Source organism: Metasolibacillus meyeri (assembly GCF_003049505.1).
GTDB classification, from domain to species: domain Bacteria; phylum Bacillota; class Bacilli; order Bacillales_A; family Planococcaceae; genus Metasolibacillus; species Metasolibacillus meyeri.
On the sequence record NZ_PYWN01000076.1, the window covers coordinates 1 to 49,622 of the forward strand.

The 49,622-nt window shown below is 37.0% G+C and carries 51 protein-coding genes and 3 pseudogenes; 9 read left to right on the forward strand and 45 right to left on the reverse strand.

All coding sequences use genetic code 11. From position 1 onward, the window contains the following. Nucleotides 1-37: 37 nt before the first annotated feature. From C9J34_RS11765 to pth, 10 genes and pseudogenes are all read right to left on the reverse strand, one after another. The gene (locus C9J34_RS11765) at nt 38-361 is read right to left on the reverse strand and encodes an NUDIX hydrolase (protein WP_107840072.1); all 324 of its coding nucleotides are present in this window, start codon (nt 359-361) and stop codon (nt 38-40) included. Nucleotides 362-674: 313 nt separating this feature from the next. After that, nucleotides 675-851 (reverse strand): cysteine-rich CWC family protein, encoded by a 177-nt coding sequence (locus C9J34_RS11770; RefSeq protein WP_107840073.1) that lies wholly within the window; start codon nt 849-851, stop codon nt 675-677. A 4-nt stretch (nt 852-855) separates the two neighbouring features. Then, on the reverse strand, nt 856-1,146 hold the full coding sequence (locus C9J34_RS11775) for an RNA-binding S4 domain-containing protein (protein WP_107840074.1): 291 nt from the start codon (nt 1,144-1,146) through the stop codon (nt 856-858). Nucleotides 1,147-1,148: 2 nt separating this feature from the next. Next, on the reverse strand, nt 1,149-2,612 hold the full coding sequence (yabN, locus tag C9J34_RS11780; protein ID WP_107840075.1) for a bifunctional methyltransferase/pyrophosphohydrolase YabN: 1,464 nt from the start codon (nt 2,610-2,612) through the stop codon (nt 1,149-1,151). 8 nt (nt 2,613-2,620) lie between these two features. After that, nucleotides 2,621-4,207 carry a putative polysaccharide biosynthesis protein gene (locus C9J34_RS11785; protein ID WP_107840076.1) on the reverse strand — a complete coding sequence of 529 codons (1,587 nt, stop codon included), beginning with the start codon at nt 4,205-4,207 and terminating at the stop codon, nt 2,621-2,623. A 188-nt stretch (nt 4,208-4,395) separates the two neighbouring features. Continuing rightward, nucleotides 4,396-4,932 (reverse strand): stage V sporulation protein T, encoded by a 537-nt coding sequence (gene spoVT / locus C9J34_RS11790; protein ID WP_107840077.1) that lies wholly within the window; start codon nt 4,930-4,932, stop codon nt 4,396-4,398. Between the two features lie 223 nt (nt 4,933-5,155). Next, nucleotides 5,156-5,730: pseudogene (locus C9J34_RS22850) on the reverse strand (Uma2 family endonuclease). Nucleotides 5,731-5,911: 181 nt separating this feature from the next. Then, a complete protein-coding gene (gene mfd, locus C9J34_RS11805; RefSeq protein WP_107840080.1) occupies nt 5,912-9,433 on the reverse strand; it encodes a transcription-repair coupling factor in 3,522 nt (1,173 codons plus the stop codon). A gap of 121 nt (nt 9,434-9,554) precedes the next feature. Continuing rightward, nucleotides 9,555-9,782 (reverse strand): anti-sigma-F factor Fin, encoded by a 228-nt coding sequence (locus C9J34_RS11810; RefSeq protein WP_107840081.1) that lies wholly within the window; start codon nt 9,780-9,782, stop codon nt 9,555-9,557. 58 nt (nt 9,783-9,840) lie between these two features. Further along, nucleotides 9,841-10,404, reverse strand: a complete 564-nt coding sequence (gene pth / locus C9J34_RS11815) for an aminoacyl-tRNA hydrolase (RefSeq protein ID WP_107840082.1) — start codon at nt 10,402-10,404, stop codon at nt 9,841-9,843. 189 nt (nt 10,405-10,593) lie between these two features. Between pth and C9J34_RS11820 the strand changes: the two genes are divergently transcribed. From C9J34_RS11820 to C9J34_RS21960, 6 genes are all read left to right on the forward strand, one after another. Next, entirely contained in the window at nt 10,594-10,794 is a 201-nt protein-coding gene (locus C9J34_RS11820; protein WP_107840083.1) for a hypothetical protein, read from the forward strand. Continuing rightward, entirely contained in the window at nt 10,791-10,976 is a 186-nt protein-coding gene (locus C9J34_RS11825; RefSeq protein ID WP_107840084.1) for a hypothetical protein, read from the forward strand. Before C9J34_RS11820 ends, C9J34_RS11825 begins: the two co-directional genes overlap by 4 nt. Beyond that, entirely contained in the window at nt 10,973-11,299 is a 327-nt protein-coding gene (locus tag C9J34_RS11830; RefSeq protein ID WP_107840085.1) for a hypothetical protein, read from the forward strand. Before C9J34_RS11825 ends, C9J34_RS11830 begins: the two co-directional genes overlap by 4 nt. Nucleotides 11,300-11,503: 204 nt before the next feature. After that, complete coding sequence (locus tag C9J34_RS21955; RefSeq protein ID WP_193768982.1) at nt 11,504-11,677, forward strand: hypothetical protein; 174 nt, start codon at nt 11,504-11,506, stop codon at nt 11,675-11,677. 12 nt (nt 11,678-11,689) lie between these two features. Next, complete coding sequence (locus tag C9J34_RS11840) at nt 11,690-12,094, forward strand: hypothetical protein (RefSeq protein WP_107840087.1); 405 nt, start codon at nt 11,690-11,692, stop codon at nt 12,092-12,094. Nucleotides 12,095-12,416: 322 nt separating this feature from the next. After that, on the forward strand, nt 12,417-12,572 hold the full coding sequence (locus C9J34_RS21960) for a hypothetical protein (protein WP_193768983.1): 156 nt from the start codon (nt 12,417-12,419) through the stop codon (nt 12,570-12,572). Between the two features lie 127 nt (nt 12,573-12,699). Here the strand turns inward: C9J34_RS21960 and C9J34_RS11845 are convergent. Next, nucleotides 12,700-14,027 (reverse strand): annotated as a pseudogene (locus C9J34_RS11845) (transposase). Between the two features lie 290 nt (nt 14,028-14,317). On the opposite strand from C9J34_RS11845, the gene C9J34_RS11850 reads away from it, so the two are divergent. Continuing rightward, a complete protein-coding gene (locus C9J34_RS11850; protein ID WP_107840088.1) occupies nt 14,318-14,518 on the forward strand; it encodes a hypothetical protein in 201 nt (66 codons plus the stop codon). Beyond that, entirely contained in the window at nt 14,515-14,682 is a 168-nt protein-coding gene (locus C9J34_RS21965) for a hypothetical protein (RefSeq protein WP_193768984.1), read from the forward strand. Before C9J34_RS11850 ends, C9J34_RS21965 begins: the two co-directional genes overlap by 4 nt. A 1,320-nt stretch (nt 14,683-16,002) precedes the next feature. On the opposite strand, the gene C9J34_RS11855 is transcribed toward C9J34_RS21965, so the two are convergent. From C9J34_RS11855 to metG, 22 genes and pseudogenes are all read right to left on the reverse strand, one after another. Further along, nucleotides 16,003-16,695, reverse strand: coding sequence for a hypothetical protein (locus C9J34_RS11855; RefSeq protein WP_107840089.1), 693 nt, complete (start codon nt 16,693-16,695; stop codon nt 16,003-16,005). Between the two features lie 192 nt (nt 16,696-16,887). Next, nucleotides 16,888-17,232 carry a hypothetical protein gene (locus C9J34_RS11860; RefSeq protein ID WP_107840090.1) on the reverse strand — a complete coding sequence of 115 codons (345 nt, stop codon included), beginning with the start codon at nt 17,230-17,232 and terminating at the stop codon, nt 16,888-16,890. Nucleotides 17,233-17,789: 557 nt separating this feature from the next. After that, complete coding sequence (locus C9J34_RS11865; RefSeq protein ID WP_107840091.1) at nt 17,790-18,404, reverse strand: response regulator transcription factor; 615 nt, start codon at nt 18,402-18,404, stop codon at nt 17,790-17,792. 7 nt (nt 18,405-18,411) lie between these two features. Next, on the reverse strand, nt 18,412-19,845 hold the full coding sequence (locus tag C9J34_RS11870; RefSeq protein ID WP_153062629.1) for a sensor histidine kinase: 1,434 nt from the start codon (nt 19,843-19,845) through the stop codon (nt 18,412-18,414). 949 nt (nt 19,846-20,794) lie between these two features. Further along, nucleotides 20,795-21,694, reverse strand: coding sequence for a polyprenyl synthetase family protein (locus C9J34_RS11875; protein ID WP_238600637.1), 900 nt, complete (start codon nt 21,692-21,694; stop codon nt 20,795-20,797). Between the two features lie 143 nt (nt 21,695-21,837). After that, nucleotides 21,838-21,939: pseudogene (locus tag C9J34_RS11880) on the reverse strand (helix-turn-helix domain-containing protein); the annotation flags it as partial. A gap of 659 nt (nt 21,940-22,598) precedes the next feature. Next, on the reverse strand, nt 22,599-23,057 hold the full coding sequence (locus tag C9J34_RS11890) for a site-2 protease family protein (protein ID WP_107840093.1): 459 nt from the start codon (nt 23,055-23,057) through the stop codon (nt 22,599-22,601). A gap of 1,139 nt (nt 23,058-24,196) precedes the next feature. Next, nucleotides 24,197-25,399 carry an MFS transporter gene (locus tag C9J34_RS11895; RefSeq protein ID WP_107840094.1) on the reverse strand — a complete coding sequence of 401 codons (1,203 nt, stop codon included), beginning with the start codon at nt 25,397-25,399 and terminating at the stop codon, nt 24,197-24,199. Nucleotides 25,400-25,513: 114 nt separating this feature from the next. Further along, on the reverse strand, nt 25,514-26,083 hold the full coding sequence (locus C9J34_RS11900; protein ID WP_107840095.1) for a phospholipase A2 family protein: 570 nt from the start codon (nt 26,081-26,083) through the stop codon (nt 25,514-25,516). 234 nt (nt 26,084-26,317) lie between these two features. Continuing rightward, entirely contained in the window at nt 26,318-27,277 is a 960-nt protein-coding gene (locus tag C9J34_RS11905; RefSeq protein ID WP_107840096.1) for a ribose-phosphate diphosphokinase, read from the reverse strand. 23 nt (nt 27,278-27,300) lie between these two features. Next, a complete protein-coding gene (glmU, locus tag C9J34_RS11910) occupies nt 27,301-28,665 on the reverse strand; it encodes a bifunctional UDP-N-acetylglucosamine diphosphorylase/glucosamine-1-phosphate N-acetyltransferase GlmU (protein WP_107840097.1) in 1,365 nt (454 codons plus the stop codon). 419 nt (nt 28,666-29,084) lie between these two features. Next, on the reverse strand, nt 29,085-29,375 hold the full coding sequence (gene spoVG / locus C9J34_RS11915) for a septation regulator SpoVG (RefSeq protein WP_107840098.1): 291 nt from the start codon (nt 29,373-29,375) through the stop codon (nt 29,085-29,087). 341 nt (nt 29,376-29,716) lie between these two features. Then, nucleotides 29,717-30,091: a RidA family protein gene (locus C9J34_RS11920; RefSeq protein WP_107840099.1), complete on the reverse strand. Its 375-nt coding sequence runs from the start codon at nt 30,089-30,091 to the stop codon at nt 29,717-29,719. Then, a complete protein-coding gene (purR, locus tag C9J34_RS11925; RefSeq protein ID WP_107840100.1) occupies nt 30,092-30,919 on the reverse strand; it encodes a pur operon repressor in 828 nt (275 codons plus the stop codon). Nucleotides 30,920-31,019: 100 nt separating this feature from the next. Beyond that, complete coding sequence (ispE, locus tag C9J34_RS11930; RefSeq protein WP_107840101.1) at nt 31,020-31,886, reverse strand: 4-(cytidine 5'-diphospho)-2-C-methyl-D-erythritol kinase; 867 nt, start codon at nt 31,884-31,886, stop codon at nt 31,020-31,022. A gap of 369 nt (nt 31,887-32,255) precedes the next feature. Continuing rightward, on the reverse strand, nt 32,256-32,444 hold the full coding sequence (locus C9J34_RS11935) for a small, acid-soluble spore protein, alpha/beta type (protein WP_066165629.1): 189 nt from the start codon (nt 32,442-32,444) through the stop codon (nt 32,256-32,258). Between the two features lie 118 nt (nt 32,445-32,562). Continuing rightward, nucleotides 32,563-32,820: a biofilm formation stimulator Veg gene (gene veg, locus C9J34_RS11940; protein ID WP_107840102.1), complete on the reverse strand. Its 258-nt coding sequence runs from the start codon at nt 32,818-32,820 to the stop codon at nt 32,563-32,565. A 149-nt stretch (nt 32,821-32,969) separates the two neighbouring features. Then, complete coding sequence (gene rsmA, locus C9J34_RS11945) at nt 32,970-33,854, reverse strand: 16S rRNA (adenine(1518)-N(6)/adenine(1519)-N(6))-dimethyltransferase RsmA (protein ID WP_107840103.1); 885 nt, start codon at nt 33,852-33,854, stop codon at nt 32,970-32,972. Then, complete coding sequence (rnmV, locus tag C9J34_RS11950; protein ID WP_107840104.1) at nt 33,847-34,410, reverse strand: ribonuclease M5; 564 nt, start codon at nt 34,408-34,410, stop codon at nt 33,847-33,849. The genes rsmA and rnmV overlap by 8 nt, the downstream gene beginning before the upstream one ends. Before the next feature lie 523 nt (nt 34,411-34,933). After that, nucleotides 34,934-36,139, reverse strand: a complete 1,206-nt coding sequence (locus tag C9J34_RS11955) for a G5 and 3D domain-containing protein (protein WP_107840105.1) — start codon at nt 36,137-36,139, stop codon at nt 34,934-34,936. Nucleotides 36,140-36,272: 133 nt separating this feature from the next. After that, nucleotides 36,273-37,049: a TatD family hydrolase gene (locus C9J34_RS11960; RefSeq protein ID WP_107840106.1), complete on the reverse strand. Its 777-nt coding sequence runs from the start codon at nt 37,047-37,049 to the stop codon at nt 36,273-36,275. 241 nt (nt 37,050-37,290) lie between these two features. After that, nucleotides 37,291-39,249: a methionine--tRNA ligase gene (metG, locus tag C9J34_RS11965; RefSeq protein WP_107840107.1), complete on the reverse strand. Its 1,959-nt coding sequence runs from the start codon at nt 39,247-39,249 to the stop codon at nt 37,291-37,293. 672 nt (nt 39,250-39,921) lie between these two features. Here metG and C9J34_RS11970 point away from each other — a divergent pair. Next, nucleotides 39,922-40,200 (forward strand): AbrB/MazE/SpoVT family DNA-binding domain-containing protein, encoded by a 279-nt coding sequence (locus C9J34_RS11970; RefSeq protein WP_107840108.1) that lies wholly within the window; start codon nt 39,922-39,924, stop codon nt 40,198-40,200. 77 nt (nt 40,201-40,277) lie between these two features. Here the strand turns inward: C9J34_RS11970 and rsmI are convergent, their stop codons facing one another. From rsmI to C9J34_RS12030, 12 genes are all read right to left on the reverse strand, one after another. Beyond that, nucleotides 40,278-41,147: a 16S rRNA (cytidine(1402)-2'-O)-methyltransferase gene (gene rsmI, locus C9J34_RS11975; RefSeq protein ID WP_107840109.1), complete on the reverse strand. Its 870-nt coding sequence runs from the start codon at nt 41,145-41,147 to the stop codon at nt 40,278-40,280. A 149-nt stretch (nt 41,148-41,296) separates the two neighbouring features. Then, a complete protein-coding gene (locus C9J34_RS11980; RefSeq protein WP_107840110.1) occupies nt 41,297-41,584 on the reverse strand; it encodes a GIY-YIG nuclease family protein in 288 nt (95 codons plus the stop codon). Then, complete coding sequence (locus C9J34_RS11985) at nt 41,568-42,317, reverse strand: tRNA1(Val) (adenine(37)-N6)-methyltransferase (protein ID WP_107840120.1); 750 nt, start codon at nt 42,315-42,317, stop codon at nt 41,568-41,570. Before C9J34_RS11985 ends, C9J34_RS11980 begins: the two co-directional genes overlap by 17 nt. A 139-nt stretch (nt 42,318-42,456) precedes the next feature. Further along, nucleotides 42,457-42,807, reverse strand: coding sequence for a DNA replication initiation control protein YabA (gene yabA, locus C9J34_RS11990; RefSeq protein ID WP_107840111.1), 351 nt, complete (start codon nt 42,805-42,807; stop codon nt 42,457-42,459). Nucleotides 42,808-42,930: 123 nt separating this feature from the next. Beyond that, nucleotides 42,931-43,746, reverse strand: a complete 816-nt coding sequence (locus C9J34_RS11995; protein ID WP_107840112.1) for a PSP1 domain-containing protein — start codon at nt 43,744-43,746, stop codon at nt 42,931-42,933. Beyond that, on the reverse strand, nt 43,739-44,743 hold the full coding sequence (gene holB, locus C9J34_RS12000; RefSeq protein ID WP_107840113.1) for a DNA polymerase III subunit delta': 1,005 nt from the start codon (nt 44,741-44,743) through the stop codon (nt 43,739-43,741). Before holB ends, C9J34_RS11995 begins: the two co-directional genes overlap by 8 nt. Before the next feature lie 64 nt (nt 44,744-44,807). Further along, the gene (locus tag C9J34_RS12005) at nt 44,808-45,245 is read right to left on the reverse strand and encodes a YaaR family protein (RefSeq protein ID WP_107840114.1); all 438 of its coding nucleotides are present in this window, start codon (nt 45,243-45,245) and stop codon (nt 44,808-44,810) included. A 37-nt stretch (nt 45,246-45,282) separates the two neighbouring features. Beyond that, nucleotides 45,283-45,612, reverse strand: a complete 330-nt coding sequence (locus tag C9J34_RS12010; protein ID WP_066165667.1) for a cyclic-di-AMP receptor — start codon at nt 45,610-45,612, stop codon at nt 45,283-45,285. A 112-nt stretch (nt 45,613-45,724) separates the two neighbouring features. After that, complete coding sequence (gene tmk, locus C9J34_RS12015) at nt 45,725-46,354, reverse strand: dTMP kinase (protein ID WP_107840115.1); 630 nt, start codon at nt 46,352-46,354, stop codon at nt 45,725-45,727. 18 nt (nt 46,355-46,372) lie between these two features. Next, on the reverse strand, nt 46,373-47,797 hold the full coding sequence (locus C9J34_RS12020; protein WP_107840116.1) for an aminotransferase class I/II-fold pyridoxal phosphate-dependent enzyme: 1,425 nt from the start codon (nt 47,795-47,797) through the stop codon (nt 46,373-46,375). A gap of 76 nt (nt 47,798-47,873) precedes the next feature. Next, a complete protein-coding gene (locus C9J34_RS12025) occupies nt 47,874-48,752 on the reverse strand; it encodes a hypothetical protein (RefSeq protein ID WP_107840117.1) in 879 nt (292 codons plus the stop codon). Continuing rightward, on the reverse strand, nt 48,745-49,221 hold the full coding sequence (locus C9J34_RS12030) for an RNA polymerase sigma factor (RefSeq protein WP_107840118.1): 477 nt from the start codon (nt 49,219-49,221) through the stop codon (nt 48,745-48,747). The genes C9J34_RS12025 and C9J34_RS12030 overlap by 8 nt, the downstream gene beginning before the upstream one ends. Nucleotides 49,222-49,622: the final 401 nt, after the last annotated feature.

Sequence of the window (49,622 nt, forward strand, 5' to 3'; positions counted from 1 at the left end):
ACAGAAAATTCATTTTACAATAGTGCAATTAATTATTTTAATGCGACACTAGTGTTCCAATATATATCAAATCTTCTATCGCTACATCTACACCTAGTTCCTCATATACTTCCCTAATACCATCCACAACGCTTTCAGCCGCATTGATATGCCCTGCTGCCGATATATCCAGCAGATTCGGGTAATCCCTCTTCTCGGCACTTCTCAACTGAAAATGAAGAAAATAGTTATTCTTTTCTTTACTGACAAACCAACAATGGAAGGTTTCATGCCATAAGCCTTTACTATGAACCTCGGCCCTTGTAGCTGTCCCTATGTGTGCTCCATTTCTATCAAAAACCTTTAGTAATTCAGAGTCCATTTTATCACCCTTATAAATTTATTTTGTTGAATATAAGACGAGGGAATAGTAGAGAGGGATGCGACATGATATTTTTGTTATCGCATATACTTTAAAGGTATACTCCTTTGTGGTCTATCGGAACATAATGATGTACATCTCCTAATTTAGAAGCGGCGAATTATTGCATTGTTTAAGTGGATAAATGACAAAACCTGCTCAAATATGAATCTGAGCAGGCTTAATATACTTCATTTTCTATCGACCTATAGAACCACACCAAAGTAAACAGTCAATAATACTACTGTGTTGGTGCCATAGATGCCTATTTTTTTCATGCATTGCGCTCCCTATATTCCTCCAAGCATTTCTCACAAATACAGCTCGTCGGATTTTCTGACAGCATTTCCTTTGGGAAGTTCGCTGTCATGCACCAGCAGTCAGCTTTTTGACTGACCACACCGCAATGATTATTGCCACCACAGAGCGGGCATGCTTTTTCATCTGCCATTTGCTTAGTCCTCGTCGTCGATAAACTCTGGCTCGACTTTTTCTAGGCGCTCTTCCTTTAAAATCATGAACATATTTGCCGCATCTTCTTTGCGTGCATTTTCGTTTAGCTGTTCAACACGAGCTGTAACGATTTTTTGCCCAAAGCGGATCGCTAACTCATCGCCTACTTTCACTGTACTGCTTGCCTTTGCTACTTTGTCATTAATAGTAATGCGTCCTTGTACCGCAACTTCCTTTGCTAATGTGCGGCGCTTAATTAATCTTGATACTTTTAAAAATTTATCTAATCGCATAATTATTCTCCCTTTTCCTGCTTTTTTGCCTTATTCCAAAAGGCATCTAATTGCTCTAATGTGAATGCATTGAAATCTTGTCCACTCGCCTTCACTTGCTGTTCCACATAGCCAAAACGACGAGCAAATTTTGCGTTGGCGTGAATCATTGCTTCCTCTGGTGAAATTTTATAAAAGCGTGCGATGTTGACTAATGTAAATAACACATCGCCGAATTCATCAAGGCGTGAAGTTGCAGAGCCTTCTGTAACTTCTTGACGGAATTCTTGCCATTCCTCCGCAAATTTATCCCATGTATCGTCTGCATTTGGCCAATCAAAGCCAACAGATGCTGCCTTTTTTTGATAATTATAAGATGTTTGCAGTGATGATTCTGTGCGGTACTCACTCGATAAAAGTGGCTCCTCTGACTCACCCTTTTCTTGACGCTTAATCGCCTCCCAATTAGCAACGACCGCGTCTGCATCCTCTGCTGATACATCACCAAAGACATGTGGATGACGGCGAATCATTTTTTCGCTCACAGATGCGAGCACTTCTTCTAAATTGAAGTAGCCATTATCCTCACCGATTTGCGCATGTAAAAATACCTGTAGCAAGACATCGCCTAGCTCCTCGACCATTGCGAAATCATCCTCCGCATCAACCGCCGCTAAAAACTCATGCGTTTCTTCTATTAAGTATTTTTTCAACGATTCATGCGTTTGCTTGCGATCCCACGGACAGCCATTTGGCCCGCGCAATACTGCAATAATGCGGCGCAATGTTGTCCAATCACGCAGTGCATCCTCGTCTGTTGTCACAGGCGACACATAGACCGTCGTTAAATTATTTAACTCTGCCACTTGGTCTAACTCGTATAATGGCACTGTCACTAATTTTTCTTGTGATGAGCCTGCTGCTGTCACAATCGTCACAGGATAATCATCACGATATTTCTCCATCAATGTCAGCTTTACCTCTGAGGCGCTAAATTCATCATACACTTGCGCAATTAAGATATGCTGACGCATGTTCAGCTCATCCATCGTTAAGCTTGTTCCATCTAGTAATTGAAAACCTTCGATTGGGTCAATTTGAAGCGCTGTAAATATTGGGTCAAGGAAGCTTTGTCCCCCTTCAATTTTCAGCTCGATTTGTCCTTTGCGTGAAGCTTCAATTAAATGCTGTACCGTTTGCTCTGCGACAAGCGGGTGCCCTGGCACAGCATATAACACAGGCTCCTGTTGTACTGCTTCGATTAAATATGTAGCAATTTCCTCATAAACAGGTTGAAATGTATCATGCTTTTCATAAATGGCATCAAAGCTATGAAATTCGATACCTTCTGCTATCAAATCCTTTATAACAGGGTGATCAAGCGTTCTCACATAAAGCTTTTTAGCTGATTTTAACTTTTTATAAACGCCTAACGGCAGCTGCTCAAAATCAGCCGCACCTAAGCCTATTACTGTTAATTCATTCATCGATTTTCCTACCTTCTTTTATTCAGCCACAGTTGGTATAGTGCCATCCGACGACCAAATGGAATTAAAAACCATTCCTTTTCCTTTAACACGCGGCTTTTTGCAATGATCGTAATAAATGTAGCTGCCCCTACCGAAATTAAAATGACACTCATAACAGCGGCTTGCATACGCCCATCTACTGCACTCAGCAATATTCCACAAATAACAGCGCTAACCTCGACTGCTACAACCATTGCAATACTCGCTACAGCAAGCGTCTTGTAAAAAGCATTTGGCGCTAAACGAATATTGACGATTCGCTTTATATATAGCATAAGGAAAATCGCACTGAGGAACAAGCCAAAATCACTCGCCCACGCTGCTCCACTAATGCCGATTGTTGGAAGTAGCCATATATTACTCAACCATTTCACAATGAAACCTAACATCACAATCAATGCAGGTATTTTCAATTTACCATAGCCTTGTAAAATCGCGGTGAATGTTAAAATAAGCGAAAACGGAATAATTTGTATAACAACAATCATTAAGATTGTTGATAAATCCGTCGTTTTAAATAGTAGCTCATTGACATAGGGCATCGTAATAACTAAACCAAGTGCCGCCGCGGTTCCAAATAATAATGCTGTGCGATATGTTAGTTGCATAAATGGAATCGCTCCACGCCCTGCTGTTTTTACTTTTTGAGCAATAAGTGGCACAATCGCTAACGATAACGATGAAGCAATAACGACACCGAGCTGCACAAGCGGCTGCCCTCGGTCATAAATGCCCTTTTGTGCCATTGCCTGCTCTGGTGACATTCCTCGTTCAAGTAGGGTGCTATACACTGTAAAAGAATCAACTAATTGAAAGCCAAGCAGCATTAAGCTACTCAAACTAACGCTTAAGCTAAACAGCGTCACATCTTTAATAATAGACCATGCATTTATTTTAATCGTCTGATGCGCACGCTTGAACTGTTTCCTCATATAAACAAGTAACAGCACAATCCCTGCAATCTCTCCGACTACTGCGCCAAGCACCGCCATATTGCCCGCTGCATAAATTGATTGCGATGTTTGCATCACCAAAACCGTACCACCTAAAATAACCAAGACACGAATAAATTGCTCAAACACCTGCGCATAGGCAACAGGCTCCATTATGCCCTTTGCTTGAAACGAGCCTTTTAATAAAGCGAGTGTTGGCATACAAAGCGCTACAAAAGCACCTGTTTGCAATAATGGCCCAAGCTTTTCGTCCCCCATCCACTGTGCAAACGTTGATGCACCAAAAAATAACAAACTAAAAAATAGGATAGACAGTATCGTTAAATAGCTAAATATGATTTTAGAAATAGCTCGCCTTCTATTTGCATCCGCTGTATCTGCTAGAACTTTTGAGATGGCAACCGCGAAGCCTCCTGATGTCCATACGACAAAAAACGAAATAAACGGATACACTTGCTGATAAACGTAAAATCCTTCATCTCCAACTAAGTTTTGAAAAGGTACACGATAAACCGCACTCAGCACTTTCACTAAAAGCGCCGCTAGCGTCAATAAAAGTGCACCCCTCATATATTTTTTCATTCCATATTGCGTCATTATTACAATCCTTCCTCATTCATATGAGTGCCTACAGTATAGCATGAATACAGCATCTCTCGTAGAAGGACTGTTTTTGGAAGGATAAGTTGCCTTTTTGAAATTGTGTGAGAATTGTATGTGTGCCTGGCACTCTATAAACACAAAAAACCACCAAATGAGCTCATTCGCTTCATTCAGTGGCTTTGGGATTAATGCTGCATTTGCTTCGCTAAAAATGTTGCGCTTAGCTCTGCTGCTTTTTGTTCGACATCACCGATAAAATGCGCCTTTGAAAATAAATAGACAGCTCCAATAATATCGCCGTTATTTACAATTGGCACAATACAGTAGGACTTTACTTGCTCAAACTGTCCTGGCACAATTTCTAAAGTTGTTTCCATTTTTTCAAGCGTTGGGTTGCGAGATTTTAAGCAGTCCTCTGCAAAAGCAGATAGCCTACGATTGACATATTCCTTTTTCGATGCACCTGCAATCGCAATGACTTCATCGCGGTCACTAATAAGCGCAGGTGTGCCAAACGTTTCATAAAGTGATTCCACATATTCCTGTGCAAATTCACCTAAATCATTAATTGGTGAATATTTTTTTAAAATCACTTCTCCTTCTCGGTCTGTATAAATTTCGAGCGGATCTCCCTCACGAATACGCATTGTGCGTCTAATTTCTTTTGGAATAACAACTCGTCCTAAATCATCAATACGTCGTACAATTCCTGTTGCTTTCATTATTAATTGCCTCACTTTCAACAAATTCAAACTGCACTTTTTACTAGTATGGTGTAAAAAGTTGAAATGTATGCAAGTTCGACCAAAAAATTTGGTATTGCAATCTTTTTAAGAAATTTTAAAATAAATCAGCCTCACTTTTAGCCCCAATTGCCTTCAATGTGTTGCTGAAAAAATATTTTTCTACATGGCTCATCCTTATTCAGCTTCTTTTTCTATGGCGTTAATATGCAATAACGTTTTCGAATACCTCTTTGATGTCGATAATGAAATCGTCATAAATTGATACTTTGAAGAAGAAGGCGATTTCTGCTCTTTCTTCTTCCGTCATTTCCGCCAAATCATCATCAGGAATGACCGTATAGATATTATCCCACTCGTATTTTCCGTTTTTCAATAAATATACTTCTATAGATTTTTCATCGGGGCTAATAATCCAATATTCTTTCACCCCGTGTTTTTCATAAAGCGCTTTTTTTCGCCTTTGTCTCTTCTTGCTGTTGATGGTGAAAGCACTTCAGCTACTAAATCAGGTGCGCCATATATGCCATCACGCTTAATGATATCTTGGTTACAGATAATCATGCTATCAGGTACTACCCTGTTTTTTTCGTCCAAATGTACATCCACACCTTCAGAAAGGTTAATACATCCTTTTCCCTTCAAATAAACACCAAATAATATAGATAGATTGACAATTATTTTATTATGGTTCACAACTGGACGTGGAGACATCATAATAGTTTTGCCATCAATCATTTCAGAACGCTGCTTTAAATGTCGTTCATTCATTGCCATTTGCTTCAGCTCCTTCTTTTTATTTGTGCTTACAGTATAGTGTATATGCAATAGCTATTCTATCGCTAGGTAAACGCATAGCTCCGTCTACTTCTAAACCATACAAAAAGGCATTCACTCCTAACAAGTAAATGCCTTTTATGTGTCAATATAACCCTATATCTTTATCATTTCTTCACTATTACTGCTCAACAGGAACCTTTATTGCCTCGGCAATAATTTGCATCATGCCTTCTAATACATCGAATGGCAAATGCTTGTTGCAGCGCTTGCTGTCTACTGTAATAGTCAGCTTCATGCCTTCCATACTAAAGCCTGTTGCACGCTCGTATTTCATTGATTCGGAAACAATTTTTCCTCCATCTACTTGCGCTGTGCCTTGTTCTGATAATTGAATTGAAATAATGCCTTGCTTCTCTTTGATAGAATCAACACCTGCGGCTAAAGCCCATACCTTCATACGAGCGATACGTAATAAACGCACCGTTTCGGTCGGTACATCACCGAAGCGATCCTGCATCTCATCAATAATCTCTACATAATCCTCTACACGCTCCATCGCTTTAATGCGTTTATACATTTGAATTTTTTGATAGCCGTCTGGGATATACGCATCTGGAATATATGCCTCTGTATGCAAAAGGATTTCGACATCTGGTTTGTCTTCCTTCTTCACACCTGTTTGGCGCTCCACAATCGCTTCCTCTAACATTTGTGAATACAAGTCAAAGCCGACTGCATCGATAAAGCCATGTTGCTGTGCACCTAATAAATTACCTGCACCACGAATCGATAAATCGCGCATCGCAATTTTAAAGCCTGAGCCTAATTCAGTAAACTCTTTAATCGCCTGTAAGCGTTGCTCTGCTACATCTGTCAATACTTTGTCACGCTGATACATAAAATAAGCATAAGCTACGCGATTTGAACGTCCAACACGCCCACGCAACTGGTAAAGCTGTGACAGCCCCATACGGTCAGCATCATGCACAATTAATGTATTCACATTCGGAATATCAACACCCGTTTCAATAATTGTCGTCGTTACAAGCACATCATATTCACCGTCTAAAAATTCCAAAATCGTAGACTCTAACTCTGATTCTGTCATTCTACCATGTGCAAAGCCAATGCGCGCATCTGGCACAAGCATTTGGATTTCCTCCACGCGACGTGCCATATCCTCCACGCGATTATATAAATAAAACGTTTGCCCACCGCGCGCCATTTCTCGCTCAATCGCTTCACGTACAAGCGCGCCGTTATGCTCCATTACATATGTTTGCACGGGGAATCGATTTTGTGGTGGTGTTTCAATAACAGATAAATCACGCACACCGACCATCGACATATGCAATGTACGTGGAATCGGTGTTGCGGTTAATGTCAGTACATCAATATTTGTTTTTAACTGCTTAATTTTTTCCTTATGCGTTACACCAAAACGTTGCTCCTCATCGACGATTAGTAACCCTAAATCGTTATAGACAACATCCTTCGATAACATGCGATGCGTTCCTACAACCATATCAACTGTGCCATTGCGCAAGCCCTTTAACGTTTCGGTTTGCTGCTTCTTCGTACGGAAGCGACTCAATAGCCCCACATTAATCGCTTGCTCTGCAAAGCGCTGTTGCATTGTTTCAAAATGCTGCTGTGCTAAAATCGTTGTTGGTACTAAAAAGGCAACTTGCTTGCCATCTTGAATCGCTTTAAATGCCGCGCGAATCGCTACTTCTGTTTTACCATAGCCCACATCGCCACAAACAAGTCGATCCATCGGTCGCTCACGCTCCATATCGTGTTTCACCTCGATAATCGTACGTAGCTGATCCTCCGTTTCCTCATATGGGAATAAATCTTCAAATGCACGCACATCGTCGGAATCAGGAGTGAAAGCAAAGCCCTTTTCTGCCTCGCGCTTTGCATACAGCTTAATTAAATCATCCGCAATATCCTGTACAGCTGATGCAACCTTCGCCTTTGCCTTTTTCCATTCTGGCCCACCTAGCTTATGTAGCTTTGGCTCTTTATCCTCGGAACCAACGAATTTTTGCACTAAATCAATTTGGTCTACGGATACATACAGCTTATCATCTGCTCTATAGCGAATATGCAAATAATCTTTATGCTGCCCGCCAACAACGAGCGTCTCAATGCCGATATATTTCCCGACACCGTGGTGCACATGTACAACATAATCACCTGGCTGAATTTCCGAGTAGCTTTTAATACGCTCTGCATTGGACATTTTTTGTGAGCGTGCTCTTTTTCGCGTCTGCTGCTTAAATAGCTCATCATCTGTCACAACAGCTATTTTTTGGAGTGGTAACTCAAAGCCGCTCGTTAAAGCCACATCGATTAAATAAATACCACTCGCTTTTCCTAAGCCTAGCTGTGCATCAATTTGATAGTCTTCTAGTGTACGCTGAATAGAGGAGAGTCGTTCCTTTCCCTCAGCCGCAAATAAAATCGTATATTTTTCCTGTTGCCAACGCACGAGCTCCGATTGTAGCAAAGCTATTTGTCCATGGAATTGCTGCATTGGCTTGCAAGAAAAGTTAAGCGTTTTCGTGAATTTAAAGCCTGAAAACGTTCTGGTGAATAGCGCAAAATAATATTTGGGCAATGTCAGCATGGCATCAATTTCTTTTAATGCAAACGACGGCTTCACATCATGTAGCATTTTCCCTTCTTCAATCAGTGATAAAAACCATTCCGTTTCCTCACGTTCCCACGCATCCGCTACTTCTTGAATGCGTCCAAGCTCATCCCAAAAGACGATACCATCCTGTGCAAAATAATCCCCTAAAAATGTCTGCTGCTCAAATAATAATGAGCCATATTTTGCTACAGTATCAGGCCAATTCCCTTCCTTCAATAGCGCAATATCTTGCTGAATATATTGATAAAGCAGCTCCTGAATTTCCTGCTTCTTTACTTTTTTTAAGCTATTCGCCAACGCTGTTTCTAAACGAGCCGCGAGCTGAATACGGTTATCAGCATTTAAAAGTAGCTCCGTAGCAGGTAAAATGCGCACCTCACTAAGCTTATCAATCGAGCGTTGATCATCTGCTGAAAATGTGCGAATCGAGTCTACCTCCGTATCAAATAACTCAATACGAACAGGTGCCTCTGCATCAAGAGGATAAATATCTAAAATTCCTCCACGCACCGCGAATTCTCCCGGTGTCGTAACCATTTGACTGCGGCTGTAGCCCATCGTCACAAGCTGACTAAGCCACTCTTCAATAACGATTTCCTCTCCAACTGCTGTATGCAGTAAATGTGACTTCCACACATTCATTGGTGTCATCATTTTGCGCATCCCTGCAATTGGAATAATATAAATGCCGCGCTTGCGGTTTACTAAATGATCAAGTGCTGTAATTCGCTGTGCACGCAGCTCTGGCGAAGCGACTGACATCCCTGCTGCAATAAACTCCTCCGCAGGGTAATAATGCACTTCTTCTTCGCCTACTAATGCTGTTAAATCATCGACTAGCTTTTGTGCCTGCAATAAATTTGGCGATAACACATACAATGGTCGTTCTGTTTCTAAATAAATCGCTTGCAATAACGCTGGTCTCGCACCACCCGTTAAGCCTGTAACTAATTGGCTTGCTTGACGCTCCTTCGTTACTTGCTGTAAAAATGTATTTATATGCTTATCTTGCGAGAATAGTTGATGAAAAACTTCCATGGCAAAGCCTCCTTTCACAGTGTTTCTAAATATTCAATATAGTGGAAAACATTTCAATAAAAGCGCAAGTAGCTGTCCGAAATGGTAGACGTTCGCCTACTTTTCGGACAGCCCAAATTTGCTATTGTAGCCACTTTTTTAATGCGTGATAGTCAGGAAACTGCCTTAAGGAGTCTTCGCAATGCTCACATATACAATGCACTGTCGTATCTCCTCGCTCGTCCCTTTCTACGTAGTCATCCACTTCTCCAATTTCAAATTGATGAAGCTTACGAATTGTTTCATCTGCATCAAATGGCAATGTACCAATCTCTGTTTCACAATGTCTACAACGATAACGAACTGACAAGGCAAGTCCTCCTTCAAATACATGACTGTATTCAAAGTATAGACTTTCTCTTGTTTATTTATGCACCGTTAAATACATTCATCACATCTAAAAATTTTTTCGATAACGCGAGCTCCACAGCATCACACGATTTTTTAATCGCGTCCTCCACAACTGGCTCTTCATCCTTCGAAAATTTTGACAATACATAATCTGCTACCTTCATACCTGCTGGCGGGCGACTAACGCCAACACGAATGCGATTAAATTCCTGCGTTCCTAAATGCTGAATCAATGATTTAATACCATTATGCCCGCCTGCACTTCCCTTTTGACGCAAACGTAGCTTACCTGTTTCTAAATCTAAATCATCATAAATGACGATAATATCCTCTTCTACAATATCAAAATAATCCATCATCGGACGCACACATTCACCTGATAAATTCATATATGTTAGCGGCTTTAACAACATCACTTTACCTTCTGGACGGTGCACAGTCGCGTACATGCCATTAAATTTCATTTGGTTTAACGGTGCTCCCCATTTATCCGCCAAAGCATCAACCACATCAAAGCCAATATTGTGACGTGTATGTGCATATTGCTTGCCAGGGTTGCCTAAACCAATAATTAATTTCATCTATGTTCACCCTTTTAGTTTTATCTACTTACACAATTCTAGCCTATTCTACCATAGAAATTGTCGAGTGTCCTTTGTTGTTGATTTTCTATTATCTATTGCGCAATACCGCATAAAAATAATGCGGAATCACGCAATTGCTTTTTCATTTTTCCATTTATACAATAGATAGTAAGAGGTGTTTTATATATGGAATTTAAAAAAGCAATGATTACATTATCGATCCTATGTATTCTCGGCATAGCTGGTACTTTATATGCCGCAATTTTAGATAGAAGATTTGATTGGTCGCCCTTTATTTTAGCTTTATCGACAGGCTATTTTTTATGGTACACCAACGACACCCGTAAGAAAGTAAACGAAAGGAAGCGAAAGGAAGAGAAATCATGAGTAAAAATGGAATGGCTAATTTAAATTTGATTTTATGTACTGTTATTTTCTTAAATAATCTTATTGCGATTTTATTAAAATCGGAAGTCAATAAGACATCTTTTACAATGTCTATGATGCTAGGGATTTTATTGCTAATTAGCGGCATTTGGTTTAAGTGGCAAGTACGACCTGAACGATGATGAAACAAACTATTTTTTTAATAGGAGCAATTCCATGTTTCTATCTCGCCCTTGTCGAGCAACCACCAGCTAAACACTATTTTTTTGTTTTAGCTATTTGGTTTATTTATATGTTTATCCATAAACCACCTTATTTTCAAAAGGAACCTACGCAAAATATAGGACTACTTTGCATAGTAATCAATACGCTCGTTGCCTTTCTTCCACTGGTTAGCTATGTTTTATTCCGTCAGCTTAGTGAATATAGCGGATGGTTAGTAATAATACTTCTCCTGCTGATAGGCGGAAATTTATTAATGAAAATGCGATTAAATGGCGGATAGCATGGAATATAAAAAGAAATTTATCCTTTGCCTTTTGCTAGGTATATGGGCTACTACAAATGCTTTGATAATAATTATTGATTTCCTTATAACTTCAACTATAGCTTGGTACTATATACTTCTGTGCTTCATTTGGTTATTAGTAAGTATTCAAGTACTATTTATAGCAAAAAATATTTTCAAAAAAATGAAAGAGGAACGAGGATGAAACGTATTATCATTAGCATATTATTTACCATTTGCTTTATGGCAGGCATGTGGCTAATTGATCAGTTGATGGATAAGAATTTTTTTAGATATTTCGCAGTAGGATTACTATTGCTTATGCTGTATACAATCCATCGACTGTTTTTCCCAAACAAAAGCTATCAACAATGAGAGGATAGACATATGTTCAAAAAAATATCCATCATTCTATTATATATTGCAACAATTATAGGTGGTGCCTTAGCTATCAATCACTTTTTTAAAGATAGTGAATATATTCGCCTTCTTTTGCTCGGCATATTCATTGCTACTGTGCTCCCTATATTTCGCACGATAGCTAAAAAATATAAGAAAGGAGCTCCTATTACAATATCTCCAGCTGATAAACGAGAACTGACATATATGAAATGCGTATTAGGGAGTATGTTATGTTTATTAATAGTGTTCATAATTACCGCTACTCTTTCTATTATAGAAAAAGATCGATTCTTTGTTTTTCTTTATTTAACAGGGGTTTTGACAAGCTCTATTGCGAGTATCATTTTTTATAGACGCTATAAAAAATTCCAGCAATCCCATGAAGCCTAAAAGGGAAAATGTTTTCCTATGACCACATAAAGGATGCTATTAAATGAATAAAACTATGCAATTTTTTATTACACTTTTTCGATTTTATTGATTGGAAACGGAGCTTTACACTTAATTAATGTTGAGATACTAACTATATAGGAAATTTCGGAGAAGTTACATAATATAATTGATAAATTTATTTATTTATGTAAACATAAGGATCCCCACAATCGATTATTCCTTATTTTCACAAATACCTTTTTATTGTATTAATATAAATTTGAAACTAAATGGTTTAAGTAGCTGTATAAGGTATTATAGATTAGAGGAGGTCGGAAAAATGGATTATACTAAAATCTATAATGAGGAACTAATTGCCTTAGTAAAAGCGAAAATAAAGTCCGTTGGTGAAATTAAAGCGGTGAAGTTTGTGAGAGAACAAACAGATATGTCCTTAATACAGGCAAAAAAGTTTGTGGATTTTTGTAAAAAGTAAACATAAAAATTAGAGTCACTAAACTGTAGCTCTAATTTTTATTAAAACTCTAAATGAATCAATTTCATAAATTGATTTTTTCAAGAGCTTAGACGAACCCAATTTCTTAATTTTCATTTTTTAAAAATTATGCTGCTGTGTTTTGTTTATTTAATTGTGCATTCAAACGGTCAACGGCTAATTTACAGGCATTATAAATAAACGTCACCAGATTGAAATGGAGCTTCGCTTTTCTTCCTGTTCGGTGACGGACATTATTTAATTGGAAATATTCTTTTAAGTAGGCATTCACGCGTTCAGCGGCTGTACGTTCTTTGTACAGTTTATCCCATAATGCGGAGCCTCTTGCTGGATACGTATACTTGCGAATATCCGTTTCACACTTGATTTTAAAGACTTTTTGACAGAGTGAATCCTCACGTAATGGACACGTTGCACATTCTTTTGGCTGTGTAAATTTTATACTTTGGTATTTCTCATCAAAGCTATCGTAACAGTAGCTATGTTCACGTACACACGTTGGACGGAAATTTTCATCGAAGCCCAAGATGTCGGATTTACGACGTTTAACGTATGGAATGACTGCTTTCATGTCTTGATTTAAGATTTGCCGATAAATCGCTTCGTAATCATATCCTGCATCAAATATAGTTGTTGTAAATTGGTTTGGCACGACTTCTGCCACTTTTTTTAACAGTGGCATGGCTGCTTTACTATCACTTAAATTTCCGGACGACATCAAGCGTGCTACAATGTACTGACTTTTTGTTGAGACGGCCAAATGCCCTTTAAAGCCGAACCAGAACGTGTTTTTACCGTCACTATTTTTCTTGATGCCCCACTTGGGTTCGATTGGGATGTCTTGCCAAAGTGTCGATGTTGGAATCGTTAATTGAGCTTCTAATTTCTTCTCATACGTTGTAAGATTTGCCTCGATCTCTGCTTGTTCAGCGAGCCAGGTAGCACGTTCTTCTTTCGATTTACGACCACGTTTTTTCGGGATTTCTTCTTTTTTCTCAGATGGTTTTGACGCATCACGAGCTTCAAAATGTGTCGCATCAAAACTCAGGTGTTCATCAGCCAAAAACCCTTCTGTAAAGGCTGTTTGAATCAGACCCTCCTGCATGTTATCGAAAACCGCTGATTGGCTAATCACGTCGACCATACGTGAATAAGAAGCTTCAGAAGGCACCGAATCAGAAAGATAAAATCATTTTTTAGACGTTTGATTAAATCTTTTACTGTTGGAATACGCTCGACAATGCGAATGATTAAAGAGTGAATCATTGCACCATAGTTCAATTCTCTTGGAGCGCCACGCATGGTCTTTTTACTGAACAGTTGGAAAATAGGCTGTAAATCAAAAGTAGCCAAAATCGCATCAAAACGATGAGAACTTTCCATTTCCATTAATTCATGGATGTCAAATAGACGCATTTGTTTTACAATAGTCATAGGGCATTCACCTCAGGGATAATTTTGGTTTGGTCACTTAAATTATACCGAATTGGGGAGGTGCCCGTTTTTTATTGTTTTGAAACCCTTGGGAGACAAGGGTTTGGAATTATGAAATTAACTCACTTAGGTAACAATTGCGCGATTCCACATAAATTTCATACGGAATCACGCAATTGTTAATGCGGTGATGGTAGAATATAATTTTAAGCAGAGATGGTTACCTTAAATAAATTATTGTATGGTTCATCGATTGTTTTACTTATTGTAAAAATTAATAGGAGCATGTTATGGAATATAAAGAGAAATTTATTATTTGCCTTTTGGTTACTGGCGGAAGCTCTATTCACGTTTTAGTAACGCTTATCGATTTTCTTATGACGACAACTTGGTATTACATACTTCAATGTGGCTTTTCTCTATCTTTAGCCATTCCTGCATTATTTATCGCGATAAACAATTTCAAAAAGATGAAAGAAGAACGAGGATGAAACGTATTATTATTGGCATATTATTTACCATTTGCTTTATGGCAGGCATGTGGCTAATTGATCAATTCATGGAGAAGAGCTTTTTAATATATGGGGCAATAGGATTATTATTCCTTACACTTTATACAATCCATCAGCTATTTTTCACAAAAAGAAGTTATTAACATGAAGAGGTTATATATATGTTCAAAAAAATTCCCATCATTCTATTATATATTGCAACAAGTATAGGTGGTACCCTAGTTATCAATCTTTTTTTGCTCGGCATATTTATTACCGCTGTGTTCGCTATATTTCCGGTGATAGCTAGAAAAATTTGAGAAAGGAGCTGTCCTATTACAATGTCTCCATCCGAGAAACGAGAACTAACATATATAAAATGCTCACTAGGGAGTATGTTATGTTTATTAGTAGTATTCATAATTACCGCTGCCCTTTCCATTATAGAAAAAGACCGATTCTTTATTACCCTTTATTTAACAGGAGTTTTGACAAGCTCTATTGCAAGCATCGTTTTTTATAGGCGATATAAAAAGCTCCAGCAACCCCATGAAATCTAAAAGGGAAAGTATTTCCTATAAACACATACAATAATAATAGAGGGTGCGGTTAAATGAAGAAAACTATGCAATTTTTCATTACACTTTTTTCGATTTTATTAATAGGAAACGGAATTTTACACTTAATTAACAATTCTCATATTTTTTATATTACCCTTGGCATCTGTCAAATAATCACAGGATTATATGGTGCCTTCTTATTAATTAAAAAGAAGGTTTGATTATTTATTGTTTAATAAAGGTAGTAAATAATTAATTACATTGAGGTATAAAATCGTCGTATTTTAACAAATTTATTCAAAAAGCTCATTGTCAAAATTTATGATATTAAACTGCCCTCCAATTGTTAAAAATCGGATGTCAGTTTTTCTTTAGTTCTAGGGAAATTCAGCTACTGTAAAAGGCTTTAAATAGACATGGAATAGCTATCCATTATTACGAACAAAGACAAAATACAAACTAGTCCAGTACCTACCATACTGAACTAGTTTTACCCAAGCTATTTAATACAATGATGTTATTAAGGAAAATTATTTGTGATTAAGGCAATCACCTTGTACCATTAGTATGAAAACAGAAAATAAACCTCAGTTCATATACAAATATTAACTACAAAAAAACTTCCAAAATCGGGATTGTATAATCTACTTTGAAGGATGGTTTCTACTAAAATCATAGAGTTCTCCTTCAATATTATGACTTATACTCTTCACTTTTTCTTCTTTTTTTCTAAATAACGCAATATAACAACTATTACAAAAGCAACAAAACATACTATATAATTTGTAAGCACAGAAAAGTTGTATACTTTTGAAAGAACAAAAAATGTACAAAAATAGACAACGATTAGAAATGACACAGTGCTTTTATAATTAGACATAAAAATATCAAATCCTTTATTCCTCAATTATTAACTTTAAAACTTTATACCTCTAGATTAAAATTGATATACTGTTTATCAAAGTAGTTTATTTTATCTTCACTATAGTTATTTTTATAAATCTTATAAATGACTTTTTTATCATCTATTATTTTTCCTTTAAATATTATTTGAAAAGTCCATACCCCTTCATCTAAGAGAGGTGAGATTTTTAAACCTGCATAATAGATTCTTGTACCATTCTGACTATTCTTTTTTAGATATTCCACATCAATAAAGTGCAACTCACCTGATGGATTAATAATTTGAAAAATAATAGGCGAATCTTCCTTAACATTTTTTAAACTAGCTTTGTAACATATCGCATTATTTAGATTTGAAAAAGCACTTGTTTGATTAATAATATCAAAAGTATTTTGTCTTAAATCTTTCCCTGTAGAGGAGTAATTCAATTTAATATTTTTGACATTATTCATAAAGTCATTATTTCTCACTGAAAAATAAGTATTCAGGAAATTGTATATTTTATTACAATTCGGATCTTTAATCCAAAACTTATTATTTATTATAAATGCGTAATATTTAAGATTAGTTATAACTTGATTATATTCCTCAATAGGAATTGTCCACTTTAATCCATTATCACTAACAAGATTTAATTTTATTATATCCTCTTTGTCCAAATATACTAACATTACAGAATCTAACTTTATTAAACTGTCATATGTAATATCCATCTTTACATTCCCTTTTAATCAAATTATATAAATACAGGTAATTTCTACTTATATATTACTAACTAATTGAAGTATAGAGGTTGCTCTTTCTAAGAAATTATACTTAGAGCTTAATTTCTTAGAAAGAGCAACCTCAACTATATTACTTTGCATATTTAGCTAAATATCGGTAGATTAGTATATACTTTTTAACTATTTAGAGCCTCGAATTACATCATTATAAATATTATTAACAGACCTGGCACCAAACTCCGCAAGTAAACCTGTCCCTGCCCCTCTCGCTGCACCTTTAACACCAACTTCATATAAACCTTTAATAACTCCACCACCAGTGGCAAAAGGTGTTTCCATATTTCCATATACAGTTTGTTGAGCAGCTTTATTGACTGCTTTTCCATAATCCACAAATGATTGACCAATTGCTTTTACAGCTTTATCAGCAGCCTGTGCTGCTTTACTATTTCCTATCGCTTCTCCTATCTTCCTACCTGTATTCGCTGTGTCTGTTCTTACTTGTGTTAACCTATCTACGCTCATATATACCTTCCTCCTTATAATTAATCTAATAAAATAATTAAAATGTCCCAGAGGTAAAATAAATCATTCAAAACATACTTTGATATTTACTAAGCATGTTGAAAAGATCTATTGAATAATCTACTTTGACCAAAATCCAATCCACTATAACTATAAATAGATAACCCGTATTCGAGTCATCCTTATAGTACTATTACACACATCCTCATGACAATTGCGTGATTCCGTATGAATTTTATGCGGAATTCCGCAATTGACATATTGGTAGGGATAGTTATTTATAAATTTAACCGTTAATAAAGCAAGGAACTAGCCAGAGTAAAAATTCATTAAATTTCCTTATTTTGAAATGACTAAAAAGTTGATGGGGAAATAAACTACTTTCTATATCAGCTTTTACACTTTTATTCCGTATTAACAGGCTTTAAGACCCGATTGAGGCCAACAGGATATTGATTACACAAGCGTTTTTACAGGATGTGACGTGCTTAGCTTTTGTTCCTTTATTACCAATCAGTGTGGATGAGAAAAAACCCACTGATTGAAGATTCACTTTATTATATTAACTCTAATTCCACCGCTTTGATAGTTGCATCCGCGCGTGTACTGACATTTAATAACATATAAATTTGTGATAAATTGCTCTCAATTGTGCGTTGTGCCAAATCTAGTTCGAGTGCAATTGCTTTATTTGTATATCCCTCTCTAATTAATTCTAAAATTCGCTTTTCACGTTGATTCAGCTGTAATTTCTTTTTCACTGGCTTTTGCTGTTGCATATAATCAATAAAGCTTTTGGGCAACAGCACTTCATTATTCAACGCTGCATACACCGCTCTTAAAATCGTATCTTTTGATGCGGTTTTCGAAACAACATTATCAATTTTCTTCTCAACAAGAAGCGCATAATAATCTTCTACTTTCTCACCTGTATACAAAATTACAATGGCTGGTGGATATTTGGCTCTTACCTGCTCAGCAAGCTCTAACCCATTGCTCACCCCTAAATTAATATCAAGTAAAAAAACATCATACTGTTTTTCAGCAAGCACTTCAGGAAATGCCTGTACATTCACCAGTGTATCCGCAATAATATCTGGTGCATTGCCAAAGATTTGTTTACTCCCCTCTAAAATCAATGGATGGTCGTCTACTAATAATAATTTAATCATCCGTACATTACTCCTCTATTTTTATGTAAATATGCATACCTTCATCTAGCGCAGAGGTCAACTCAATCAAGCCGTTATATGCATACACACGCTCTTTCATCCCTTGTAGTCCCATTGAGTTTTTCCTATCTATTTCGGATAAATTGCAACCTACTCCATTATCAAAATAAACTAATTCAAAGCCTTGTTCACTCGCTGTTAATATAACTTTGACATACGTTGCCTGAGAATGCTTCAATGCATTGTTCAACATTTCTTGAATTGTACGGTAAATTAATAATGGTAACTCTGGTGAATCCAGTACTATATCCTCTATCTCATGGATAATAGCAAAATCTCCCCGCTCCTCTACCTCAACAAATAACTTATTTAATGCTACCTGTAAGCCTTGCTTCTCTAGTAACGGTGGTTTTAATTGCTCGCAATACTGACGCAAATCTGCATTCAATCTGACTAAAAATTCGCGATGCTGCTTGATGAATGACCTATCTACTTGGACTACATCAAGTTCACGTATCAAATACAATTGCTGCTGTAAAATCGTATCATGTAACTCCTGTGCCAACTGTGATTTCTCATTTTCTAACTGTAGCCACACAAATTTCTTTAGCCATGCTGGCGAACCTTGTTGTGATGTATCAAGCTGCTCAATTAGATTCTCTACAAATTGTGTATTATCAATGAAATTACTAACATACATAATTAACAACTCCAAGCACAATAACTCTTCTCTTTTTAAATAGAGCCCACCTGCATTTGCAATTGTCACAATATGTTTTTTGTCCAATGTTTCATGCAAGCAGCCAATATAGCAATTGTCTACCTTTTTCACATTCCCTAATTTCAAGCTTTCAATTATTTTAGGACTTGCCACCATTTCCTGCGCTTCATTACTAGTCGAATAAATATGTACTTCGACATGGCTGACAGCTAATTGCTGTGCCAACACCTCACTAAAACGCTTTAGCAGTTTGTCTACTGAAGGCATATTTGTAATATGTTTAATGGTTCTATAAATAAAATGTACATAATCGCCTTTAGGAGAATATAGAACTTTACGATTTGCATAATCTATTCGCTCTTTCAAATAGAGCATTCCAAAAATCACGACAAAGACGAAAAGAAAACTTTTAAATGCATCTAATAGCTGTATATCCAATAGAAAATAAAGACCTATTGAAAGGATGCTAGAAGCAACAAATGACAACATGCTATAATAGCGAATTTTTGAAATCTCATAATCAATATCAAACAGGTAGTCTGGTAATTGCGTAAGTAACAATGAAATAGGAATCAGTAGCAAGAACAAAAAACAATCTGCTGCGTTAAGAATATAGTTGTTAAAGAGAATAACCGGCAATGCATACAATAGGATTAATGGTAAAAATGGTCCTACTAGACAAATTAACAATACAATTAGCTGCTGCTTTCGATATTTCAAATAGGTGACTAATAAAATGAGGAACGTATATACAATCAAACATATAAATAGGATTAAAACGAGCATTGTATTCCAATGATAAATAATGGGAACTACTTTCTCTAATAATGTGAGGAGCATACTAATAAATAACATGCTATACAAATAGATTGGTTTCACCATTAACGTATGTCTGATATTTAGCGATTGAAGATAATTAAGCGAAAAATGACTTAATAAAACTCCACTAGCTACAACTCCATTACTCACAATATATATACCTACACTATGACCTTTACTTGACGCTCCCATACTAACATATGTTAACGCTATAATTAACATAAGCAATAAAAAAATAGGAAATAATAGGAATGAATTTCGTTTATATATGTATAGATAGATACATATAGTTAAGCTGATTACAGCATAAATGCTTGGCATCAATATCAAATAAAAAATCTCTATCGGGAAATTCTGATATGCAATGTCAATAAGATGGTTGTTACCTTGCTTATCTTGAATCAATATACTATTTGCACTCTCGACTATATACGTTGTAACATTTCCAATTACGCCAATCGGCTGATTATCGATTTCTAACACAACCGTACCCAGTTCAATATTATGACGTTCAGCCCATTCAGGATAATGAAAACTTTGAACCTTCCACTCTTGTTGTACTTGCTTTAATTCTATCCCAATATATGGTTTATAAATAACAATTGAAATTAGATAGACATAAAGAATACTATAACTAATAATTATTCCCCAAAATATTTTGTACTTTATATCTTATCCCTCCCCCAAAAAGCTTCTTTAAGGTGTAATAGCTTATACATCGCTTCCTCAATCGCCTGTTGCTCCCATTTCGAATCACTTACAAGCGATAGCTTACTGTCTTGTAATAATGAAGTCAATTGTGGGGTTTTTGTTAAATATTTAATTAATTTGCCTACTATAATAAAATCCCCTATTCTACTAACATTTTTAAATGTTTTTTATCTGCTTCATTAAATGGCATCTCCTCTATGATCTGCAATGCCTTATATTTGAATATATTTTTTATAGCGAGCGCATAGCGAATCGCACCACTTTCTAATAATGCTTCTTTAAAGTAGGCCGTATCAATCTCTGCTATTGTGCCATTATAGTATTCTTTTAAAATATCAGCATATTCCGCTGGCTGCTCGAATAAATAAATAATTGGTAAAGAAAATCTGCGATTCAACAAATCATTTTTCTTCCCCCATGTTTTCAAGTCGCGAATATCATTTAATATTTGCTGAACGACACCGATATATGTTGAATAGTTAATGACCCTTGCATCTATTTGGTCCGTCGCTAGCGTAGCACCTATAGAGCTGCTTAGTGCTATTAATGCCCCAGATTTAGTCTCAATCATTTTTAAATAAGATGCTTCATCTTTCCCTCGATTTCCAATATCAAGATACTGTCCATTAATACTATTTAGTGCAAAATCATGCAACAGTTGGATTGCTTGCGCTTTATATGAAAATGTACTTTCCTGAATACATTTTATCGTTAAAAAAAGCATGGCCAAAACCGCATTCATAGCCATCGCAGGGTCTCGACACCATAAATAGTCCGCATCGCCATCCTGCAAATCATCTATTATATCGAAGCTCAATATTAGTAATTCAACAGCGGCAGCAATAGAAATAATCTGCTCATCTATTTTTACTTGTTGTGCAAAAGCTTGATAATGGAAAATACAAAGCACTCCAAAGTCCATTGAAGAATCTTGCTTTTCATTTATGTAACTTAATAACGTTGCTTGAAAGGTATTATCTAAATTAGCTGATAGAACTATTGCCCTCATCTTCTCAATTATTTCATTTTTGTATACCAACTTTATCACTCCATTTACACCGACATTATAGTGCCATTGTCTCACATTACCAGCAAGAACAACAGATGGATATGTTTATTTTAATAGTGTAAAACTGCAAATTTTTACAAAGAGAATAATTTCAATTGCGTGATTCCATATAAATTATAGACTTTTCGCACACAACCAAACGTTTTGGCAAAAAAGATTGCCTGTTCTTCTGTGAGATAGAGGCGAAATTTATAGGCTTTTTTGATAATTAGCATGCCCAACAACCGACAAAAAAAGAACATTCGTTTCTTTTTGATGAATGGCGGTCGCCGCCCCTCTCGTCGACCGCCATTCATCACACCACCTAGTGAAGCTTGAGGTGGGTGACTTCTGGAAAATTATATAAAAAACAATTTTACTAGTAGGCATAATTGGATTGCTTTATATATTATTCATGTCTTTAGATTATAGTTTTACAGTAAGCCTAAAATATAAAAAATAGCGCACCTTTACGATACGCGCACCAAATAGCCAACTAGCTGAAAAAATTTCAGCTAGTTGGCTGTTTTACACATATGGCTTGAATATTTTTTGATTAAGGTAGGTAGTTATATAAACTTCCAGTTGTTGATGAAACGGTACATCCGGTAATTCCGTCATCAGCTACTGATAAAAATCAATCCCGTTCGCTTTGGTCGTTTCGGCTAAGCTTAAGCAAATAGCACTGGCTTTCGCACCTACAACACAAAATCCAAGACGCTAGCGAAAAAGACCCAGCAAGCTTGTGATGATATGTCGATTTAGTTTCTCCTGTAGAAATTATACAAACTTAGGATTGCTTTAAAAGGTAAATATTGTAAGCTCGGTCGATTAAACGGGTGCCAGTACAAATTAACAAGTTGTTCAGGCTATTATACAAATAAATCAAATCTGCTTAATCATCCTTCTTAGCAGAACGCAACAACTGAATACATGCCAGTCCATCTGATTCTAATCCTGAACTAGGGAATTTAAAAGGGATTATATTTATAAGTGCCATAACGTAAGACGAAAAGATAAATGCTCTATACCAATCTGCATACTGTACATCGCCAAATATCCAAATTATAGTTGCAGTGGATAGATTGAAAATAATACCTCCTAAATAAATAAGAAGTTTTTTATACGTAGCTAACGAATCGATGTTTTCCCACGCACAATAACCGAGCCACCAACTATTCTTTTTTATAACAAATTTTTTTATTCTAAAAATTACCTCTCCAACACCTAAACTAATTTCTGTAACTTCACGCCCAAATAATATAATAAATGCCGCATGGCCTAATTCATGAATAATAACTATTAACGGAATATATAATATGCACAATATATTCTCTATCCCATTAGCTGCCACTCCCCTCTAATTCAAATACTATATCGCTAATTTCATTTAATATTGCTTTATCTTTTTTATCTGCTAAATAACATTTCCTTGATAACCGACTGTAACTTCTTTCTAATATTTCTATTTTTTATAACACAGAACTTTCATTTAGCCAAGGTAGAATATTAATTGCTTCTTGCATAAACTCTTGATATAACTTTCGAAAACCACTTCCAATTAGTTCTAAAGATCGATATATATTTGTACACAATCCTTTCCAATGAATAAATATATCCCAATTTTTAATTTATTTACCAATCTTATGAATGGCTGAAATACCTCTATGGGTTGATTGTGAGTTAATCATAGCATTTGCATTTTTCAAAATTGCTCTCTCAATAATCACTGGTAATGGTTCATCTATAGTAAAATAAGGAACTGGACTCCAAATATTTAATTGATAAAATGGAGGTTTTTCAGTGTTAATCGATTGGCAAAAACTATCAAAATTACACTCAAAAATTTTATTACCTATGCTATCCGATATATAAAATTCCTTCCTCCTCGTTATAACCGATAAGTGTTAAAGTATGACCAGCTGCGCTTTTAACTTTTAATAGTGAATTTTGTAATATAGTTACATTATAAAGAAATAAGGGGAAATAATAAATGGGAAAAGTTAGGAAATCAATGTATAATAAATTCCATTAAAAATTCAATATTTTGTGTGAATTATATAGTATTAGGGTGGAATTTAATAGGAAATCTAATAAAGTCCGAAAGAACTAATCATAGTAATCAATTACGCCTCGGCATAATTGTGTCGGGATTTTGGGACTCCCTCTGATTCCATTACTTTTCTGGCATTCATCCCGCCACTTATGGAAGTGGGGGACTTCTGTATCTATCGCCCTGTTGTTGCTGCCGCTTTGCTTTCGCAACAGAAAACATCTGCTGCCGCTTCGCTTTCGCACAAAAAATATTTACTTTTGATACAAAAAACAATGCTGAATCAAATTAAAAGTTATAAACTGAAATTAACAATAGAAAAAAATTTCATTTCGACCTTCTCAATTATTCAAATATATTCTAAATCAGATGATTATGTAGAGAATGTAAGAAGGCTGTACTTCTATGGCTATTCGTCATAGAAGTACAACCTTCTTTTTTTATTGCAATGCTCCACGTTCCCTACTTTTCATCCACACATAAAGGAATCCAAAGGCCCCAGCTAATCGAACAATCGTGCTAATATTCATTGCAGCTGTCATCGTATATGTTTCAAGTAACCAAATACCAATTTGCGGTGCAATAAAGGCGATAATTGCTAGCAATACGTTATAGCTCGTAATGCAATATGTACGATTTTCCTTTGGTGAGTTTTCCAATAATAAATTAAATAAAATTAAGATTGTGCCTGACACAAACAAACCCGATTGTACAGACATCAATGTTAAATAAACAAGGTTTGTTGATAAGGCCATCGCAAATGGGGCTACGGCCATTCCAAAAGCTACCCAAACGAATACACGCATATTGCCATATTTCTCTGACCATTTCCGCCACAATGGGAAGGAAAAAATTTGTGCCAGCATATTCGCTGCGCTAAACATGCTAATCCAAAAAATCGTCGCCTCTGCATAGCGAACATTATAAATATTAAAAAGCCCCCATGCCATCTGCCACCCAAAATTAAAAAGCAATGCGACAAATAAAAAACGTACATAATTCGTATCTTTGAAAATCGCCCAATTCATTGCCCTATTCCGTTCCTTTTTCTGTACAGGTTCACCTTCCTCATGCTTGAGTAAAAAGTAAACTTCTAACAGGCCAAAGCAAAAGGCCATCGAAAACAGGAGCTGATAGGCAAAAATGCTATTTGTCGCATCACGCATAATAATACCAATCGTCAATGTCGAAATGAGCCCGATAATTGCTAGCAGGCGATTGCGATCGCTAAAAAATTGCCCTCGCCTTCTATCCTCAATGATGTTACCTATTAATGCTTGCCATCCCATATTTGCCAGCGTATTTGGAATACTCATCAGCGCAATCAATGCTAATAATGCCCATGATGCAATGGATTGTGGAATATAAGCAATAAAAATTAATAACATAAAAACAAGCCTTGCTGTAAGTACAGAAAAAGCAACAAGCTTCTTTTGCTCAACCGCTTTATTTAATAAAATGGCAGCTGGTATCGTCATAAGCAGAGTGACTAAAGGTGGGATGGAGCTAATTAAGCCTACTTGATAATTCGTCGCTCCTAAAATGGCCATCGAAAATATCGGAATATAGTTCGCTGTTGTATTCACTGTCAGCGTAGAGACCATCCCATGATAAATGCTCATTTTTTCATTATAAGTTCTCATACGACCGCTACTTTCTATTATTGTTAATTTGATTATAGCGGATATATACTAGGATACAACTCATTTAAAATAAAGGTTATACCCTAGTACAATATTGCCTTAACAATCAGCATCTTAGTAAATCCAGCCCCACTTAAATGGACTACAGAATGTATATTTGAAATATATCTTTATAGCGATTGCAAATAACTTTTCGATAAACGCCATTTCGCTAAAATTTTTTTCGATATAATCAACGAGTTGTGCATCACAATCACAGTTAAAATAACCTTTATCCTCATAGCACTTGTCATGCGTTTGACATCCTTTATCCAACACATCTTTTAGAATACCAGAACCATATCCTGGACCACACCAGTTTCCCCAAATAGGTATACTTATACCAGCTGCATTTACAGTGTCTGCTTGATTAATGGAAGAACTGCTACTAATTTGATTTAGCATAAGACCAATTTCTATATATTCCCCCGCTAACCCATCTGCTTTTGCCTTTTCAATATCAACAAACGGTTTTCCATTTTCATAATATATATGAGCTTCTAATTGTACATCCGCATTAATAAGTAGGTCATCTGTCGATAAAGCTTCTTTTACAGCCGTTGCAAAAGCTCTAGTGCCACTCCCTGAAAAAATAGAATACATGAACACCGACATTATAACTAATAGTAAAGTTAATTTTTTCATATAGCTTTATCTCCTTTCATGATGAGAACACCAATATTTCTGAATTATCAGAAATATAAAATTAAACTATTACCTTTATTATAAGTTCTCTTTTTTAAAGTATATTAGTTGTTAACTAATCACGCAATTGTTAATGTGGTATGTAGAATGCTAAGATGGAGTTAATTTGAGGGATAAACAAAAAGCGTGTTAGCAAAGCAGATATATCTACTTTGCTAACACGCTTTATTGCGATTAATCGAATAATGTACTTACTGATTTGTTTTCATAAACACGAGAGATTGCATCCGCCATTAATTTTGCTACAGAAAGTTCTTTAATTTTTGGTGATTTCTTTTCTTCTGATAATTGGATTGTATTCGTTACGACTAACTCTTTAATTGCTGAGTTTTCGATACGCTCAATCGCTGGACCAGATAATACAGGGTGTGAACAGCAAGCATATACTTCTTTCGCACCTGACTCTAGCAATGCGTTTGCACCGATTGTGATTGTACCCGCTGTATCGATAATATCATCGATTAAGATACAAATTTTCCCTTCCACATTACCTACGATGTTCATTACTTCTGCCACGTTTGGCTTTGGACGACGTTTGTCAATAATCGCAATTGGTGCTTTTAAGCGCTCTGCCATTTTACGCGCACGCGTTACACCACCGTGATCTGGTGATACGATTACCACTTCGTCTGAATTGAAGCCTTTTGAACCAAAGTAGTCAGCAAGGATTGGCACCGCTACTAAGTGGTCGATTAAAATATCAAAGAAACCTTGAATTTGCGGTGCGTGTAAATCTAAGACAATCACACGTGTTGCGCCAGCTGTTTCTAATAAGTTTGCTACTAATTTTGCAGTAATTGGCTCACGTGCTTTTGCTTTACGATCTTGACGAGCATAGCCATAGTAAGGCATTACAACATTAACAGTACGTGCAGAAGCGCGTTTTACTGCGTCAACCATAATTAAAAGTTCCATTAAATGTTCGTTTACAGGTGCAGAAGTCGACTGCACGATGAATACATCGCAACCACGAATACTTTCTTCAATGCTAATTTGAATTTCCCCATCACTAAAATGTTTTACAGATGATTTACCTAACTCTACACCCATTTCTTGTGCAATTTCTTGTGCAAGTGGATTATTTGAGTTTAGTGAGAAAATTTTTAGTTTTGAGTCAGCGTAATGATATGGCATGATGCCCTCCTGTTTTCTATATATTATTTTAATTTATTCATATAACCTAATTTATTTTCCTGCCTCGCACGTGCAATTGCCAGTGTATCCTCAGGAACTTCTTGCGTAATCGTAGAACCTGCCGCAATAAATGAATTTTTACGAACTGTTACTGGTGCAACTAAATTCGTATTGCATCCTACGAATACATCATCTTCAATAATTGTTTTATGCTTATTTTTACCATCATAGTTGACAGTAATTGAACCGCAACCAACATTGACCTTTTTACCGATTTCCGCATCCCCAATATAGCTCAAATGCGACACCTTTGAATCATCATTGATTTGGCTTTTCTTCACTTCAACAAAGTTACCAATTTTCACATGGTTGCCTAGCGTAGATTCTGGGCGAATATGTGCGAATGGACCAACGGCTACTTCATCACCAACGACACTGTTTTTGACAACAGAGCTATGAATAGATGTATTTTTGCCAATTTCGCTATCAATAATATGGCTATTCGGCCCAATTTCACAATCCACGCCAATAACTGTCTTTCCTTCAATAATTGTGCCTGGTAGAATGACTGTGTCACTACCGATGATTGCATCTGCACTAATATGTGTCGTTGCTGGATTGATAATTGTCACGCCATTACGCATATGGTGCTCATTAATGCGTGCACGCATCGTTTCCTCCGCCTGTGACAGAGCGAAACGATCGTTAATACCTAACGTTTCATTGAAATCTTTTGTCACATAGGCAGCGACAGTTTGTTCTTGCTTTTGTAAAATCTCAATCACATCAGGTAAATAATATTCACCTTGTGCATTGTCGTTATTGACAAGCTTTAATGTTTCAAATAAGAGTTTATTATCAAAGCAATACGTACCTGTATTAATTTCTTTCACAAGATGCTGCTCTGGTGTGGCATCTTTATGCTCTACAATTTGCGCTACTTTCCCACCTTCGTTACGGATAATACGCCCATAACCTGTTGGATCCTCAGCGATTGTTGTCAAAATAGTAGCTTTCGCATTTTGCTCACGATGGAAATCAACTAATGCTTTCATCGTTTCTGGACGAATTAATGGCGTGTCTCCACACACCACAAGCGTTGTTCCTTCAAGATTACCCAAAATGCCTTCTGCTTGCTGAACCGCATGTGCCGTTCCCAATTGCTCCGCCTGTAGCACGTATTCACTTTTATCACCTAATTGCTCCTGTACTTTATCGGCACCATGGCCAACTACCGTCACAATACGATTTACATCAAGTGTTTCAATGTGATTAATAACGTGCTCTACCATTGGCTTTCCGCAAACAGGATGTAGTACTTTATATAATTTGGACTTCATGCGTGTTCCTTGGCCTGCAGCCAAAACAATTGCAAAAATATTTGTCATATAAGTCCCCCAGTTTAACTCTAAGTCTCATATTGACTATATAGTAAATCACCTTGTTTTTCAAGGCATTGTGACTTGACAAAACAATGACATATATGTGGCTATATAGAAGGTAGACTAACACACCACTTTCTATATGGCTATTAATATTTCTTAACGGAATTAGCTTCTTGGGAAAAGTCCGTGCCCTTTTTGAAAGTTTGAAAATATTAACTTTAAAAACTTCTCAATCAATTACTGTTCTGCCATTCATCACGCCACTTATGGAAATGGGCGACTTCTGTATCTGTCGCTCTGCTTCCGCGCATTAAACATTGCTGAATCAAGTTAAAAATTTAAATCAATAACAATGAAAAATAGCTGTCGGAAAAGCCTTGTACAAATACGCTTTTTCAACAACTATCATCATATAATCTTATTTATGCATTTACTTGCTCAAGTTCTAGTGTGTCATCTTCACTTGATGCATGGTATGCAGCTAATACGCTTTCTTGAATTTTGTTGCGTGTAGTCGACTTAATTGGATGCGCTATATCACGGAACTCACCATCTGGTGTACGTTTACTTGGCATTGCCACAAATAAACCCGAATTGCCATCTATTACACGAATATCATGTATAACAAATTCGTCATCTAGTGTGATGGAAGCGATCGCACGCATACGCCCCTCCAATTGTACACGTCGTAATCTTACATCTGTTACTTCCATTCTCTCACCCCCCTCAATCTAAGATGTCTATGTTTGAAATATAATATTCTCTTAAAAGAATATTAATTCCTCCCTTAATAATACTAAATTATTTAAATAGTTTAAATATTTAAATAATTTATTTTAAAATTTTAGGAAAAGTGAGCAAAATTCGCCTTAAGCGATAGCGTTTATGCAGTTATGCCTATTCCTTATAATAAGTACCTCTCATTTTATGTATCACACTTCTCTTTAACTGTGCCTTTTTATATACTCCCTGCTTTCCTATTCACAGCTGAATCAAAAAAAGACTGTAGAGAAACCTAGGCATCCGCCTCTTTCCCTACAGCCATCATTTTTCCTTATTTCACTAATGCAATCACTTCTATTTCAACTTTCACATCTTTTGGTAAACGCGCTACTTCTACTGTTGAACGCGCTGGTTTATGCTCACCAAAATGAGAAGCATATACCTCATTCAATGCTACAAACTCGTCCATATCTTTAATAAATACAGTTGTTTTAACAACTTGATTTAGCGAAGAGCCTGCTGCTGCAAGAACTGCCTTTAAGTTTTCAAATACTTGATTTGTTTGTTCAACAATATCACCGTCTACTAACTCGCCTGAAGCTGTTAATGGAATTTGTCCCGATGAATAAAACATGTTGTTGACAATCATACCTTGTGCATATGGTCCGATTGCTGCTGGTGCTTTTGTTGTTGATACTGCTTTCATTTATAATCTCCCCTTCTGAAAATAATTGCCTTCGCTTAGTTCAATAATACGGTCCTTCTCATTGACTTCATGGAGCTTTACTAAAGAATAATAGTCATCCACTAATCTTTCATCCGCATGCTCTGCTTCAACTAAAACGGCGATACCTGCTAACTCACACTCAAATTCCTCGAGCAAGCTCTTCATACCATTTACCGTACCGCCTACCTTCATAAAATCATCGGTAATCAGTACACGTTGTCCACTTTTCATGCTACGTTTAGATAAAACCATCGTTTGAATACGACGCGAAGAGCCTGATACATAATTAATACTAACCGTTGAGCCTTCAGTTACTTTGCTATCTCGACGAACGACAACAACAGGTACATTCAAATGACGCGCAATTGCATGTGCGATTGAAATACCTTTTGTTGCCACTGTCATAATAACATCAATTTGTTGCTCAGCAAAAACACTCGCAAATACTTTGCCGACACGATTCATAAAATCTGGATTGCCAAGTAAATCTGTCATAAACAAATAGCCGCCTGGCAATAAACGGTCCGATTGCCTTAGCTGAATAATCAGCTCTTGAATAATATGCTTTACTTCTTGCTCAGACATTTTCGGGATATATCTTACCCCTCCTGCCGCACCAGGTACCGTTGTCAAAAGTCCGATTCCCTTCTCCTCAAACGTTTCCTTCACAATCGTTAAATCTTCACTAATAGAAGATTTCGCCGATTGATATAAATCCGAAAAGTACGTAAGGGGGATCAATTGGTGGGGATGTTCAAGCAAGTAGTATGTCATATCAACAAGTCGTTCACTACGCTTCCATTTCATAGTATGACCCTCTCCTATCAATTACGCCCTCGCATAATTATTTCCTCATCCTGTTAAGAATACGAATATTTTATACGTAAGTTACCATAAATGTACGCATTTACGCAAGTGTATTCCTCTCTCCGAGCAAACGAACTGTGTATACCTCGTCACAAAAGCCGCGCAGCCCATTGTATATTCTCGCTGTGCGAGCCTCGCTATCTACCAATCCGAAAACAGTCGGTCCACTACCACTCATAAGCACTGCATCCGCCCCTAGACGATACATCTGCTCCTTAATCATCGATACTTCAGGATGCAGCTTTAATGTCACACTTTCTAACACATTACCAAGCGACTCACATAATGCCTCGTAATCTTTATTGTCAATTGCCTCGATCGCTTTTGCTGTATTTGGATGCACTACACCATCTAGTCGCAACCCACCATATACATCCGCTGTAGATACACCAATTTTCGGCTTCGCTAAAACAATCCAGCAATTTGGTGGTGTTGGTAATTCCTCAATTTTTTCTCCACGTCCTGTTGCACGTGCAGTTCCTCCATACACACAAAACGGTACGTCTGAGCCAATTTGTGCTCCAAGTTCCGCTAGCTCGTCTATCGTTAAATTTAGGTTCCAAAGCTCATTTAATCCTCGAAGCGTTGCGGCCGCATCACTACTTCCACCCGCTAGACCTGCCGCGATGGGGATCTCCTTATCAATCGTAATTGATACACCTTCTTTAATCTTGTATGTATCTTGTACTAGCTTTGCTGCCTGGTAAGCAAAATTACGCTCATCACTTGGCACAAAGCGATCTGCTGAAATAATTTTAATTACCCCGTCTTGACGCGCCTCCAAGCCAATTCTATCTGACAAATCAATCGTTGTCATAATCATATCCACTTCATGATAATGATCTGGTCTTTTATATAGGACATCTAGAGTTAAATTTATTTTAGCTGGAGCTTTAATATAAAGCATATTTAAATTCCTCCCTAATAGAGCTCTCCTCTACAATTCGTATTTATATTTTATCATATTCATTGTGTGGAAATCGAAATAGGAATAATTAGAAAATAAAAAAGTGGAAGGCTAGTTCGATTTCTTTGATAGAGCGAAAACATGTGACATAATTTTTTGTTATAAATACAAAATGAAAGAGATTATCCAAAAATTTTAAATCACTTTTGAAGAGCGAAAAATCAAGTGTACTTCATTTTTGCCCTTTAAATGTTGAAATTTGCTCAACCAAACTAAAAAACAGGGGCATGTCTGAAAAGGTAATACCTTTTCGGACAGCCCCTTTGCCAACTTTCCTATCTGATCGGTTTTTTAAGTTAAAACGACAGGCTACTTTGTGTCTGTAGCTTGTTGTTCAGCAAGAAGCTTTTCTGCCTTCTCAATCGCGTGTTTAACCATATTCCCTGCATCACGGGTAGTAATACCACCCCAGCCTTCACGTTCTACTACATCATAAAATCCAAGCTCTTTTGCAATCTCTTCCTTTAGACGATTCGACATGATGCCTTTTCGCGCCATGCAGATGACCTCCCTTTCTAAAGTTCAGTTGGCTCCATTAGTATGCTTACATAGGTATTCTTTATACAGAGAAAAACAAAAAAACACTCAAAATTTGAGTGCTTTTACATATGAATAACTATTTACCTACCGCGATTGCGTCGTCTAAAAAAGTAATTTCTACTGCTTCTGTTAAAATGTCTGTGTAGCTGTAAGAAACACGCTTGCACGAATTTTCTTTTTGATCGAGTTCTACTACGAATACTGCGCGATGTGTTTCACTTAGTATACCTGCACACTCAACCGTTTTTTTACGGCTACCATTTGCTCTTATTTGCAAACGTTTGCCTAAATGACTATCTAGAGCCTTTTTAATATTGGCAATTGTTTTTGGCATTTCGCATACACCTCACTATATATGAGTGTAACACGTTTTAGAAACAATGTCAAAAATAATATATTTTATCACCATATAATTATTTTAGTCAACTTTTTTCTTATGAAAAATTTTATTTTTTTTATTATTGCCTTAATTTCGCCGAATTATTAGCGTTTTGCGAAGTTTGGATAGAGCGCATCCGCCAGTTTACCAAACTCTTGAATTGTTAATGTTTCCCCTCGGCGCGTTGGATCAATTTCACATTGGGCCAATGCTGCTAAAATAGCCTCTTTCTTTTGTTTGCCATTCGGCAAACCTGCCTGCAAATTATTCAAAATCGTCTTACGGCGCTGAACAAAGGACGCACGTGTCACTTCAAATAAAAACTCCTCATCAATGACTGTTACAGGCGGCGCAGCATGCTTAATTAATCGAATCACTGCTGATTCGACATTAGGCTGTGGCATAAATACCGTTTTCGGCACCATCATTGCAACTTCTGCTGAGACATAGTATTGGATGGCGATTGAAAGAGAGCCGTATTCCTTTGTACCAGGCTTAGCTGTAATACGGTCTGCCACCTCTTTTTGCATCATTACAACGAAACCACGAATTGGTAATTGGTCATGCAAAAGCTTTAATAGAATAGGTGTCGTCACATAGTATGGCAAATTCGCAACGACCATTATATCTTGAACATCTGGCATTTCATTTGCAATAACTTCTGCAACATCTGCCTTCAAAATATCCGAATGTACAATTGACACATTATCATATGGACTTAATGTATCTTCAAGCACAGGTAATAGACGTTGATCGATTTCAAACGATACAACCTTTTTGGCAGCACGTGCTAGATGCTCAGTTAAAGCGCCAATTCCCGGACCGATCTCAATTGCACCACTATTTTCCGTTAGCTGTGCATGACTAACGATATTTCGTAAAATATTTGGGTCAATTAAAAAGTTTTGCCCTAAGCTTTTCTTAAATGAAAATCCATACTTTTGTAAAATTTCCTTTGTGCGAATTGGTGTTGCAATGTCTTTATGCATGTTGTTCCTCCTGATCTAACTGTGCAATTGCTTGTGCAAATTGTTCCGGTGTAATTTGAAACATTTTTAAACGCTTGTGCAGCTGCTTACCGTTGGTCATACCTATATTCAATATTTCTCCTAATCGATTGCGTCGCGGCTTAGACTGTGGATGTCCAATAAGACGTGCCAGCATTAAGTCATCCAGCGTAATTTCCTCTGTTTGGACCTGCTCGCTTGGTGTATATACATGTTCAAGTGCTTGGCGAATATCCTCATCGTTTGCATGCTCGATACCAAGCCCTTTACCATTTTTAGCAATCGTTTTATTTTTAGCTAAAAAAGCATGCTTCACATGCGGGATACGCTCTTCAATAATTGCGCGTATGCGACGCCCTGGATAATCTGGGTCTGTGAATACAATGACGCCTCGCTTTTCCTGTGCATGCTCAATACGACGCAGGATTTCCTCATTAATTGCCGAACCATTCGTTTCAATCGTATCAGCACCAACAGCACGCTTAATCGCCGTCGTATCATCCTTACCTTCTACAACGATAATTTCTCGTATATCCAAAAATGTGCCTCTTTTCTTTCATCAATTATAAAGCTATTTTATCATATTTATTTGGTGCCAGGCACTCACACAACTTTCATACAATTAGCGATAAAGTCAATCTTCAACCACTAAGGGGTTCCATGAACTGTTAAATAAAAAGCATACGCATTTTCACAGTCTATTATTACGGGATAAATATATAGAAAGGCAAGGGTGTAAAGGAAATCCAAAATCCCCCTACTCCCTTGCCTATGAACATTTTGGTACTGCTTAAATTTGTTTTTGTTCGCTTGAATTAAAACACGTAGAAATGAATTTGCTTGAAAGGGTAACGCCTTCTCAGGCAACCAAAAGCTTTTATTAGATACTCACTAAAAGTTGTTGTGCCTTCTGTAGAAAGTATAGCAAGCATCTTATTTGTAAAGAAAGTCATGCTCTTCCTGTTGCGAAGGAAAACTATTAGCAATTCTCCTCGCCCAACATTCTCTTTACAAATACAACACGAAACAAATGAGCTAAAAATTCAGCTCACTGCCCATACTTAATCCAATACTTTAATACGAACTTTTTTACGCCCCCAGCTGTACGCCTGTTGCTTTGTTTGCATAAGTATATCAATTTTATTTCCTTTAATTGCGCCACCTGTATCTCCAGCTATTGCATAGCCATAGCCTTCAACCCATACTTTTGTTCCTAATGGAATGATGCTTGGGTCCACTGCAATTAATTTTAAATCAGGATTACTACGCAAGTTGACACCTGCTGCTGAAATACCTGAACAACCATTGCAATATGGTGTATACGCCGTTGCTGTTACATAAAACTCTTTGCCACCAGCAGGCGCAGCTGCATTACTACGCGAAACACTGGCAGTTACAACTTTTGTTCCTACGGCTACAACCTTCGTTGTCGGCTCCTTTGTCACCTTTTCAGATTTCAATGATTTATCGACAACTTTACCATTTTCTTTTACTACTGTGTAAGTGCGCTCTACTTTCCCTGCTACACCTTCTGTTACAACCTTTTCTTTGCCCTTAAGCAACGAAGAATCGTTTTTCTTTTCGACTGCGAAATCAACGGATTCTTCCACTACATCGGTAACCTTTTCTACGCGAACAACTACGATTTTTTCTTCTGGAGCGATAACGTCCTCCAGTTTATTCTCGACACGATCAAATTCACCTAATTGAATTTCTTGTTGTTTTAAAAAGTTAGCGACCGTAGTCGAAGTGGACCAAACTTGTCTCTTCTCTAAGCCATCGACAAGCGTTAACTGAAACGCCTTTTGAATATCGATTTTGTTATCTGCCTCTACTTCAGTATTTAAGCTTTGCGATACTTTATCGTGCTCTGTTACCTCGATATTTGCTTCTTCCAAAATGTTCTTCACTACTTTTTCAGTTGTCCATACACTTGACTCTTCCCCGTCAACTGAAACGATTACTTCTCTTGCCTGTTCCCATTCAATCGTCATTCCACTAACGATTTTGGTATCTACTGAGGGTGTTACTTTATCATATTCTGATACGTTAATGTCGCGCGCCTGTAAAAGCTCGCCAACAGTTTCTGCGTGTGTTGTTACTTTTTGCTCTTCCCCGTTCGCCATAATAACGACAGGTGATTTCGTTCCTTGGAAAAGAACGAATGAAATTACAGCTGCAAACAAGACAAACGATAATATTTTTGTTCTTGTTTCCTTGCTCCTCAATGAACCTAAGAACTGGCTTTTCATGGAATTATTTGACATGAAAATACGCCTCCTTGATACTCGCTGAATTATACGGACTAGATTTCGAGCTGTCAACCATAAAGTTTTTTAGCCGTTAAAAAACACTTTAAAAAAAGTGCTTTAAATGCAGTATTGGAGGCGTCTTCACAATTTAAACATCCAATTTTAAAAAACGTATTGCATTTGCCGTCGTTACATTAGCAACTTCTTCCAAAGAAAGCTCTTTTTGTCTCGCAATTTCCTCTGCAACTAAAGGCACATAAGAGGGCTCATTTCTTTTACCTCTATATGGGTGTGGAGCTAAGTACGGCGCATCCGTTTCAATCAATAAGTGCTCTAGCGGTATTTCCTTTGCAACTTCCTTCGGTTGTCGTGCATTTTTGAATGTCACGGGGCCTCCTAAGCTAATCATGAAATTCATATTGATACATTCACGTGCTGTTTCCACGCTGCCTCCAAAGCAGTGCATAATACCGCCAACAGTAGCAGCATTTTCTTCACGTAAAATACGCACGACATCGCCTGTCGCATCTCGATTATGGATGATAATTGGTAAATCCAATTTTTGTGCTAGCTTAATTTGCTTACGGAACCAAAATTCCTGTATATCTTTTGGTGACTTGTCCCAATAGTAATCAAGTCCCATTTCGCCAATACCGACTACTTTGGGATGTGCTGCAAGCTCCTCGATCCATGTTAAATCCTTCTCTGTACAATCAATCGCATCAACAGGATGCCAGCCAATGACCGCATAAATAAAATCATGCTCTTCAACTAATGCCATTGCACGCTCAATTGTTTTACGATCAAAGCCGATAACAACCATTTTTTCGACTTTTGCTTCTAGAGCACGATCAATCACTTGCTGTAAATCATCATCATATTGGTCTGCATTTAAATGCACATGTGTATCTATAAAAGTTGCCATTTTTCATTACTCCTGACGTATATTTTATTTGATTGAATTATTTCTTAGTTTTCAGAAACATTACATTTGTATTACAAAAAAGGTGTGGTTTGTGACATTATATAAACACAGAATATTTTTTTGGTCACAAAAGCCTAATTAATACCCTTATTTTACATATTTTAATTATGTTAATATAACTTAATCTCCTTGAATAGAAAGAGCCTGTCGTCAATAAATTTTCCAACAGGCTCTTCATATATTATTTTACTTTTGCTCCATTTTCAAGATTGGCATCAACTGTCGCCAATTTTAATACACCATCATGTGAACCAGCTAAAATCATGCCTTGTGATAATTCGCCTCGCAGCTTCACAGGTTTTAAGTTCGCTACAACGATTACCTTTTGCCCAACTAATTGCTCAGGCGTGTAATGTTCCGCAATACCTGAAACAACTTGACGTTGTTCATATCCTAAATCCACTTGCAGCTTTAATAATTTATTTGCTTTTGGCACAGGCTCACAAGCTGTCACCGTTGCCACACGTAAATCAATTTTCATGAAATCGTCAATGGAAATTTCAGCGACCTCTTCAGCTTCTGGCTTTTTCGCTTGCTCTTGCGGTGTTTGTACAGAGCTTTGCATTTGCTCACGAATATAATTAATTTCCACTTCATTTTCTAAACGTGGGAAAATAGGTGTTCCTTTTTCTGCCACTTTTGTGTTTGGTGGAATAATATCTCCGAATGTTTCAATTGTATCCCATGCTAATAATTTGTTATCTAAGCCTAGTTGCTCGAAAATATGCATTGGCGTTTGCGTCATAAATGGCTGTAACATCACCGCAATATGACGTAAACTTTCCGCTAAATTTGCCATAACAGATGCTAATTTAGGTTTATCTGCCTCATCTTTTGCTAATACCCATGGCGATGTTTCGTCAATATATTTATTTGTGCGTGAAACAAGCGACCAAAGCTCTGCTAATACGACACTAAATTGCATTTTTTCCATGCTTTCTTCATATTTAACACGCGTTTCGTTTGCATGTGCTTTTAAAGCCGCATCAAAATCCGTTGGCTGTAGATTTTCTGTTGGAATAGTGCCATCGAAATATTTATTCATCATCGATACAGTACGGTTTAATAAATTCCCTAAATCATTAGCTAAATCAAAGTTTGTACGCTCGACGAATGACTCTGGCGAAAATACGCCATCTGAGCCAAATGGTAGCTCACGTAATAAGAAATAGCGTGCTGCATCTAAGCCATAGCGCTCCACTAACATTTCAGGATAAACGACATTGCCTTTTGATTTCGACATTTTGCCGTCCTTCATCATAATAAAGCCATGTGCAAATACTTTTTTCGGTAGTGGTAAGTCAAGAGCCATTAAGAAAATCGGCCAATAAATTGTATGGAAGCGCACAATATCTTTCCCTACGACATGTACATCTGCTGGCCAATATTTATTAAATAACTCCTCATTATCCGAACCGTAGCCTAATGCCGTAATATAGTTCGACAAAGCATCTACCCACACATAAATAACATGCTTCGGATCTCCAGGTACTTTAATACCCCAGTCGAAAGATGTACGTGAAACAGATAAATCTTCTAATCCAGGTTTAATAAAGTTATTAATCATTTCATTTTTGCGTGATTCCGGCTCAATAAATTCAACATTGTTTTCGTAGTACGCCAGTAAACGATCCGCATATTTTTTCATGTTAAAGAAGTAAGATTCTTCTTTTACTGTTTGTACGTCTCGACCACAGTCAGGACATTTGCCATCTACAAGTTGTGTTTCTGTATAGTATGACTCACAAGGCACACAATATAAGCCTTCATATTCACCTTTATAAATATCACCATTATCTAAAAATTTCTTAAAGATTTTCTCGACACTCTTTTTATGACGTTCTTGTGTCGTTTGAATAAAGTCATCATAGGAAATATCCATTAACGCCCAAAGTTTTTTCGCAGCAGCCGCAATTTCATTGACATAATCTTGTGGATTTTTTCCTGACTCCGCTGCCTTCTCTTGAATTTTTTGTCCATGCTCATCCATGCCTGTTAAAAAACGTACATCATAACCGCGCAGACGTTTATAACGCGCCATCGTATCTGATGCTACCGTTGTATAGGCTGTACCAATATGGAATTTGCCGCTCGGATAGTAAATAGGGGTTGTTATATAAAATGTTTGTTTTTCGTTCACGTAAAGTGCCTCCAATTACTTTGCAATATAATATCTATTCTATCGGAGTCCGAATTTCGTTTCAATGATAGAATATTAAAGCTTTTTTGTCTAAAATATTGATATAGCTATGAAAGAGATAAAATGACTCTTCACTCTATAGAATTTCCATACATCCCTGCGGACTGTTAGTTTCACTTATGAAGATTTATCTCTTATTTTAACTGCGTCTCTTTCGGTACCATAAATATTGTTACTGGTGTTACACTTTCTTGCAGAAGGACAGCCTGTTAATACGAGATTTAAAATGATACTTTCTTAATTTCTTTTGGTATTTCTCAACCTTAAAATTGACCAATTTAAAAAATCATCAATTTTGACTAAAAAACAACACACTTTCCTATTTTTTAGTTAGCTTCTCCTTATAAGCAGTAAACAATTCGACAAATTATGTCGAATTTTGTAGAATAGAGATAAATAAATAAATTAATATTTATCTTAATTATATCCTAATTTCTCTCAATAAAACGCTGTTTTTACTTGATTTTTAACAAATCATTTATAAAGTAACTTTTTTTTCAAACTAATTTATTGACGATTATGTAATTACTTGGTATGATTCATTCTAGACAAGCAATTCATGTCGAATTTTGTAGAATTGTTATACAATTTATTTTAGGGAGGAATTATATTATGAAATCAACTGGTATTGTTCGTAAAGTAGATGAATTAGGACGTGTGGTAATTCCAATTGAATTACGCCGTACATTAGGTATTGCAGAAAAAGACGCTTTAGAAATTTATGTAGATGATGATAAAATCATCTTAAAAAAATACATGCCAAATATGACATGTGCTGTAACTGGTGAAGTATCTGATGATAACTTACGCCTTGTAGGTGGTAAATTAATTTTAAGCCCAGAAGGTGCAGATTTATTAATCAAAGAGATCCAAGAAGGCTTAAAAAAATAATGTAAAGAGGCTTTTGAGAAATGTAGGAACTAGCCTACATTTCTCAAAAGCCATTTGCATTTTCTTGAAATTATCTTTTATTGATGATACGCCTGATATACGTCTCGCTTTGGCAAATTGCGCTGTTTTGCGACTTCTTTAATCGCTTCCTTCGACGACATTTGCGTTTCTTCTATTATATACTCCACATGCTCTTCAATTGTCATATCCGTCCAAAATTGTTGCTCGTCCTCATCATCTACCTCTGTACTTCCTTCAAGCACAATACAAAATTCTCCACGAATTTCGTTATTTGTAGTCCATTCAAGTGCTTCCACCACAGTACCGCGCAAAAATTCTTCAAATTTCTTTGTTAGCTCTCGTGCTAACGTTATACGCCGATTCCCCAGAACAAGCTCAATATCCTTTAACGCATCCTTTAAACGGTGAGGTGCTTCATAGAAAATCATCGTTTCCTGACGCTTTTTTAAATTTTCAAGTTGTAAACGGCGCTCTTTTTTGTTGCGGTTTAAAAAGCCGAAAAAATAAAATGGTTGTGGGGCAATGCCCGAAGCAATCAAAGCGGTTAACGCTGCATTCGCTCCTGGAATCGGCACAACTGCAAAGTCCTCTGCAATTGCCTTCATCGCAATATCAGCACCAGGGTCAGAAATACAAGGTAAGCCTGCGTCACTAACAAGCGCAACCGATTTCCCTTCGCGCAAGTATTGCAAAAGTTTCTCTCCACCAGCCTCTATATTATGCTCATGGTAGCTGACAAGCGGTGTTGTAATCTCGAAATAATGACAAAGCTTTTTCGTATTACGCGTATCCTCTGCCGCAATAACATCAACTTCCTTTAAAATGCGTAAAGCACGTATCGTCATATCTTCCAAATTGCCAATCGGTGTTGCCACTAAATATAAGCATGCACCTATCTCATGCTGGCTGCTCTTTTGTGATTTCATGTACTCTCCCCCTAACTCTCATCGCCTAAGTATACACCATTATGCTATTATCAAACAAAAAAGCGTAAAGTGTGTTAGTTCACTTTCGCTTTTTTGTCGAAACATACCTTACTTAGAAAATGATACTTTTCTTTTACAACGTTAAAATACTAAATTTTTCGTTGCTGGGAAGTCGCTCCTCCAGCACTACTTATGTAAATCTCCTTTTTCTCACGTGTTAATTGCTTAAAAGCGTATTCCTTTTGCATCGCCTCTCGCTTTGTCACGTATTCCTCACAATAAATACATGTCACAGGTAAGCGCACTCTTGTATATTTTGCGCCTTTACCTGCATTATGAACAGCAACCCGTCGCTCCAAATCATTTGTATACCCTGCATAGAAAGAGCCATCTCCGCATTGCAGTACATAAAAATAATGCTTAGCTATGTTCTCCATATAAAAGTTCACTCACTTCTGACGTATAATTATTATCCTTATCATACACATAAAGGGGCGGTAAAATTTTTAAATCAGGCTTGCCATCTTTAATTCCTTCTATTAATAATGTATTTGCTTCCTTACCCATTTTCGGGTAAACAAAGCGAATACGCTTTGGCTCTAAACGATGTGCCCTCATGGCTGTCACAATATCAAGCAAACGACCTGGTCGATGAACAAAGGCGGCCTTTCCACCTTGCTTTAGTAAACGGCTTGCAGCAAAGATTGCTTCTTCTAATGTTAAATGTATTTCATGACGCGCAATTGCATAATGCTCACTCATATTTTTATCGCTCATCTCATGTGCTAAAAAATACGGTGGATTACATGTTACCGCATCATATTTTTCAACACCTAATTGATCAGCCGCTTCCTTCACATCACCTAATGTCATTGTAATTTGCTGCTCTAAACTATTATAGCGTATACTTCGGCAAGCCATATCGTATAATCTTGGCTGCAATTCTACACCCGTTATTTGCGCCTTTGTACGTGCACTTAAAAATAATGGAATGACGCCGTTCCCAGAACATAAATCCACAATATGCCCTTTATTTTTCGGCACATTGATAAAACGTGCTAACAATACAGCATCTAAGGAAAAAGAAAACACCGAAGGGCTTTGAATAATGCGTAAATCCTCTGCTAATAAATAATCTAATCGCTCATCATCCTGTAACCATTGTTCCATTTTTAAAACTCCCTTAGCTTTTTTCATTATAAAAAGGAGTGTCTGAAAAATCATTGTGAGACACTCCCCCTAATTAATATAAAAATTGGGGCTATCTGAAAAGGTATTTCCCCTTTTAAACAGCCCCCCTTTCCATTAACTATGTTGTTTTATTTAAAAACGATAGGCAAAACAAGCAATCCTCACCTTTACGTGAGCTACCAAAATGAACATGACATACATGAAACCCCTCATGGTAAAGACGAGCTAAATTATCGTAGCCTTCGCCCACATCTGCCACATCATCACTTTTGCGTTCCTCAGTTTGTACCGCTTCATTTGATTGCAATTCATCTAAGCGCGCACGTAGGTGAAGATTTTCTGCTTGGAGTGTTTGATGCTCCTCCATCATATGTGCAACAAACTGCTTTAAATAGTTAAATTGCTCCTGTATCGCTTCAAGCTGTTGTTCGAATTCCATAACGGTATTTAAGAAATTACGGTCCTTCACTCAAGCCACCCCATTAAATCTTTATCTTTATTCAGATGAAGTCTATTACCTTTATGAATTACGCCTTGATGTAATAGTACCTAGTTTTTCCACTAGATTTATTTACATCAAGACGTATTTAGCCTATATGAGATTCCCCTCACATTGCAATATTTCATCGAGCGTATACTCTGCTGTTCGCTCTTGCTCCTGTAAATATACTTGAATTAACCGTTCTAGCACATTCAAGCCTATTACTTTGCCGATACCATTTGGTGTCATTGTTGTATCGCCGATATCTGGCATTCCTTCCTTTGCTGTTTCGTAATCGTCATTCTCATACTTTAAACAGCACATTAAACGACCGCAAAGCCCTGAGATCTTCGTCGGATTTAATGATAGATTTTGATCCTTTGCCATTTTTATTGATACGGGATCAAAATCACCTAAAAATGTAGAGCAACATAGCATTCGTCCACACGGGCCGATGCCACCTAATAATTTTGCCTCATCGCGCACGCCTATTTGACGCAGCTCGATACGCGTACGGAAAACTGATGCGAGATCTTTTACAAGCTCACGAAAATCAACTCGCCCCTCCGCAGTAAAATAAAAAATAATTTTATTGCGATCAAACGTATATTCCACATCGACTAGCTTCATATCTAAGCTATGTTCGATAATTTTAGCATTCGCTAAATTAAACGCACGCTTTGCTTCCGCCTGATTTTCATCAACTTGAATACGATCACGCTCATCCGCTGGGCGCACAACCTGCTTTAATGGTAAAACAACATCACTTTCTCCAACTTCCTTCGTTGGCACAATGACTTTACCATACTCAATGCCTCGCGCTGTTTCTACAATGACGTATTGATTCTCCTCTAATTCGTACATTGCCGGATCGAAATAATATATTTTGCCCGCTTTTTTAAAACGAACACCAACTACATTATACAAATGTGTACCCCTCCTGCAGATTCAGCATAAGCTGCTCCATCAACAACGTCCTATTCATATTACGTTGTAGTTGCTGTCTAGCTTGTAAAATTGCCTGCATTTGATTTGATAATTGCTCGTATGTCGTGTGTAAGGCTATTTCCTTAAAAACTGGTAACATATCTGGATATGTGCAAGTAGATTCCATATTTGCTTTTAATGCCACAATATCGCGGTAAGCAAATAGCAGTAAATCAAGTGCCTGCTCCATCTCGCTTTTTTCTTTAAAGGAAGGTAGCCATTCCTCGTGTACGATTAACATCGATTCATGGACATTTTTTCTGACAGCTTCTATTAATTTTAACACTGTTTTTCTCGCATGTGCAAATAGCTCATCTTTTGCTAAAAAAAGTGCTGTTTCTAGTTCATTTGCTACCATACTCACCGTGGCTGCCATAGAATGTGTAATCTCTTGCTCTATTAATTGCTGCATAATGATATGTCGTGGTACGAGTGAAAATTTTATATGCTGACAGCGAGAACGGATCGTTGGCAATAGCGACTGAATTTGCTCCGTTAATAAAATCGCCATCACATTACCATCCGGCTCTTCTAAAAATTTTAACAGTGTATTTGCGGAAGCAACATTTAATTTATCAGCATGGTGCAGCACATAAATCTTTCGCCCTTCTTCTGCCGCTGTCATCGTCATCTCTGAAATAAGCTCTCTCACCTGGTCGACTTTAATAAATTGTCCATCTGGTTCTATTTGTCGAACGTTTGGATGATTTCCCGAATCTACCCTAATACAATTTCGACATGTTTCACATGGAACATTATTCGACACATTTTCACATAACAATAGCTTTAAAAAAAACTGCATAACAGCTTTTTTTCCACTACCTTTTTCACCATCAAAAATATAGGCATGAACCATTCTATTTTTCTCGTAAATTGTTTGAATTTGCTTTATAACTACAGGTTGTAGCATTTCTAGCTCATTCATATTATGTGCCATTTGCCTCACCTTCAACTATTCATGTTAGAAAAAAGCCCGTGTCATGTGGTGGAGACACGGGTTTTTACATATATAGATTAATTAATAATCCTTTAATTTCACCTATTTTAGCTAACAGATCAATCGTTTCCTTTTCTTCATCTAACAAATCCTGCGCTAATTCAACAAGACGCTTATCAATTGTTTCAATGAGTTTTAAACGACGCCCTTCACCAAAGCGATTCCACGTATGTGATTGCTTCATTTCAAGGCCATAATCAACAGCTTCTTGCAAAAAGCGTTTAATAAGCATTTTATAACGCGTTAGCTCACGCAAATTACGTGACCTTGCTACACGCTCTCCAGCGGCTGAAATATCACCAAGCAAACGTGTTAATTGCTCTGTCTGCATTTTTGAGCCTTGCTTAACAACCATTTCCCCAAAACGATTAGCGCCTTGTGTTGTAGGCTTTAGTTCATTGCGATTTGTATTCAGCACACGTAGGTCTTGATTAATTTTCAATGAATTCCCCTCCAGCGCTTTTTATCTTTCGTTCCGATTAGAAATGATGGAATTGTTCAATCGGCAGTACAAATACTGTAGCGCCACCAACTTCTACTTCAACAGGATACGGGATATAAGAGTCTGCATTGCCTCCCATCGGTGAAACTGGTGCTACCATTTGTTCTCGTGCTCGACAGTTTTCTCGAATAATATCTAAAAGCTTAGGTATCAACGAATCATCTGTACCAATTAAAAATGTCGTATTTCCTGAACGTAAAAACCCACCTGTACTCGCAAGCTTTGTTGCTCGGAAATTATTTTTTGTTAATGCATTTGATAAACGGTTACTGTCTTGATCTTGTACAACGGCTACTACTAATTTCATCCGCCCTCACCCCTTCATTGAATTATGCCTTATCTTCACTCAGCTAGTCTATGCTGAATGCAAAGTTGATAGTATTATTATAGCACAACCCTATCCTGCAATTCATTTACTTTTAAACTATAACCTCTTTTAAAATTTTCCAAACATCTTCCGTCACTTCATCCAACGATTTTGAAGCATCTACTATGCGAATTCGTTCAGGATAGCGACGTAGCACCTCTTCATAACCTGCATATACCTTCTCATGAAATACTAAGCTCTCAGCATCTAAGCGATTAATTTCATCTGAACGATTTGCTTGAATTCGTGCCAATCCAATCTGTGGCTGTAAATCAAAGAAAATTGTTAAATCAGGCATTCTTTTACCTATTGCAAACTCGTTAATACTCAAGACTTCATCCACACCAAGCGCTCTAGCAAAACCTTGATATGCAAGTGAAGAATCAATAAATCGGTCACACAATACATGCTTACCAGATTGAAGTGCAGGCACAATCTTTTCATAAAAATGCTGACTACGTGCAGCAGCATAAAGTAATGCTTCCGTATGCGCGTCCATTTCCTGATACGCTGGATTTAAAATAACTTCTCTAATATTTTCGGCAATGCGGATGCCTCCTGGCTCTCTCGTTGCTAAAAAATCAATGTTATGCTGCTCTAGGCGTTGTACAATATCCTTCAGCGCAGATGTTTTCCCAGCTCCATCCGGTCCTTCAAACGTAATAAATAAATTGCTTACCATGTTGTTATATTCCCCCATCTACTGCTTTATGACATAAATCTGTTTTTTATTTAATTGATGCTCTCCTTGAAATGTCGCGCCTATCGCTAATAATTCTTCAAGCTGACTTAATTTCGCTACAGTAATCTTTTCTCCTGCGACAAACAATGGAATTCCAGGTGGATATGGGATAATCATTGATGCTGCTACACGCCCAATTGCACGCATATAAGGTACCCATTCTTTCTCTAACCTCTCGACTTCCTCAAAGCTATATTCTGGAGTCACAATGTTCATTAAGCTAAATTGCTTGCTTAATTTTGGCAAAGCTTGACCTTTCGTTTTTAGCAAATCCATTACAGCCTCTTTTATACGTATACGCATATCTGCAAAAGGATATACCTCTCCTCTTTTAAGAAGTGGCAAGATTGTCAACACTTGCTCTGCATCTGCTAGCTCCACATATAGCTGATTTTGCTCTAGTTTTTGTTTGAGCTGAAAGCCTGTATATCCTTGAACACGCAGCAACAATTTTAACGGATCTGCTACTTCAATAACCGTTAAATTATCAACTGCCCTCAGCGACTCTATCCATTGCATACGCTTTTCCATTAAATAATGAGTATCTGCTTCAATATATGTGCTGACATAGTATCTTGCATCATCCAATGAAGCAAGCAATAAGTAAGAAGGACTACTGGATTGCAACATGCGCAAATAACGATTCACTTTTTCAATTTCTACTAAGGATGATTTCACGTGTAAAAACGAAGCCATCGTCATCGCAGGCAGTGTTTTATGCGCTGACTGCACAACGATATCAGCCCCCAATGCTAAAGCGGATATTGGAAAGCGTTCGCTCGCAGCAAAATGCGCTCCATGCGCCTCATCTACTAACACTGGAATTTTATATGTATGACATAAATCAATAATGCCCTTCAATTGCTCTGTAACAACACCGTAATACGTAGGCGAGATTAAAATAATAGCCTTGACATTTGGGAAATACTGCAATGCTTCTTTTACTACATCTAAACGCACATGTGTGGCCGTACAAGTATGCTCATCCCATTCTGGTGTTAAATAAACGGGCTTTACGCCGACAAGTTCCAACGCATGGAAAATCGATTTATGCGCATTACGTTGAACGAAAACGGTATCCCCTCGTTGACATGTTGCATAAATCATTGCCAAATTTCCAACGGTCGAGCCATTCACTAAAAAGAAGCTTCGATCCGCCTCATACGTTTGACGCAGTAATTCCTCTGCCTCCGCAATCGCTTCCTCTGGCTGATGAAAATCATCTAGTCCTGTTAACTCTGTTACATCATAACGTAAAGCCCGCTGTATCTCATCTGGCAAATACGTAATACGCCCATTTTTATGTCCAGGAACATGTAAGGAATACGGCTCTTGCTCAATAAAATTTTCTAAAGCTTCTACAAGAGGACGCTCTCGTTTCATAACTATTCACTCCGTTCAAAATTCTACATTTATTATACATGAAAAAAGAGCATGAGGAATGGCCTCATGCTTTACATTAATAATTCAAAGCTGCTCCCATATAAATAACATAGCTAAATGCTATTAGAAGATAACATGTACGATAAACAATTATTTTATAACGCCAGCTCTCACCTCCAAAGCGGGCTTCTAACCAGAATTTTACCCCCCCACTTATAATCACAGCAGCAAAACTACTAAATACAAACGGATTTTTTACTACGACGAGTGGAACAACAATAATCAACATCATTACTACATCTATGACATATTGCAATTTCATTGAATATAAAGGAAGCTTTTTCCCATCATGCCCTTGTGGTCGTACCCCTTTCTCAAGTATCCATAACGAACACATAAGAATAATAAGAATAAACCATGCATTACGAAACTGACGCTCGGTAATAGGGAAAAACAGTCCTGCTAATGTATTATATAAATCAGGATTCTCCACAACATACCATTGCCCTTCCATATCACCAAAATGTACATTTTCCGCCCACTCAATAAAATATTGCTCTACTACTCCATTTTCATATGTTAATTGCACTGTGTACGTTATATCAGGATCTTGAGACAGCTTAATTGGCTGCATTTCACGTAAAGCTTGCTCAAAACTATCACGTAAGACAGAATTTGTTATATTTTTCACATCAAAGCGATAAATAGAACTTGGATTTCCTTCACCTAATGTACCTAAAATCTGAACAAGGTCATTCGATTCAACTCCTGTTCGTTCATTTAGCTGTGATGGCATCGTCAGAAACAACAGGCAAGCAAGTAAGACAATCACCGGAGGCAATATAATTGGCAATAAGGGAGTTCTCTTTTTTTGTAGCCGTTTTTCAAGTAAACGATATTGTTGCTCTTTCTTTTCTTCGCTAGGCTTCATCACTAATTGTTTAAAGTCAAACATCTGCTTCCCTCCCTATTATGTTGCGCAATGCTTTTAAGCCTTGTGCTGTATAGTTTTTCACCTGTACTTCTGACAGCTCTAAATAATGAGCCACCTCTTTTACCGACAATTCTTCAATATAGCGAAGCACAATCACTTCTCGATAATTCATTTTAATTTTTGCTAATGCTTTGTACAGCTCTTGTACTTCTTGTGAACGCAATAACAATTCTTCTGGTAGAGGAGCTTCATCTTTGTAGTCTATTTTTGCTAGAGGCAACCACTTTAATAACCGCTTGCGCCTGAAATGATCATACACTAGATTTCGAGCGATTCGAATCAATAGCGCTTTTTCATTTTGGATTTGTTTTGTATGATAAAAGCGAATAAATGTTTCTTGAACAAAGTCATCAACGATTGCTGGATTCGTTGTTAAAAAGAATATGTATTGATAAATTGCTTCATAGTGTCGTTCATATATATCACGCATGCCATCCCCTCCTTCTAATAATTAAAGACGAATGAACGGTGTATTGGAATTAGTTAAAAGTAAAAAATTTTTAAGAAAGTTCATGAGGAGCTTGTTGAAGTGCTTTGAAGATTATGAAGATATGCTATCAGTAACTTTGACCATTCTATCAGCAAGTCGGCGCTAAAAATAGTTGGTTATTTATTAGTAAGTTATTTTCAGTATTAACGATTAAAATCAACTGATTAATTCCGTATTGCCCTCCTATTTCTAAAGATAAAAAAACACTGATTGCTCAGTGATTTCATTGTTGCGAAGCGACGTCCTACTTACCATCAGCGCTTCAACGCAGCACAGCTGAGCGGCGGATCTCTTCGTTGCCCGCGTCGCTCATGTGCTCCGTACATTCCGCTCCGCACGCC

Excerpts from the sequence above, each read along its gene's own strand:
- C9J34_RS11765 (WP_107840072.1), bottom strand. The coding sequence starts at position 361 with ATGGACTCTGAATTACTAAAGGTTTTTGATAGAAATGGAGCACACATA.
- C9J34_RS11920 (WP_107840099.1), bottom strand. The coding sequence starts at position 30,091 with ATGAAAGCAGTATCAACAACAAAAGCACCAGCAGCAATCGGACCATAT.
- C9J34_RS11860 (WP_107840090.1), bottom strand. The coding sequence starts at position 17,232 with ATGAGCGTAGATAGGTTAACACAAGTAAGAACAGACACAGCGAATACA.
- C9J34_RS11970 (WP_107840108.1), top strand. The coding sequence starts at position 39,922 with ATGAAATCAACTGGTATTGTTCGTAAAGTAGATGAATTAGGACGTGTG.
- pth (WP_107840082.1), bottom strand. The coding sequence starts at position 10,404 with ATGAAATTAATTATTGGTTTAGGCAACCCTGGCAAGCAATATGCACAT.
- C9J34_RS11895 (WP_107840094.1), bottom strand. The coding sequence starts at position 25,399 with ATGAGAACTTATAATGAAAAAATGAGCATTTATCATGGGATGGTCTCT.
- yabN (WP_107840075.1), bottom strand. The coding sequence starts at position 2,612 with ATGAATGAATTAACAGTAATAGGCTTAGGTGCGGCTGATTTTGAGCAG.
- C9J34_RS11985 (WP_107840120.1), bottom strand. The coding sequence starts at position 42,317 with ATGGAACAATGGTTACAGGATGATGAGCGATTAGATTATTTATTAGCA.
- C9J34_RS12030 (WP_107840118.1), bottom strand. The coding sequence starts at position 49,221 with ATGCGTGATATATATGAACGACACTATGAAGCAATTTATCAATACATA.
- C9J34_RS11825 (WP_107840084.1), top strand. The coding sequence starts at position 10,791 with ATGAGTAAAAATGGAATGGCTAATTTAAATTTGATTTTATGTACTGTT.
- C9J34_RS21960 (WP_193768983.1), top strand. The coding sequence starts at position 12,417 with ATGGATTATACTAAAATCTATAATGAGGAACTAATTGCCTTAGTAAAA.
- veg (WP_107840102.1), bottom strand. The coding sequence starts at position 32,820 with ATGCCAAAAACAATTGCCAATATTAAAAAGGCTCTAGATAGTCATTTA.
- mfd (WP_107840080.1), bottom strand. The coding sequence starts at position 9,433 with ATGGAAGTTTTTCATCAACTATTCTCGCAAGATAAGCATATAAATACA.
- C9J34_RS11850 (WP_107840088.1), top strand. The coding sequence starts at position 14,318 with ATGGAATATAAAGAGAAATTTATTATTTGCCTTTTGGTTACTGGCGGA.
- C9J34_RS11900 (WP_107840095.1), bottom strand. The coding sequence starts at position 26,083 with ATGAAAAAATTAACTTTACTATTAGTTATAATGTCGGTGTTCATGTAT.
- spoVG (WP_107840098.1), bottom strand. The coding sequence starts at position 29,375 with ATGGAAGTAACAGATGTAAGATTACGACGTGTACAATTGGAGGGGCGT.
- C9J34_RS11980 (WP_107840110.1), bottom strand. The coding sequence starts at position 41,584 with ATGGAGAACATAGCTAAGCATTATTTTTATGTACTGCAATGCGGAGAT.
- C9J34_RS12010 (WP_066165667.1), bottom strand. The coding sequence starts at position 45,612 with ATGAAATTAGTAGTAGCCGTTGTACAAGATCAAGACAGTAACCGTTTA.
- C9J34_RS11865 (WP_107840091.1), bottom strand. The coding sequence starts at position 18,404 with ATGATTAAATTATTATTAGTAGACGACCATCCATTGATTTTAGAGGGG.
- C9J34_RS11905 (WP_107840096.1), bottom strand. The coding sequence starts at position 27,277 with ATGCCATATCATTACGCTGACTCAAAACTAAAAATTTTCTCACTAAAC.
- C9J34_RS11830 (WP_107840085.1), top strand. The coding sequence starts at position 10,973 with ATGATGAAACAAACTATTTTTTTAATAGGAGCAATTCCATGTTTCTAT.
- tmk (WP_107840115.1), bottom strand. The coding sequence starts at position 46,354 with ATGGTAAGCAATTTATTTATTACGTTTGAAGGACCGGATGGAGCTGGG.
- holB (WP_107840113.1), bottom strand. The coding sequence starts at position 44,743 with ATGGCACATAATATGAATGAGCTAGAAATGCTACAACCTGTAGTTATA.
- C9J34_RS11960 (WP_107840106.1), bottom strand. The coding sequence starts at position 37,049 with ATGGCAACTTTTATAGATACACATGTGCATTTAAATGCAGACCAATAT.
- C9J34_RS11840 (WP_107840087.1), top strand. The coding sequence starts at position 11,690 with ATGTTCAAAAAAATATCCATCATTCTATTATATATTGCAACAATTATA.
- glmU (WP_107840097.1), bottom strand. The coding sequence starts at position 28,665 with ATGACAAATATTTTTGCAATTGTTTTGGCTGCAGGCCAAGGAACACGC.
- C9J34_RS11820 (WP_107840083.1), top strand. The coding sequence starts at position 10,594 with ATGGAATTTAAAAAAGCAATGATTACATTATCGATCCTATGTATTCTC.
- purR (WP_107840100.1), bottom strand. The coding sequence starts at position 30,919 with ATGAAATGGAAGCGTAGTGAACGACTTGTTGATATGACATACTACTTG.
- rsmA (WP_107840103.1), bottom strand. The coding sequence starts at position 33,854 with ATGCATAAAGACATTGCAACACCAATTCGCACAAAGGAAATTTTACAA.
- C9J34_RS11935 (WP_066165629.1), bottom strand. The coding sequence starts at position 32,444 with ATGGCGCGAAAAGGCATCATGTCGAATCGTCTAAAGGAAGAGATTGCA.
- C9J34_RS21955 (WP_193768982.1), top strand. The coding sequence starts at position 11,504 with ATGAAACGTATTATCATTAGCATATTATTTACCATTTGCTTTATGGCA.
- C9J34_RS11775 (WP_107840074.1), bottom strand. The coding sequence starts at position 1,146 with ATGCGATTAGATAAATTTTTAAAAGTATCAAGATTAATTAAGCGCCGC.
- spoVT (WP_107840077.1), bottom strand. The coding sequence starts at position 4,932 with ATGAAAGCAACAGGAATTGTACGACGTATTGATGATTTAGGACGAGTT.
- C9J34_RS11855 (WP_107840089.1), bottom strand. The coding sequence starts at position 16,695 with ATGGATATTACATATGACAGTTTAATAAAGTTAGATTCTGTAATGTTA.
- C9J34_RS12020 (WP_107840116.1), bottom strand. The coding sequence starts at position 47,797 with ATGAAACGAGAGCGTCCTCTTGTAGAAGCTTTAGAAAATTTTATTGAG.
- C9J34_RS12025 (WP_107840117.1), bottom strand. The coding sequence starts at position 48,752 with ATGTTTGACTTTAAACAATTAGTGATGAAGCCTAGCGAAGAAAAGAAA.
- ispE (WP_107840101.1), bottom strand. The coding sequence starts at position 31,886 with ATGCTTTATATTAAAGCTCCAGCTAAAATAAATTTAACTCTAGATGTC.
- C9J34_RS21965 (WP_193768984.1), top strand. The coding sequence starts at position 14,515 with ATGAAACGTATTATTATTGGCATATTATTTACCATTTGCTTTATGGCA.
- C9J34_RS11770 (WP_107840073.1), bottom strand. The coding sequence starts at position 851 with ATGGCAGATGAAAAAGCATGCCCGCTCTGTGGTGGCAATAATCATTGC.
- rsmI (WP_107840109.1), bottom strand. The coding sequence starts at position 41,147 with ATGAAATCACAAAAGAGCAGCCAGCATGAGATAGGTGCATGCTTATAT.
- C9J34_RS11955 (WP_107840105.1), bottom strand. The coding sequence starts at position 36,139 with ATGTCAAATAATTCCATGAAAAGCCAGTTCTTAGGTTCATTGAGGAGC.